Annotated in this window: 45 protein-coding genes, 2 tRNA genes, 1 pseudogene and 1 other annotated feature; of the genes and pseudogenes, 24 read left to right on the plus strand and 24 right to left on the minus strand. The window is 60.5% G+C overall.

Annotated elements, in window-relative coordinates; genetic code table 11:
* The 3 genes from GKC28_RS17920 to GKC28_RS17930 form a co-directional block, all read left to right on the plus strand.
* Positions 1-3,343 (plus strand): strawberry notch family protein (locus tag GKC28_RS17920; RefSeq protein WP_174148387.1); only part of this gene is annotated, 3,343 nt, incomplete at its 5' end.
* Positions 3,340-4,386, plus strand: a complete 1,047-nt coding sequence (locus tag GKC28_RS17925) for a toprim domain-containing protein (RefSeq protein ID WP_174148388.1) — start codon at positions 3,340-3,342, stop codon at positions 4,384-4,386. The genes GKC28_RS17920 and GKC28_RS17925, both read left to right, overlap by 4 nt.
* A 299-nt stretch (positions 4,387-4,685) precedes the next feature.
* Entirely contained in the window at positions 4,686-5,597 is a 912-nt protein-coding gene (locus GKC28_RS17930; RefSeq protein ID WP_174148389.1) for a DUF2493 domain-containing protein, read from the plus strand.
* Between the two features lie 164 nt (positions 5,598-5,761).
* On the opposite strand, the gene GKC28_RS17935 is transcribed toward GKC28_RS17930, so the two are convergent.
* A complete protein-coding gene (locus GKC28_RS17935; RefSeq protein ID WP_254604298.1) occupies positions 5,762-6,052 on the minus strand; it encodes a hypothetical protein in 291 nt (96 codons plus the stop codon).
* 596 nt (positions 6,053-6,648) lie between these two features.
* On the opposite strand from GKC28_RS17935, the gene GKC28_RS17940 reads away from it, so the two are divergent.
* From GKC28_RS17940 to repC, 4 genes are all read left to right on the plus strand, one after another.
* The gene (locus tag GKC28_RS17940) at positions 6,649-6,987 is read left to right on the plus strand and encodes a DUF736 family protein (RefSeq protein ID WP_017470241.1); all 339 of its coding nucleotides are present in this window, start codon (positions 6,649-6,651) and stop codon (positions 6,985-6,987) included.
* Positions 6,988-7,481: 494 nt separating this feature from the next.
* Positions 7,482-8,693: a plasmid partitioning protein RepA gene (repA, locus tag GKC28_RS17945; protein ID WP_174148390.1), complete on the plus strand. Its 1,212-nt coding sequence runs from the start codon at positions 7,482-7,484 to the stop codon at positions 8,691-8,693.
* Between the two features lie 103 nt (positions 8,694-8,796).
* The gene (gene repB / locus GKC28_RS17950; protein ID WP_174148391.1) at positions 8,797-9,792 is read left to right on the plus strand and encodes a plasmid partitioning protein RepB; all 996 of its coding nucleotides are present in this window, start codon (positions 8,797-8,799) and stop codon (positions 9,790-9,792) included.
* Between the two features lie 160 nt (positions 9,793-9,952).
* Entirely contained in the window at positions 9,953-11,233 is a 1,281-nt protein-coding gene (gene repC / locus GKC28_RS17955; protein WP_174148392.1) for a plasmid replication protein RepC, read from the plus strand.
* Between the two features lie 12 nt (positions 11,234-11,245).
* Here repC and GKC28_RS17960 read toward each other — a convergent pair whose 3' ends face one another.
* Positions 11,246-12,373 carry a tyrosine-type recombinase/integrase gene (locus tag GKC28_RS17960; protein ID WP_174148393.1) on the minus strand — a complete coding sequence of 376 codons (1,128 nt, stop codon included), beginning with the start codon at positions 12,371-12,373 and terminating at the stop codon, positions 11,246-11,248.
* Positions 12,374-12,486: 113 nt separating this feature from the next.
* Between GKC28_RS17960 and GKC28_RS17965 the strand changes: the two genes are divergently transcribed.
* Positions 12,487-13,365 carry a DUF1403 family protein gene (locus GKC28_RS17965; protein WP_174148394.1) on the plus strand — a complete coding sequence of 293 codons (879 nt, stop codon included), beginning with the start codon at positions 12,487-12,489 and terminating at the stop codon, positions 13,363-13,365.
* A gap of 3 nt (positions 13,366-13,368) precedes the next feature.
* Complete coding sequence (locus GKC28_RS17970) at positions 13,369-13,962, plus strand: SMC-Scp complex subunit ScpB (protein WP_174148395.1); 594 nt, start codon at positions 13,369-13,371, stop codon at positions 13,960-13,962.
* 154 nt (positions 13,963-14,116) lie between these two features.
* On the opposite strand, the gene GKC28_RS17975 is transcribed toward GKC28_RS17970, so the two are convergent.
* The 19 genes from GKC28_RS17975 to GKC28_RS18065 form a co-directional block, all read right to left on the minus strand.
* The gene (locus GKC28_RS17975) at positions 14,117-15,127 is read right to left on the minus strand and encodes a nucleotidyl transferase AbiEii/AbiGii toxin family protein (RefSeq protein WP_174148396.1); all 1,011 of its coding nucleotides are present in this window, start codon (positions 15,125-15,127) and stop codon (positions 14,117-14,119) included.
* A gap of 2 nt (positions 15,128-15,129) precedes the next feature.
* Complete coding sequence (locus GKC28_RS17980; protein WP_174148397.1) at positions 15,130-15,726, minus strand: DUF6088 family protein; 597 nt, start codon at positions 15,724-15,726, stop codon at positions 15,130-15,132.
* Between the two features lie 218 nt (positions 15,727-15,944).
* The gene (locus GKC28_RS17985) at positions 15,945-16,442 is read right to left on the minus strand and encodes a hypothetical protein (protein WP_368041144.1); all 498 of its coding nucleotides are present in this window, start codon (positions 16,440-16,442) and stop codon (positions 15,945-15,947) included.
* 37 nt (positions 16,443-16,479) lie between these two features.
* Entirely contained in the window at positions 16,480-17,415 is a 936-nt protein-coding gene (locus tag GKC28_RS17990) for a hypothetical protein (protein WP_174148398.1), read from the minus strand.
* Positions 17,416-17,645: 230 nt separating this feature from the next.
* Entirely contained in the window at positions 17,646-18,212 is a 567-nt protein-coding gene (locus GKC28_RS17995) for a phospholipase D-like domain-containing protein (protein WP_174148399.1), read from the minus strand.
* Positions 18,212-20,431 carry a hypothetical protein gene (locus GKC28_RS18000; RefSeq protein ID WP_174148400.1) on the minus strand — a complete coding sequence of 740 codons (2,220 nt, stop codon included), beginning with the start codon at positions 20,429-20,431 and terminating at the stop codon, positions 18,212-18,214. The genes GKC28_RS17995 and GKC28_RS18000 overlap by 1 nt, the downstream gene beginning before the upstream one ends.
* The gene (locus GKC28_RS18005; RefSeq protein ID WP_174148401.1) at positions 20,424-24,761 is read right to left on the minus strand and encodes a DEAD/DEAH box helicase family protein; all 4,338 of its coding nucleotides are present in this window, start codon (positions 24,759-24,761) and stop codon (positions 20,424-20,426) included. Before GKC28_RS18005 ends, GKC28_RS18000 begins: the two co-directional genes overlap by 8 nt.
* On the minus strand, positions 24,758-27,511 hold the full coding sequence (locus tag GKC28_RS18010; protein WP_217434137.1) for a hypothetical protein: 2,754 nt from the start codon (positions 27,509-27,511) through the stop codon (positions 24,758-24,760). Before GKC28_RS18010 ends, GKC28_RS18005 begins: the two co-directional genes overlap by 4 nt.
* Positions 27,508-29,184 (minus strand): class I SAM-dependent DNA methyltransferase, encoded by a 1,677-nt coding sequence (locus GKC28_RS18015; protein WP_174148402.1) that lies wholly within the window; start codon positions 29,182-29,184, stop codon positions 27,508-27,510. The genes GKC28_RS18010 and GKC28_RS18015 overlap by 4 nt, the downstream gene beginning before the upstream one ends.
* A 227-nt stretch (positions 29,185-29,411) precedes the next feature.
* Positions 29,412-30,350: a tyrosine-type recombinase/integrase gene (locus GKC28_RS18020; RefSeq protein WP_174148403.1), complete on the minus strand. Its 939-nt coding sequence runs from the start codon at positions 30,348-30,350 to the stop codon at positions 29,412-29,414.
* A gap of 112 nt (positions 30,351-30,462) precedes the next feature.
* Complete coding sequence (gene panC, locus GKC28_RS18025) at positions 30,463-31,350, minus strand: pantoate--beta-alanine ligase (protein ID WP_174148404.1); 888 nt, start codon at positions 31,348-31,350, stop codon at positions 30,463-30,465.
* Positions 31,347-32,174: a 3-methyl-2-oxobutanoate hydroxymethyltransferase gene (gene panB, locus GKC28_RS18030; RefSeq protein ID WP_174148405.1), complete on the minus strand. Its 828-nt coding sequence runs from the start codon at positions 32,172-32,174 to the stop codon at positions 31,347-31,349. Before panB ends, panC begins: the two co-directional genes overlap by 4 nt.
* Before the next feature lie 124 nt (positions 32,175-32,298).
* A complete protein-coding gene (nadC, locus tag GKC28_RS18035; RefSeq protein WP_174148406.1) occupies positions 32,299-33,159 on the minus strand; it encodes a carboxylating nicotinate-nucleotide diphosphorylase in 861 nt (286 codons plus the stop codon).
* Entirely contained in the window at positions 33,156-34,739 is a 1,584-nt protein-coding gene (locus GKC28_RS18040; RefSeq protein ID WP_174148407.1) for an L-aspartate oxidase, read from the minus strand. The genes nadC and GKC28_RS18040 overlap by 4 nt, the downstream gene beginning before the upstream one ends.
* 4 nt (positions 34,740-34,743) lie before the next feature.
* On the minus strand, positions 34,744-35,796 hold the full coding sequence (gene nadA, locus GKC28_RS18045) for a quinolinate synthase NadA (RefSeq protein WP_174148408.1): 1,053 nt from the start codon (positions 35,794-35,796) through the stop codon (positions 34,744-34,746).
* A 157-nt stretch (positions 35,797-35,953) separates the two neighbouring features.
* A complete protein-coding gene (locus tag GKC28_RS18050; RefSeq protein WP_174148409.1) occupies positions 35,954-37,135 on the minus strand; it encodes an aminodeoxychorismate synthase component I in 1,182 nt (393 codons plus the stop codon).
* Positions 37,122-37,439: a Dabb family protein gene (locus GKC28_RS18055; RefSeq protein WP_174148410.1), complete on the minus strand. Its 318-nt coding sequence runs from the start codon at positions 37,437-37,439 to the stop codon at positions 37,122-37,124. The genes GKC28_RS18050 and GKC28_RS18055 overlap by 14 nt, the downstream gene beginning before the upstream one ends.
* A 623-nt stretch (positions 37,440-38,062) precedes the next feature.
* Positions 38,063-38,632, minus strand: a complete 570-nt coding sequence (locus GKC28_RS26890; protein WP_174148411.1) for an ImmA/IrrE family metallo-endopeptidase — start codon at positions 38,630-38,632, stop codon at positions 38,063-38,065.
* Positions 38,633-38,950 carry a helix-turn-helix transcriptional regulator gene (locus GKC28_RS18065; protein WP_035367104.1) on the minus strand — a complete coding sequence of 106 codons (318 nt, stop codon included), beginning with the start codon at positions 38,948-38,950 and terminating at the stop codon, positions 38,633-38,635.
* A 161-nt stretch (positions 38,951-39,111) separates the two neighbouring features.
* Here GKC28_RS18065 and GKC28_RS18070 point away from each other — a divergent pair, with 161 nt between their 5' ends.
* The 4 genes from GKC28_RS18070 to GKC28_RS18085 all read left to right on the plus strand — a co-directional run bounded on the left by GKC28_RS18070 (position 39,112) and on the right by GKC28_RS18085 (position 44,008).
* The gene (locus GKC28_RS18070) at positions 39,112-39,333 is read left to right on the plus strand and encodes a DUF2188 domain-containing protein (protein WP_009803658.1); all 222 of its coding nucleotides are present in this window, start codon (positions 39,112-39,114) and stop codon (positions 39,331-39,333) included.
* Between the two features lie 69 nt (positions 39,334-39,402).
* Positions 39,403-40,533, plus strand: coding sequence for a hypothetical protein (locus GKC28_RS18075; protein ID WP_174148412.1), 1,131 nt, complete (start codon positions 39,403-39,405; stop codon positions 40,531-40,533).
* Entirely contained in the window at positions 40,533-42,818 is a 2,286-nt protein-coding gene (locus tag GKC28_RS18080) for a ThiF family adenylyltransferase (RefSeq protein WP_174148413.1), read from the plus strand. Before GKC28_RS18075 ends, GKC28_RS18080 begins: the two co-directional genes overlap by 1 nt.
* Positions 42,815-44,008, plus strand: coding sequence for a patatin-like phospholipase family protein (locus GKC28_RS18085; RefSeq protein WP_174148414.1), 1,194 nt, complete (start codon positions 42,815-42,817; stop codon positions 44,006-44,008). Before GKC28_RS18080 ends, GKC28_RS18085 begins: the two co-directional genes overlap by 4 nt.
* A 188-nt stretch (positions 44,009-44,196) precedes the next feature.
* Here GKC28_RS18085 and GKC28_RS18090 read toward each other — a convergent pair.
* Together GKC28_RS18090 and GKC28_RS18095 are read right to left on the minus strand one after the other, a co-directional pair.
* A tRNA-Leu gene (locus GKC28_RS18090) sits at positions 44,197-44,282 on the minus strand.
* Between the two features lies 1 nt (position 44,283).
* A tRNA-Ile gene (locus GKC28_RS18095) sits at positions 44,284-44,359 on the minus strand.
* Positions 44,360-44,630: 271 nt separating this feature from the next.
* On the opposite strand from GKC28_RS18095, the gene GKC28_RS18100 reads away from it, so the two are divergent.
* The 7 genes from GKC28_RS18100 (at position 44,631) to GKC28_RS18130 (ending at position 54,364) form a co-directional block, all read left to right on the plus strand.
* On the plus strand, positions 44,631-45,554 hold the full coding sequence (locus GKC28_RS18100) for an ArdC family protein (protein ID WP_174148415.1): 924 nt from the start codon (positions 44,631-44,633) through the stop codon (positions 45,552-45,554).
* A 90-nt stretch (positions 45,555-45,644) separates the two neighbouring features.
* Positions 45,645-46,034 carry a DUF3768 domain-containing protein gene (locus GKC28_RS18105; protein ID WP_174148416.1) on the plus strand — a complete coding sequence of 130 codons (390 nt, stop codon included), beginning with the start codon at positions 45,645-45,647 and terminating at the stop codon, positions 46,032-46,034.
* Between the two features lie 150 nt (positions 46,035-46,184).
* Positions 46,185-48,158: a ParB/RepB/Spo0J family partition protein gene (locus GKC28_RS18110; RefSeq protein ID WP_174148417.1), complete on the plus strand. Its 1,974-nt coding sequence runs from the start codon at positions 46,185-46,187 to the stop codon at positions 48,156-48,158.
* 70 nt (positions 48,159-48,228) lie between these two features.
* Positions 48,229-48,822, plus strand: coding sequence for a hypothetical protein (locus GKC28_RS18115; protein ID WP_043754043.1), 594 nt, complete (start codon positions 48,229-48,231; stop codon positions 48,820-48,822).
* Positions 48,822-49,478, plus strand: a complete 657-nt coding sequence (locus GKC28_RS18120) for a hypothetical protein (RefSeq protein ID WP_174148418.1) — start codon at positions 48,822-48,824, stop codon at positions 49,476-49,478. The genes GKC28_RS18115 and GKC28_RS18120 overlap by 1 nt, the downstream gene beginning before the upstream one ends.
* Before the next feature lie 112 nt (positions 49,479-49,590).
* Complete coding sequence (locus GKC28_RS18125; RefSeq protein WP_174148419.1) at positions 49,591-53,850, plus strand: strawberry notch family protein; 4,260 nt, start codon at positions 49,591-49,593, stop codon at positions 53,848-53,850.
* A gap of 127 nt (positions 53,851-53,977) precedes the next feature.
* Complete coding sequence (locus GKC28_RS18130) at positions 53,978-54,364, plus strand: DUF6878 family protein (RefSeq protein ID WP_174148420.1); 387 nt, start codon at positions 53,978-53,980, stop codon at positions 54,362-54,364.
* A gap of 54 nt (positions 54,365-54,418) precedes the next feature.
* Here the strand turns inward: GKC28_RS18130 and GKC28_RS18135 are convergent.
* A protein-coding gene (locus GKC28_RS18135) for an IS3 family transposase (protein WP_174148421.1) occupies positions 54,419-55,653 on the minus strand; the annotation gives its coding sequence in 2 pieces (ribosomal slippage) (positions 54,419-55,362 and positions 55,362-55,653; 1,236 coding nt in all).
* Positions 55,250-55,366: a sequence feature (AL1L pseudoknot), on the minus strand. It overlaps the preceding gene by 117 nt.
* 50 nt (positions 55,654-55,703) lie before the next feature.
* Here GKC28_RS18135 and GKC28_RS26895 point away from each other — a divergent pair.
* The 4 genes and pseudogenes from GKC28_RS26895 to GKC28_RS18160 all read left to right on the plus strand — a co-directional run.
* Positions 55,704-56,135 (plus strand): annotated as a pseudogene (locus GKC28_RS26895) (hypothetical protein); the annotation flags it as partial.
* The gene (locus tag GKC28_RS18150; RefSeq protein ID WP_174148423.1) at positions 56,132-56,413 is read left to right on the plus strand and encodes a hypothetical protein; all 282 of its coding nucleotides are present in this window, start codon (positions 56,132-56,134) and stop codon (positions 56,411-56,413) included. The pseudogene GKC28_RS26895 and the gene GKC28_RS18150, both read left to right, overlap by 4 nt.
* 80 nt (positions 56,414-56,493) lie before the next feature.
* The gene (locus tag GKC28_RS18155) at positions 56,494-56,772 is read left to right on the plus strand and encodes a hypothetical protein (protein ID WP_174148424.1); all 279 of its coding nucleotides are present in this window, start codon (positions 56,494-56,496) and stop codon (positions 56,770-56,772) included.
* A 117-nt stretch (positions 56,773-56,889) separates the two neighbouring features.
* Complete coding sequence (locus tag GKC28_RS18160; protein WP_174148425.1) at positions 56,890-57,618, plus strand: DUF736 family protein; 729 nt, start codon at positions 56,890-56,892, stop codon at positions 57,616-57,618.
* Positions 57,619-57,671: the final 53 nt, after the last annotated feature.

Raw genomic sequence — 57,671 nt, forward strand, 5'->3', positions numbered from 1 at the left:
CACCAATTTGGCTCTGGCGGTGCCGAACCGCCCGATCCGCACCAACCTGCAAGCTCTGCGCAACGCCGCGCGCCAGGAAACCCGCGCCCTTGCCGAAGAACGCGCACGGCATCCGTTTGACGATGTCGAAACCACCGCCCTCGACTACCCGCCGAAAGCCTGGAGCGAGCCCCACGGCGCGCTGCAGGACACGGTCTACGAGGCTTACGACCTGCAGGCGATCCTGATCGACGGCGCGGCGGAGCATCCGACCGCGTTGGTGCAATCCGCCGCCATGGCCTCGGTCCCGCCGCCCGTGCCGACTTATCGGCCCTGCCTCCCGAAATCCCTCGTCGCGGAAGGCCGCCTTTCCGCGCCACAGCTTGAGAGCGTCATCTATGCGGGCAATGCCCACGAGACGCATCTCAAGGGCTGGTTCAAGCGCGGCGAGATCGAAGGCCAGCTCATGGCCGCGTCTGAGGGCGACAACGGTGCCTTCCGCCTGCGCAAGGGCTGGTTCCTGGGCGATGGCACGGGTTGCGGCAAAGGGCGGCAGGTGGCGGGCATCATTCTCGACAACTGGCTCACAGGGCGTCGCCGGGCCGTTTGGGTCTCGAAGAGCGACAAGCTTATCGAGGATGCGCGCCGCGACTGGATCGCGCTCGGGGGTCGTGAGAGCGATATCGTGCCGCTCTCGAAGTTTCGCCAAGGCAGCGATATCCGCCTGCCCGAGGGCATCCTCTTCGTCACCTATGCCACCCTGCGCTCTGCGACACGCGAGGGCAAAGCCTCCCGCCTCGACCAGGTGACGTCCTGGCTCGGGGATCGGTTCGACGGGGTGATCGCCTTTGATGAAAGCCACGCCATGGCGAATGCCGCTGGCGAAAAGTCCGACCGCGGCGACAGACGCGCGTCGCAGCAGGGTCTCGCTGGTCTTGCGCTGCAAAATGCCCTGCCCGATGCACGAGTCCTCTATGTCTCGGCGACCGGCGCGACGGTCGTCGGCAATCTCGCCTACGCCTCCCGCCTCGGGCTCTGGGGCACCGGGGATTTCCCCTTCGTGACGCGGGCAGAGTTCGTCGCGGCGATGGAAGCCGGGGGCATCGCTGCCATGGAGATGATCTCGCGCGACCTGAAGGCGCTCGGGCTCTATCTCGCGCGGTCCCTCTCTTACGCCGGGGTCGAATACGAAATGCTGGTGCATGAGCTCTCACCCGCACAGATCGCAATCTATGACAGCTACGCCGATGCGTATCAGATCATCCACACCAACCTCGAGGCAGCCCTTCAAGCGTCTGGCATTTCCTCCGAGACCGGTACCTTGAACGCCCAGGCCAAATCCGCCGCACGCTCGGCCTTCGAGAGCAACAAGCAGCGTTTCTTCAACCATCTCATCACCGCCATGAAATGCCCCTCGCTGATCCGCGCGATCGAAGCGGACCTGGCGGCGGGGCATTCCGCGGTCATTCAGGTGGTTTCGACCAGCGAGGCGGTGATGGAACGCCGCCTCGAGGAGATTCCGCCCTCGGACTGGGACGATCTGCAGGTCGATTTTACGCCGCGCGAGAACATCATGGACTACCTGATGCATTCCTTCCCGACGCAGCTGTTTGAGCCCTACACCGACGAGAACGGCGATCTGCGCTCGCGCCCTGCCCTTGATGGCGATGGCAATCCGATCTTCTGCCGCGAGGCGGAGCGGCGGCGGGACGATCTGGTCGAACATCTTGGGGCCCTCGCCCCGGTGCAGGGCGCGCTCGATCAGATCCTCTGGCATTTCGGGGGCGATGCGGTGGCCGAGGTCACGGGGCGCAAGCGGCGCATCGTGAAGACGCGTGAGGGTCGGCTCAAGGTCGAGAACCGGCCTGCCTCCTCCAACCTCGGAGAGACGCAGGCCTTCATGGATGATGCCAAGCGCATCCTGATCTTCTCTGATGCCGGTGGCACGGGGCGCAGCTATCACGCGGACCTTGGGGCCAAGAACCAGCGCCTGCGGGTGCATTACCTCCTTGAACCCGGCTGGAAAGCCGACAACGCGATCCAGGGGCTGGGGCGCACGAACCGCACCAATCAGGCTCAGCCACCGCTCTTCCGGCCCGTCGCGACCAATGTGAAGGGTGAGAAGCGGTTTCTCTCCACCATCGCGCGCCGCCTCGACACGCTTGGGGCCATCACCAAGGGACAGCGCGAGACTGGGGGCCAGAACATGTTCCGCGCCGAAGACAACCTCGAGAGCCCCTATGCGCGGGCCGCATTGCGGCAGTTTTTCTACAAGCTGCGCGCGGGCAAGATCGATGCCTGCTCCTACGCAAAGTTCCAGGAGATGACCGGGCTGACGCTCGATGAGGCGGATGGCACGATGAAGGAGAACCTGCCGCCGATCCAGCAGTTCCTGAACCGCTGTCTCGCGCTGCGGATCGATATGCAGGACGCAATCTTCGAGGCCTTTGGCACCTTCCTTTCGGCCATCATCGAGGACGCTCGCCAGGCAGGCACGCTCGATGTTGGGCTAGAGACCCTGCGCGCCGAAAAGTTCGAGATTATCGACCGGAAGGTCATCTTCGAGCATGAGGCGACGGGCGCGACGGCGACCGCCCTGACCGTGGAGCGCACCGATCGCAACGATCCGCTGACCCTGCCCCGCGTCAAATTGATCTGCGCAAACACGGACGGCGCGACGCTCTGCTGGAACAAGATCTCCAAGCGCGCGGCGCTGATGGTCAAGGCGCCGGCCTTCATGGATGAGGATAGTGTTCCGATCMTGCGCGTGAAACTGCTGCGTCCCATGGGAACCGAGATCCTCGCGGCCAGCGAATTCTCGACTTCGCACTGGGAGGAGATCGATGACGCGATGTTTGAGCACCTTTGGCAGACCGAGGTCGATGCCGTGCCGGAGTTCACCACCTCGAAGATCACACTGATCTGCGGCCTTCTTCTGCCGATCTGGGACCGGCTGCCGGTCGACAACATGCGCATCTATCGTCTGCAGACCGAGGACGGGGAACGCGCCATCGGCCGTCTGGTCAGCCAGGAGCAACTCTTGAACGTCTATGCGCGCCTTGGGCTCGACTGCCAGATCGAGATGTCGCCGCAGGAGGTGCTCGCGGCCGTGATGGACGCCAGAACGACCCTGAACCTCCTCGGCGGCTACCAGCTGCGCAGGTCGCTCGTCATGGGACAGCCGAGACTTGAACTCATTGGCGCCTCGGGCGCGGCCCTGTCCGGATTGAAGGCCTTGGGCTGCTTCACCGAGGTGATCCAGTGGAAGACGCGGGTGTTCATCCCGGTGGATGGCATTGACGTGCTGGCGCGGGTGCTTGCCGAGCATCCGGTTGGCGCCAGCGCCGCGGATGCTGCCGCATGAGCGCGCAGCGCAGTATCGCAGACCTCTCGGCCGATCTTGCAGACCGGGCCGAGAGTTTCTGCCGCCAGTATTTCCCCGAGGGACGTAAGCAGGGCAACTATTGGCTGGTTGGCGACACCGCGGGTGCTAAGGGCCAGAGCCTCGCCATCCGGCTCCAGGCGCAGGACGGGCGCAAAGCCGGATCCTGGCAGGATTTCGCGACGGGTGAATATGGCGACCTGATCGACTTGCTGCACGAGCGGCTTGGGTCGGTCACACTCAAGGAAACGCTCAGGGAGGCCCGGTCCTTTCTCGGCGAGGCCCCCTGCCCTGCCGCATCTCGTGAAACCCAAAGGGCTGAGCGCCCCGATGCTGCCTCCAGCAAACGCATTGCGCGAGCGCGGAAGCTCTTTGCCGCTGGCAAGCCGGTTCTTGGCACTCTGGCTGCCACTTATCTGCAAGGACGCGGAATCACACGGCTGGGTCCGGCCCTCCGCTATCACCCGCGGGTCTTTCTGCGGCGGGACGAGGACGATGCCGATCTGCCGCAAAGAGCCCCTGCCCTGCTGGCAAAGATCACCGACATTCGGGGTCAGATCACCGGATGCGCGCGCTTCTACCTCGACCCGTCCACCGGCAGCTTGGCCGTGATCGAGAGCCCGAAACGGGTCCTCGGGCAGCTCTATGGCCATGCCATCCGCTTCTGGTCCGGCAAGGCGCGCTCTGATCTCATCGTCGGCGAAGGTCTCGAGAATACCCTCTCGGTCGGCACGGCTCTCCCGGAGTTCGACCTCGCCTCTTGCCTCACCGCCACCCACCTCGGCCTCTTCATCCCGCCGCCGGGCATCAAGCGTATCTGGATCGCACGGGACAATGACGAAGCGGGACGCAATGCATCCATGAGATTGCGTAACCAACTGGAATCGCTTGGAATTGCCTGTGGTGACCTAGTGCCGAGTATGGACGATTTCAACGACGATCTGCAGGCTTTTGGCAAGGATGCGCTGCGCCGGTCCCTGCTCAAGGCCATGAAAGCACAAGGTCTGGAGATCGAGGACGGGTGAGCGCCTGTCTCCACTCGTGATGACTGAGGGGGCAAAGGTTCCGCGGGCTCGATCTGATCCCGTTTGGATAAGGGGAGCGATGGACCGGCGGGTCGGGGCTGAGTGCCCCTCGCCCGGGCAGCAATGCGCCCCGAACCAGAAAATTCCCCTGCCCCTTCGGGCCATTCCTCGCGGGAACAATTTTCCGGCCCGGGTCACATTCTCCGCTGCACTCCGATCCTGACGGATGCGGCCCGGTCGCCGCCGGTCCTGTTATCGCCCCATCCAAATCGGGTCAGATCAATCAGAGGAACCAGAAAATGCCCCATCAGACCGACATCCAAGAGGAAACCGGAGTGACCTCCGCCATCCTCGACCACCTGGCACTTCACGGCGCAACGCCGGGGCCCGGCGAGACCGATCATCGCCCCCTGCCCCAGCCCGACGAGGTTGAACTCGCCATGGCGACCCTCTTTGACACCACCATCGGCCTCCTCACAGGCAGCCAGTTGGAAGACACTCTCGAAGAGATGCTCTGGTCCCTCACCTCGATCTTCCATCGCCGGCTGACCCATATCCAGAAGCTCCTCGACGACAACGAATTCGAGGTCCGGGAAAGTCTGGCGATCCAGGATGGCTCCGAGGTCGCTTCGGTCGAGCTTGAGCGTCTCCAGATGATCGGGCTGAAACTCTGGGACCATCGCGACGCTTTCGAGCAGATGCGCGATCTCGCTGTGGACCACTTTTCGGCCGCAACTGGTTCGCCCTGGCTGCCCCGCACCGGATCCAAGGTTTCGCATCGCGGCCTGACCTCCGCCGTGGTGGACAGCCGGGCCTATCTCTCGGCCAAGCGCCGCAAGGAGACCGAGGTGCACTGCCCCGAAGGCACGCGGATCGCTTTTTCGGGCGGCGACTATCAGGCCTACGACCTGATCTGGTCCGTCCTCGATGCCACCCTTGCGAAATACCCCGACATGGTGCTGCTGCACGGTGGCACGCCCAAAGGCGCCGAGATGATCGCGGCCCGCTGGGCAGATACCCGTGGTGTCACCCAGGTGGTCTTCAAACCCGACTGGAAAAGCCACGGCAAGGCCGCCCCCTTCAAGCGCAACGACAAGATGCTCGAGACCATGCCCCAAGGGCTGATCGCCACCCCCGGTTCGGGCATCACAGAAAACATCGTCGACAAAGCCCGCAAGCTCGGGATCCGCATCAAAAGGATCGGGGCTTAGGCCCCGGTTCTACCATGACATCAGTCAGAGTGCCCTGTGCGGTTCGCTCTAGGAGTTCGCAGAGGTGCGCAGTTCTGCGGGATTTCGTCTGCTAGACTGCCGTGGTTGTGGATGAACATTTCTAGTTGGTCGCTGTCGCGGGACATCCAGAACCATCCTGACGCTCACGTCGTCCCGCGATCAGCGGGATGTTCGCCGAAAGGCACCCCATGTCGGCCAGGAAACTGACGAGTCCGACGATCGTCTTGAACTAGCGCAATTTGAAGACGCTTGGGCTTGTGACAAGCATCTTCGCATCCTGGCCATTCTTCGTCACCTCGTACGACCCAGGAGCCATACCAACTGTTGTGGCGCTTCTCGGCAGTCTGGTTGCAGATCACCTCGATGAGGTAGCCATCTGAGAGCAGATCGCGCAGGCCATCCTCGGTAACCACATTCGGTGTTGCGCCGTCCAAAAGCTTATCCTCTTCACTTATGCCGACACCTATCGGGATAGGAGCGGACCCGAGCTATTGCCTGATCTTCCGAGCTTCATGCATCGTTTGCTCAGTTTCGCGCTGCTATGCGGGACATCCCCGAAGTACGCAACGCGGCCGGGATTGAAGCCGTCGGGAACAGATGCGCGTGTCCTCGCCCTGGCATTTCATCTTCTTCAGCCTGTCGGTTTACTTTCTGCTTGAGGCCTCTAGAGACTCGAGCGAGGAACAGAACACGGGCCGGTGTTGCGTTGCGACCGGTCGTTGTGTGTATCGAAAGATCGGCGCGGCTGTGCAAGGGTCGCTTCGGCGTTCTTGGCTTTCGGCAGTTCACCCACCTTCCTTCGCGGCCACAGCACTTCTCCCTTTGTCTGAGTTGCATGACATGCTGGTCGCAGCTGTCGTCCCGTCCACAAAGGTTGTCGCCGATCTTTTTCCCCTGACCCTGCGGGTCATTCCTCGCGAGGCAAAAAGACCGGCACCTGCCCCTCTCCGCTCCGCTTCGCCTTCGGTGTGGCCGGGCCTTGGCCAGCTGCAAGGTGACCATCATTGCAACGCAAACAAGGAGAAGAGCAATGACCACGAACTGCATCAAATTCACCAGCGCCGACATCGAAACCGCCAAGGGCGTCGGCTCCATCTCGACCCTGACCTTCGACCTCGACATCACGGTCGAACCCGTCGCGAGCACGAACCCGATGGCCCCCACGCACCGCGTCCTCGGTCGCTCCCCGCGGGGCAAGCTGGTCGAGTGCGGCGGCATCTGGAAGAAGCAGAACAAGGAGACCGGCGCCGACTATTACACGCTGACCATCCGCGACCACGGCTTCAACGCCAACCTCGGCAAGGCCGCGAACCAGGACGATCTGTCCCTGCAGGCCGTGATCCCCTGGGGTCCCAAAGACGCCGCGTGAAGCATAGAATCGGCTGGGGCTACCCAGCCGATTCCCGCTATTTATCTTCCCTCTGGTACGACTTGCTTATGTTTTAGAGTACCCTGGTCGATACGCTTGGCCGCAGTAAATGATTGCAGATCGGATCTAAGTTCATGCTGTCTCATACTGCTTCCTTGTCTTGGTGTTCCGGGCTTGCACAGGCGCGTTTATGCCTCGAGTTGGTTCCGTTTTGACAGCCGTGCAAAGATATATAAGTTAATATAAACAAATAGTTGCGTCGGATTAGGCGCGAAGTTTAGGTCAGCTTCTGATCTGCTGATGTCGCAAAAGTTCCCATATATTGGGCGGCCATCTTCCGCGATCACTACAATTTGTCGGAACATCTAAGCCAGCAGGTGTCTCGGTGGAGTTCGAGCCATCGGGTGAAAATCGTTGTTAAGACTCATTTTTCCGTGTAGATGACACTTTAAAGAGCGAAATCGCTGAAAAAGCGATATTTAGAGGACAGGCGGATGCGAGAACGGTCTTTTGCGGCTGATACGAAGGATCAATCCTTCGACGAGATCATCCTACAGCAAGGAGAGTTGATTTCCGACCGCCTCAATATGTTGCGGCAGGAACAGTATCCTCCGGACGCTCAAAAAGGTCTACGTCAGTTTTCATTGGCCGAGGTTGCCTACTATCTCGGCGTGACGCAGTCGACCATTAAGAAGCTTCATCTCGAAGGCAAAGGTCCTGAACCTGAAACATCGTCGTCCGGGAGGCGCAGCTACTCGGCCGAGCAGATGCTGGAACTGAGAGCTTATCTCGACAAGCATGGCCGCCCCGGAAAGCGCCGTTATGTCCCCTATCGGCAATCTGATGAAGAACTGCACGTCGTGTCTGTCGTGAACTTCAAAGGAGGCTCGGGAAAGACCACTACCGCCGCCCACCTCGCGCAGCACTTGGCGTTGAAAGGGCATCGAGTTCTTGCGATCGACTTGGACCCTCAAGCCTCTCTCACAGCTTTGCACGGCATTCAGCCTGAACTCGACGACGTGCCTTCGCTCTACGAGACACTTCGGTATGATGACGAGCGCAAGCCGATCACAGAGGTGATCCGGCCAACAAACTTTCCCAACCTAGATATCGTTCCGGCAAGTCTCGAGCTTCAAGAGTACGAATACGATACCCCGGTTGCTTTGACGAGCAGCGATCCCCATGAGGGCCGTACCTTCTTCACTCGTATATCGAAGGCGCTTAGCGAGGTTGATGACCGCTACGACGTGGTTGTGATCGATTGCCCTCCTCAGCTGGGCTACCTCACACTCACTGCTCTCACGGCTTCTTCCTCGGTCATTGTGACGGTCCATCCTCAGATGCTGGACGTCATGTCGATGAGCCAATTTCTCCTGATGCTGGGCGGGATCATGAAGACGATCCGTGACGCTGGAGCGAACATGCGCCTGAAGTGGTTCCGTTACCTTGTAACGCGATTTGAACCAACGGACGGCCCCCAGAAGCAGATGGTTGGGTTCCTCCAGGCGATGTTTCCAAATCAGATGCTGTCGGCTCCTGTGCTAAAATCTACGGCGATCTCCGACGCTGGGATCACCAAACAGACGCTTTACGAAGTTGAGCGGTCTCAGTTCGTGCGGACTACTTACGACCGCGCAGTGACATCTTTGAATGACGTGAACGACGAGATCGCCGAACTGATCCACAAGGCTTGGGGGCGTGAATGATTGAGGTTTTGACAGCCGTGCAGAGAGCCAGTTTTGACAGCCGTGCAACTGTCGAAATGCGCGCAGCGCGTAAGTTGGATTCTGACGAAAAGGAGATGGCTTGATGGCTCGCAAAGACCTCCTGAAGAGCGTCATGGCCGGCTCGACGGAGCAGCCCAAGGATGCCGGTCGCTCTGGATACGCAATGCGCGGTGCTTCGAAATCGATGAAGGTTTCGATTGATAGCCTTGCAGAGAACTCGAAGCGTCTCCTTGAAGGCGAAACCATTGTCGAGATCGATCCGCAATTGATCGATGTGTCATTCGTTTCGGATCGGCTTAGTGATGACGATGTTGCTTTCGACGAACTGAAAGCATCGATCGCAGCGGGTCGCCAGGACACACCGGTATTGCTTCGACCACATCCGGAAGCGGATGGCCGCTATATGATCGTCTTCGGGCATCGCCGTGTGCGAGTTGCGTCGGCGCTCGGCCGTAAGGTTCGCGCTGTTGTAAAACCAATGGACGATGTGGCTCACATTCTTGCTCAAGGGCAGGAAAACACTGCGCGCGCAGATCTCTCTTTTATTGAGAAGGCCCTATTTGCGAAGAGCCTCTTGGATATGGGGCAAGCAAAGGACGTGATCCAGTCCGCCCTTACCATCGATGGGACGTTGCTTTCACGGATGCTGTCAGTGGCGCAGAACGTCCCTCGGCACGTCATTGAACAGATTGGGCCGGCCAAGCAGATTGGGCGTGATCGCTGGGAAGACTTCAAGAAGTTGGCTTCGGAACCATCGAATGAAAAGATCCTCAAGGAAGCTTTGGAGTTCGACGGGTTTCAGAACCTCGACAGTGATGCTCGCTTTGAGTTCCTGCACAGCAAGCTGGCAGAAGCGGGCAGGGCGCCGAAGCGCCGAAAAACGCGTGCCATGCCCAAGAAACGAACCTGGACTGCCGGCAAAGGCCGCATCAAGGGCGTCATCGGTCGGTCCGGAAAGGCATTCAGCATTTCGCTTACGGCACAAGATTCAACTGAGTTCGGGGACTTTCTCTCGGGTCGGCTTGATCAGCTGTACAGCGAATTCCTCTCGACGAAAGAGGAGCAGTCAGAACAATGATCTAGGCAAAAGAAAAGCCCCCAAGCAGCGTGGCCTGAGAGCTAATCTGAAAAGTTTGGTCGCTTAGAAGATATCTCTCCCACGAATCACTGTCAACAAGAACGCCACTTCGGCGAACGGCTTTCTTTTGCCTCCACATAACTGGAGGTGAGAAACAGGCATGAAACATACAGGTTGGCGCAAGCCGACACCGGGTCTTGGCATTGCAGAGCAGCTTGCCCAAGCCGGTGAACAGATAGCTGTACCCAAAACGCGGGCCTTTGTCGCCGTGAAGCGGGTTGGGGCACATATCGGCCTCAAGGCCGGCGACATGATGCTCCTCGACACGCTCGGGGCCTTTACCCAAGCCCAGGACTGGGAGGAGGGGCAACGCCCGATCGTTTGGGCGTCGAACGCCTACTTGATGGAGCAGACGGGTTTCTCGCTTTCTGCGCTGAAACGCCATGCCCGACGCCTGGCAGAGACCGGCGTGATCTCCTTCCAGGACAGCCCCAACGGCAAGCGTTGGGGCCGCAGGGACGCCGATGGACGCATAATCGAGGCCTACGGCTTCGATCTGTCGCCGCTGTCGGCACGCGTCGAGGAGTTCGAGGAGCTCCATGCCGAGTTGCAGGCCGAACGCGAGCTCTGCCAGCGCCTGAAGCGTCAGATCACGGTGGCACGCCGTATGATCCGCGCTCGGATCGAGGCTGCGGTCAGCAGCGCGCTGCGAGGGCCCTGGACGCAACTCACAGGCCTTTTCCAGGAGCTTCTGGACCGGCTGCCGCGCCGCCATGAAGCTTCCGAGCAGCTTGCTCGGCTCTTGACGTGGTTCAAAGAGCTTCAGGAGCGTGTAGAGGCTGCCTATCTCAAGGCAACCGAGGTCGTCCAACCTGTGGAAAACACGCCGGAAACCAAGGAGCAAGTTCTCAAGAAGACTCAAGAAATGAACCCCAGGGAGGTCATTTCTGACCCTCATATACTAATTACAAACCAACTTAATCCTGTAACTAGTAATTCCTCAGAACATGAGGAAGTCGCGGCCGTGGTGCCCAACGCTCAGCCCGAAGATCAGGTTGATAGGGATCTGGAAGAATGGGTTGCCGAAGTGCGCAAGAAGCGCGCTGCGCTGGATCTGCCCACTGTCATGCAAGCTTGTCCCGAATTCGCATCCTGGGCGCGCAATATGGGCGGATTCTTGAAGGACTGGGGCGATCTGCATCGGGTTGCCGGACAACTCAGGCCGATGATCGGGGTGTCCGAGCATGCCTGGAACGTGGCGCAGGACCGCTTGGGCAAACAGGTGGCGACGGCGGCGCTTGCGCTTGTCTTCGAGAAGCATTGCGCGGGCGAAGTGTCCTCGCCGGGCGGCTATCTGCGCGGCATGGTCGAGAAGGCCGGGGCAGGGGAGCTGCATCTCGAGCGCAGCTTCTACGGCAGGCTCAGCGGTCAGGCGGCGTGATGGGGCAGGGGGTCAGAGGCCGGCGGCTTTGGTCAGATTCACCCGGAACCGGTCGCGCCGGCGCTGGTAGCGGCGGGTCATCTCGGCCGAGGCGTGCCCCAGTTGCTTCTGGACATAGCGTTCGTCAACTTCTGCCGAACTGGCGAGACCGGCGCGCAGCGAGTGGCCAGAGAACAGCGCCAGGCGTTCTTTTTCTGGCAGCTCGGATCGGATGCGAGCGTCAAGGACCGTGCGCTTGATCAGGCGGGCGACATGCTTGTCGTTGAGCCGCGTTTCGGATGCGCGTTTGCCATCGCGCGAGGTGCCGACGAAGACTGGCCCAAAGTCGATCTTCGCGAAGTGCAGCCATTGCTCGACCGCATGAACGGGACAAGTCTGATCCTTGGAGCCGCGGCCGATCTCGACCTCGCGCCAACCGGTCTTGGCATTGAGGGTGAGCAGCGCGCCCTTGTCGAAGATCTCGATCCAGCCGCCGAAATCCGGTGTGTCGTCCTTATGCACGTCGAGACTGACAATTTCCGAGCGGCGCAAGCCTCCGGCGTAGCCGAGCAGCAGGATCGCGCGATCCCGCAGCCCGCGCAGGTCGTAGGGCAGGGTGGCCACCATCGCGAGGATGTCCTCGGCCAGGATCGCTTGCTTCTGGACAGGGGGCCGCGCGTGCTTGCGCTTGATCCCGGCGAGCACCGTGGCGATGTGACGGTTTTTCCGGTCGAGGGTGAAGCCGCGCTGTGCGTAGTTCCAGGCGAGTCCGGACAGGCGCCGGTCGATGGTGCTGACCGACAGGGGGCGGGACGCCGCCTGCGAAGGGGAGGGGCCGGAGCCGCTGGCCAGATCGGCAAGGTAAAGCCCTATAATTTCCGGCGACGGCGGCAGCGGCTCAGCCCCCTTCATCCGGCACCAGCGCGCGAAGTGCGTCCAATCTTTCGCGTAGGCTTTCAGCGTGTTCTCTGAAGCCGCGGCACGTGCGTAGTCGCGAGCGGTTTCGACCAAGCGGTCGAGCGCGCCGGATCCGGCCAAAGACGACGGGAGGCTCAAGGCCTCTCCGTCCGGGTGATCTCTCTCGTTGTCCTCGTTGACTGAAGACCCGTTTGCCGCCTCGGAGCTCGAATTCTCGGTGTTATCTGACATGTCGCGGAGCATATCTTTTCATGTCCGATAATGCAAACTTATTGGACATAGCTGAGACCCGCAGGGTGGGGCGGTTTCTACACTATCTGGTAGGCAAAAGCGCCGTTGCGGGATAGTCTTGTGGCATGACCTATGCCGCTGACAGCTTCGACACATTACCCACAATGCCGTCCTGGGTCACCTCGGGCCGACCCGAAACCCCTGAAGATGTGGCGTTTTTGTCGGGGGCAGCCCTCAGTCATCTGCATCTTGTGTTGAGCCGAGATGACATCCCCCAGTCCTTGCTTCGGGCACGGCTGGCGCTCATGGCGGCGGAGGCCTGTGTGACCCTCTCAGGACGACCGGAACGGACAGCGGAGTTGCGCGATGCGGTGGCATTCTTGCAGCCCGGCGACAGCCCCGGACCGGCGGGCGAGGTCTATCTAGCGTGGCAGCAGGCAGTGAAGCGGCCGATCTCGGTCAAAGCTGTGCACCGCGCGTTTCCTGATCTGGAGCCGGAGCTGATCGCCGTTTGGCTCGATGCGGGGCAGGGGACGCCGGTCCCACGTGCCGCGTCCGTGCTGCAGGCGGTTCTCGCGGATCGACCGCGGGGTCTCGTCGCGGCAGTGATCCTGGCTGACGCGTCTTTGGCGCAAGCGCTCGGGTGGCGCCATGTCTTGCCGCTCCTCGCGCTCGGTCTCAAGCGGGCCGATATGCGGAAGTCGGGTGAAGAGCTGCGGTTGGCCTGCCATCGGGCGATTTTGGTGGCCGCAAACGAGGTGACGCGCGAGGCCGCCGATCTGGCCCGGCGCGCTGAGCGGCTCCGGGCCGTCGCGCCGAAGCTCCGGGCGAAGGGATCCGATGAGGCTTTGGCACTGTTCCTGAGCCGAGACGCGGTCGCGCCGGCGTCGCTCATCTCGCTGCGTTCCGATCGCGCGGCACGTCGGTTCTGCGACCGGCTGGTTGAGTTGAGCGCTGTGCGCGAGCTGACCGGGCGCGACACCTTCCGGCTCTATGGGGTCTGAGTGATGGCCAAGGATCACACAGATCAGACGCTCGACCGGGAGTTGGACGACCTCCCTGCCGAGTTGCGCTGGCGCGAATGGATGCGTCGGATCGAGGCGGTTCTCTTCGCCTCCGCCTCGCCGGTGCCGCGCGAGGACCTGGCCCGGGTGGTGGGGCAGGGGGTCTCGGTCGAACGCCTCATTGAAGACCTGATCGCCGACATCGGAGGACGGTCCTTCGAGCTCGCAAAGGTCGCTGGCGGATGGCTGTTGCGGACGCGGTCGGCCTATGCGCCAGCGATCCGGACGGCGGCGGATGTGGGCGATCAAGACCTTGGTCTGCAGGAGTATGATGTCGCCGTGCTGGCGGCCATCGCCTATCACCAGCCGATCACCCGCGACGGACTCAAGGACATATTCGGGAAGGAGATCAGCCGCGACCTGATCGGTCGGCTGCATTCACGCGGCTTGATCGGGACCGGGCCGCGGTCGCCGCGACGCGGGGCGCCCTACACCTATGTGACGACGGATCAGTTCCTCACGGCGTTCGATCTGGAGACGCTCCAGGACTTGCCGGATCGGGAGCAACTGGAAGATGCCGGATTGGCGGAAGGGTGAAGCTTGTGCGTCGTGCCATCCGCCATATCGCTCAAATCTGCCCCATCTGTGAGTTATAGAATGGCATCCTATAACTCACGACGAACTTGCCGCAGAGGACTGGCGAACCGGTTGGCAAAGCCGAGTGGTATTCCGATCGACAAGACCGTCGCAATCAGGGCGTATTGATTTCGGCTTCCAGCGCCGCGATCGCGCTCATCACGTCATCAAAGCTCGGCGCATCGCCCATGATCATCTCGCGCATCCCGGCGTAGTCCCGACGGAGGGCTGCCTCGAGCGTCTCGTTTGGAAGCAGGCGCAGTGATCCTGGCTTCGCGTCTTCGTATCTTGCCCACGCCGCCTTGAAGAACATCGACTTGTGGTGACCGACCTCGTCGAGGAGGCCGATGTCGGCCAGCGCGCGCGTCTTGGCATCATGTTCGATCAGCTGGGCCATGTCATAGTAGTGACGGGACATTCGGTCGGCGAGTGGTTTCTTTGCATCCTGATGGAAGAGCATGTGGAGGATCGTCGCTTTCTCCCAGAAGGTTCGTTCGATCCCGAGAGTTCGGACATCGACAGCATTCAACCCGGGCAGATCAGGAAAGGCTTGTTGGACGTAAGTCACAATTGGCCGTTGCTCAGCCGGGAGCTGTGCCCCACGCGCGCCAAACTCGAACCGAATGACCGGTTGGATGTAGCTGTCACTGTCGGCACGTAGCGAGGGATAGGCGAACAGCACGGTTTGTGGGTCGTCCGCATCAATCGTGAGGGAGTAGGGCTGTTCGAGGCTTGCGGAGAAAACCGCGTTGATCTCTCCAAGCAAGGGTCCGGCGACGGTGGCCTCGGCGGCTTCCTGCAGGTCTTGCAGCAGAGATTTGCGTTTGCCGCTAGAGAGGTCAGAGTTCTCTGGATCGCGATCTCCCCCAAACCCGAGTTGGGTGCGGTCGAGCGAGAGATCCACGTCCTCGGAAAATCGGTGGATCACGCCGTAAGCCTTCGAAAGCGACGTGCCTCCTTTGAAGATCAGGTGATCGCCAAAGGAGGGCAGGGCGAAGAGATGCTGGAGCGACCAGCAGACCCAGAAGTCCTTCTCGACGATGGCCTTGGCAAAGCCAAGTTCTGCCGCGGCTTGTCCAAAGGCTTCATCACGATGCTCAGGTGTATCGTTTGCGAACCGATCCATGCTCAGGCGTGTGCCACGATCTGCTGGACGACTGGATGCATCCAGGCTGGGGCATGTCGGCTTTGCTTTGCGAGCTGCGCCCGATCCCTGGCATCCAGCGAGCGGGCAATCTTGCCGATCACCTGATCGTCGACACGATCCTTGCCGACATAGCGGAGCGCCTGAAACACCGTGCCTGTCTTCGACCCAGCCCCGACCAATGTCTTCGGAGAGGCATTGCGGAACTGGATCACCTGCCGCCCGATCTTCTTGGTTCGGGTCGGCCCGTCTGTCATGTAGGTCGGATTGGACGGGACCTGGGTAGACAGACCCAATTGGTTCGCCGCCATGGCAGGGGAGGGTTGCAGAACCTGGTTGTCCTTCCGGGCAACAGCGTGCGCAATGTCATCGGCGGATGGCGCCAAGAGTCCGAACCTCGGGCTTTGCCTGGGATAGTCGTAGAGCCCGCGTGTCAGCCGCCGGATCACACCTTGATCCGCCAGGCGTGAAAGTGCCTGATCCACGCTTGCGCGCGATCCGATATCGAGGAAGTCCGACGGCGCGAAGATGGCGCCTCGGCCCTTTCCGAGGATGCGTTGTTTGATTCTCGATGTGATCATGGTTCAACTCAACGTCAGAAAATAAGGTATGTTTTTCTGAACGTCAAGAGGATGAGATTTTAGCCCAAAAGTCTCGCAACAAATAAGAAGCGAAAGTTCGCTGCGCCAAAGGATTGAGTAACTAACTTTGTCGCCGCAAACATTCAGGTGCTGCTTCGGTTCTTGGTCACTAGCAGCATCAGCATCGACCTACCGGCGAGCTGGGCGAAGGGCGGTAACTACCTCTTTCGCTTCTTGGCTTGCTCGGCAGTTTTTTTCGCGTCAGTGATGACCTTGGGCCGAGAGCCCTCTAAAGCGGCCTCATAGCGCTCCATTTGAATTTTCATAAGTGAACCGGGAAGTGAAAACGACGCCAGGAAGACGAATGTGGCCAGTCCCAGGAATGCCGTTTGCAGCCATTTGAGTAGTTCGAGCATGGCAGGCGGCGTGAGAAACATCGCAAGAGCAATACCTAGGGTGAGCAAATATAGGAAGAACAGCAGTTTTTGGCGGATCAATTTCCGCCGGACCGTCTCCTTCATCCGTTGCAACTCATCCCACGTCCGGGCCTGCTGCAGCGTCGGCTCGGCAATGAACGTTATGACAGCGATTAGAAAGCCCGCGAGGATTGAAAAGATGGTGACCACCGTGTTTACGGCGTTGGGGTTGTTAGCGACCATTGGCTGAAATCGGTACCCAATAAAGCAGGACAGGCCGATGGCTACAACGAGTTGCACCAACCTCCACCAATCCGTTCGACCCAAAGTCTCCACCTTATGCCTCTAGCTGCCCACTTTCACCCAATTCAACCATGTAGGCCTCCATCGCATCCCATGCTTGAAAGACGCTCACAGAGTTGGCCGCGGTTTCAAGCTTGACCTTTTTACGAACAGAAACCTCGTTAGGCTTTATGGTGGCTCCGTCTCGGAGGTGAATCACAAAAGCATCTGAATCTTCATCTTCAACAACTTCCTCTGCAAAGTCATCCAGCCCGTGCTTTGCAGTTTCAAGATCTGCCTTGGGCACGTTGATAGACACCTTTACGGTGCCGCGTTCGGCGGTTCGCAGCTGTTCGACGGATTCATCTCGGGCCGTGACCGCCGCAAAGGCTCCACCAAAGTTCTGTTTGATGGATTGCCACATGCCGCCACCACCGTCGCCTTCGATTAGCTCAAATGCGGTAGCTTCGGAGATGTCTACCTCAAGGTCGATACTCTTGACACCTACAGCTTCAATGATAGCAAGCTTGTCGGGGCTGCCAATGCGGACAAGCTCAAATTGACGAGATTCATCGGGCAGATTTGCTTTTCGGAAAAGCTGTTGCAGATAGATGCGCAATGACCCTGCATTGCGACCGCAGTTCATACAGATGACGTGGTTGCCGGAAATGAGCGCCATCAGATCAGAGTTGAGGAAGTTCTCGCCCGGAGCTGGAGCGCGTTCGCCTACTTCCACTTCTGCGGCGGGAACGGTTGGGATCGTCCCAACGCCCTGACCATCCGTATAGCGCCCGCAATGAATGGCCAACCCGTTGCCGTTTGAGTCCCTTGCCCTGAGCCCACAGCTTGACCTGTCATCGCTGAATGTAATTGTCCTCTCGGCCTGCGTACCAAATTGGCCCCATGCCTGCCGCACCAGCGCTTCGAGGTTCTGCCCATCATTCAAGAAACGTGCACGCCTATACTCAAGTGTTTTTGTCTGCCTTGCCAAATTGAATTGCTCCTTGTAAGTCGCCGTTTTCTTTTCCTGAAAACGGCAAATATAGTGGTTCGCTGTATATGTACAACAATCGGTTGAGCAATTTGATGGGTACCGGTCTTGGACCAATAGTATTTGTCAACCGCGCTGAGTACCATTTGCGCGTCGTTCTTTTCTCATAGGGAGGGCGAACAACATCGGTTGCTCGTCTAAGAATGAGAAGCACGGATTGGCTCTCCAGCTCACGGCTTGCCGATTTGATTGAGGTCATTCGAAATAGAAGTCACAGCATCGACGAGTACTTTGACCGCACCGACCGCTGGACCCTCAACTAGCATGCCGCACTCTAGGTTGGTCGACTTTGATCGCCTAAGTAAGTTTGCCGACCCTACGTACGCGGCCACACCGTCAGCCAGAACAATCTTTGCATGGAAGGTCTCACTGGAAAGATCGTCGCCGCCATAGTCGAGTATTTGAGTAGCACTTTCCTCCACGCGGGTCTGCTCAGCACCGCAACTGCGTAGCTGTGACGCATCCCGCAAGATCAGTATCTTTTCCTTCGCTTTGGTTTTTTCGAAAAGCTCTGTTGCCCAAGCGGCACCCACACGGTCAATGTATGGGATCAAGACCGTTAGCCGCTCACTTGCTATGCTGGCCAAGTGCTGAAACGCGTCCGTGGTGCGCGTAAGTGCAATGTAGTCGCTCGCGATATTCGCGGCGAGCGCATCGGCGAGGTGACTTGGTTCTGGCGGCATAGTTACGACCAGGCGGGCAGTAGTCTTTGGGGATGCAGAAAACTTATCCGACATTAAGCTAGGCGAGGGTCGAGAAAACCAACTAGGTTTGGTGCTGTCCTCGGTTCCCACTCTGGACCTTTGCCCCCCTTCAGCACGGCTCGCGAAAGTAACAGGTTCGAAGCAATGCAGTTGACCTCTGACACCATGATGCAAGCGGGGCAAGCACCGCCACGAGCGTCGCACAGACTGCCCGATCCGCAGCGCAGCGTCCTAGGATCCAGAGCTCTCTTAAGAAACGTCTCGTAGTAGTTGCGCCACATCGCCGAGATACTTCCCAAATCAGGCGTCATCCCCTTGCGATAGATGACGAAAGACAGATCAGCCGGAAAAATGTGCTCGCCGATAGCATCCCGGTCCACGCCAGACGTATCAGCAAGCGAATGCATCATTTGGTGCGAAAGTGTATGTAGCAAAAGATACACATAAGCGGGTAGCGTCCGAGGGTATCCGCCGGAGCCCTCTCGGTCCTTGAAGGCCTCGAGGAAAGGCCCGAAGTCTTCGTAACGTTCGAGATACGCGCGCCCAATATCCTTGTCAGGCACGTCGACAATCTGGTTCACATCGAGCCAGCGTTTGACGCGGTCCTCGTCGAGTTTGAAATAAAGTGCTTCGTTGAGTTGCTCGGTTACGTAGATAGGCCGCTTGTTGCCTTGGACCGGCAACTGGTCGAATGCTTTGAGCCGGACCGGCATATCGACGCGCTGACCGTTGTGCTCGCGTTGATAAATCGGCGTTGCGGAAACCCGGGTATAGCCAAAGCTGAACTCACAGATCGGTAGTCCACGGATCAGTACTAGGCGCTCGAAACCTAAATGGCCGAGCAACGTTCCGACGGTCTTTTGGTACTTAGCTTTGCGAGTAGGATCGTTTACAACGTCAGTGAGTGCAACATCTGGGTTCAACACGTCGACAGCAGCATGTCGCGACATCGCTTGTCCGATGTGCTCTCGCACAAACGCGTCATGCTGAATCGTCAGCCGAATTGGATCATAGCGTTGAGTCCAATCGTCTCGAACTGCAATTGCTTGCAGAACTGCGGGGCTACCAAGCTTGCCGCGCTCAACGATGTTGTTAGCGAACCAATCCTCTCGAAGCGCATCAGCGCTTTCGCGATGTCGACGTGCCGCGTCGGTGCGTCCGGTTTTTTCCGCTTTTTGGGCCATTCCGAGGTAAGTCTCATACTCTTCCCATTCGCCAGCACGAGTCTCCTCGGCTTCGACGCTCCCGCGGATTAAGTCATCGGATGGCTCGGCAAATGGGATATTGTGGATATGGGCGAGCCGGGAGATCAGACCATCGCGGCGCCGAGGTGTCATCAACTCGACGACCGCACTGTCCTCGAACACAATGAAGCTGGTCCGTTGGACATAAAACGTCGAGTTCGCTCGGTACGACACCGGGAGCATGTTGACTTCTATCCACTGGAATTGACGGCCGCTTTCGTTCTGTTGGTTCTGGAGCCGGGTTAACACCTCGGGGTTAGCTTTCTTGAGCGACCGTGTCTCGCCGCATCCCTCACAGACATAACGCCATTCCGAGAACACTGGCGCAGTGTTGCGCAGCTTAAAACTGGATGAACCGCAGGTGCAGGTCCTGATTTGTCGCGCGGCGCCAGTTTGCGGATCAAAGTTGTAGTTGAAAGGGCTGAGCGGCTCGATGTCGCCTGACCAGTGAGCGTAGACGACATCCACCTGAGTCCAGCGAGCCTCGTGCCCATTACATTTTCTCGGTAGTGGCTGCCGCGCTTGATCAGCGACACTCTCGAACTCACGTGTCGACCCACAGATACCGCAGCGGTAAAGGAGTGGATATGGAACGTACCCGACTCTATCGGGGTTCGTCATTTGGAAATCCGAACGCTGAACCCTAGCCTCACCGCTCTTCGAGTCTCGAAACGGAATGTCGAGAACCAGCTCAGGCAGCGCATCAGGCAGAACTTTGGTTACTCTATTGCGCCAGTTGGTGACCGCATCATTCAGGTTCTCGAAGATCAACTCCATGGTCGTAGGCTTCAGGTCCTTCGCCAAATTGGCGATTGGGACGGAGCGGCAAATGCCCTTACCACCCTCCCAAGTCATCAAAACGCCGGGTGCGTAGGCGCCGGCAATCTGCACCCGTGAACGCGACATTGTTGGAGGCTCCAACGGGTCGGGATCGGTGCGCATAGCGCCGAGTGCGGAGGGGCGTCGGTTCGACGCCTTGCGCCAATCTTTGCTGCCTTTATCAACCATTGCGACCTCCATCGTCATCTAGTTCCGACGCACTGCCGCGCTGCGTCCTTATCGCCTTCATTACCTTGGCGAGATCGCGACGATCGACCTCCGTTTTCTTGCCTCGCGCCAAAGGATCTCGCGCTGCCGCAACGATATAGCCAGCCTCGTCAACATCGCGCAGCGATGTCATCGGAGGCTTAAAGACCGGAACGTCGTCCCAGTAGTCCCGTAGGCTGGAGATCGTAGCCAAACCGGAGATATGGCGGGCGAACTTTTCTACCTGATTGTCGACAAGTCCGCGGTAGAATTCATCGTAGGGCGGCGCTCCGAGTTGTGAAGCGCTCTTCCCGACGAAACCGCTAGCTCGAAGGATGAAGGAGACAAGTTCCTTGGTGAAAGCGAGATGGTCGCGCTTCTCCAGAGCGGCAAGTCGGCTGACTTGATCCATGTGCGCAACTTCGAACTTTCGGTTGTCGTCTTGCTCGATGAACTCACGGGCCTCCCGCAGCATCACCCATGCTTGAATATATGACGCCATGGTCCGCTTGATTGCATTTTCGGCCCAGCGTTCGACCGCAGGCGGAGCAATCATGCGCTCTAAGAAGCGATGAAATACATCGTGTGTCTCGACAACGTAGCGGTCCCGCCGGTTTTGCGGCGTAGGTAGCAGCATAACGAAACCTACATGTGTACGGCCCACGCGGCTCGAAGCCTGAATGTACTCGGCAATGTCAGAGGGAAGCCCAGCAAAGAACATGCTATTGAACCGGTCGACGTCAACACCATGGCTAATCGCTGAAGTTGCTACAACGTTGCGGACGGTATCCGCCACGTCTGGATAATCTTTCGAGGAATATGACCTATCCGCCGCCTCCATCACTGCTTGGATGTCTTTCATGTCGATGCCGCCAGAGATAAGACGGCTGTCGAACGCAGCATTGGCACGACCGATGCGACGATGCTCTTGCTCAACCGCAGCGCCTAGAGCGTCGATTACCTGGTCACCGCCTTTTTTATTGGTCACGTAGGCAAGAGCGATGCGATGCAAGTCGATAAGTGCCAAAACATCAGCCTCGCGACCCTCCGCGATGGCACGATCAATTGCCGCCCGATGCCAGTCGCCTACGCGCCTCGGCGAGACTGCCGCCCGCATCATGGCGATCGTCTGCGCGCGACGCGCGCCATCCAATAGGCCATCCCAAAAATCTGTGATGATACCATGAAATGCGGCGAGTACTCCGACCGTTGTGACCGTGTGGGTGGAGTCATTGGTCATCAGCGAGACGTAGACGCGCATCCAAGGTGCAGTGGCCTCCGGCGCCTGAGCGAACGGGAGTGAGTTCGCTAGTGCTTTCCTATCGAGGTTTTCTCTGGGAGGCGCGGCCGGCTCAGCGAAAAATGAGTGGTAGAGATCCGAACCTGGATAAGGGAAACGCAGGGGAATACGCTGATAGAGCGTCTCAAGTTGCCTTTCGGGGGCTGAGATTGTTGCAGTCGCCGCCACGATCTTCGGCATGCGAGGCGCCCCCCAACCGTCGCCGGTCCAGCGCCGAGCTACCCCCAATTCATCGCCTGCCATTTCGGCAATTTCTTCTAGAGTGGTGTCGAGCAGCGTATCAAACAGGCCACTGAATGTGCCGAGGCTCTCTTCCAGCAGGTGCGCCTCATCCTGAATGATGAGCGAAGGGAATGGGTCGTGAAAGATGCGCTTCCCATCGGCATAGGCTGGATAGATGTTTGAGCAGCGGTCGGATGTAGGGTCCCGCTTCAAGTCCGCTTCGCTGCGCGGATTATCAAGGTTGCCCTGATGGTCGATCCTGCGAGCAAGACCAAACATGCCCAGCACCTTACTGATCGTACTGGTGTTTTGTCCAAGCATTGCCAGCTTGTCGACTGTGCCGAGGACAATTGATGGCGCCCGTGCGTAGACCGCATCGTCGGTGAAAAGAAATGGCAATGGATGGTGCCCGCCGTGGACGACGTTCCAATCGCATCTATCGTTAAAGCAGAGGATCACAGCACGTCGGCCGTATTGCCCATCACGCTCGTCACGCCGCAAGCCGGTAGGTTTTCCGCACACCGGACAGTCGGGTATCTTGTCATATGCCTCTCGAGCATCGACGTATCGCCGACCACGGTCACGTGCCTGATCGTCGCCGGTCTCTCCGTCGAGACCACTGTCGTCTGTGTGATCAAGATCGGTGGTAAGCGGGATATCTGCCTTGAAAGCCCGGTAATGATTGGGCGTATTTTGGCTGCCGACCCAAAAACCCATCTCGAACGGCCATGAACCGACGTTATGACGCTTGCGGACCATCTCGGCTCTCACGACCAGCTTCAAAAGACGCTGTGCCTGTTGCAGGGTTAGCAGTCTTAAGGGGTAGCGGATCATCGCGGTGATTCCGCGGTTCTTACCGCGCAACCTATCTAGGAACATCGCAAACAGCAGTGTTCCGTAGAACGCCTCGGATTTACCACCGCCGGTCGGGAAGTAAAGCAAGCTCACTCCCTCCTCATCGAGTAGCGGATCGTGGGCTTCGCGCCACTCCTCCATCCGAGAGGAAAACACAGGCACATGAGCGAGAACGAACGCCATTTGAAATAGGCGCCAACCACGGTTCAAATCTGGATGGTCGCGAAGCGCAAAAGCTTCGTTCGTCATGATCCAAGCGCGCCAAGGCGCGGCGCGGCGTTCCAAAACGCGGCGATCCCCACCATCTCCTGCGGCAAGAGCATCTGCCGACTTCTTGGACTCGATTAGCAGTTCAACGCCACGTTCAATATAGCACGCCTCGGCGCGCTGAGCCTCCAAATCCTTTCGGAAGCGCTCCTTCTCCACTGCTGCATCATCCGGCTCCAACCCTTCAGCCACTGTGCCTTTGAGCCTTGCTTCTTGGCTATCGATCCAGCTGTTGTACTCACGTGGTAAAGCGAGCAGCTTCGATGCGTCGAAATTGGGATCCTTGAGGATAGCGAACTGGTAAGGCAAGTTGAGGTTGCGCGCGACTATCCTTGGCTGCACGAACCTTGGCGCGCATGATGTACGCATGTACAAATTCGCGTCTTCTTCATATGCGTGTACGCCACAGTTAAGGCCGATCGCCGGATAGTCGAGGTGCTCGCGGAATCGATAGGACGGCTCGACACGGTCGAGGCGAAGCGGTCGGTGCGCCGCAACGGGCAACTCAATACTAAGTCCAGAGTTGAATATCGTGTTGCAACGACCACGTGAGTCGAGTGGCAAAAGCTCAGACGACTGATTGTCGAGCATTATGCGCATCGATACGACGCTCGGGTCAAGAAAATCACGCTGGCGCTCGACCTTAACCACGACGCGGGAAAGGTCGGGCATAATCCGGTTCCGGTCTACCGGTCGGCTGGAAAGCGCGGTCACTGCCGACTGCCATTTTTCCTCAGTGAGCGTGTCGCCAGGCTGTACGGGCACGTCCCGCCATCCGGTTTTAGCGCCAGCGTCGGCGACCCAGGTCTCGAGCTGTCCCGCAACCGCTTCGCCGAGCGCGCGATTGTAAATATCGACCGTCGATGCCAAGTCGTCGTCTGATGCGTCGCAGTTGAACTCGAGCGTCGGTAACTCCAAATCCAGACGCGTCCACTTACCCGGAATTGGCGCTGGATCGACAAGATTGAGAGGGAGTTCCCGTTGATCGCGAACGAGCCGGGCGATGGGTGGTACAGCTGGCTTGATGTCGTCAGGTGTATTTGGATCGCTGTCGGGCGTTTGATTTGGCAGCTCCGACAGATCATCCGATACCGCATCTTCAGCAAGCAACTTGATGCCGTGTGCAGCGTAAGCTTTGCGACGGACTTCAGAGAGGATTTGTGCGCGCGTCGCTCTAACCTTTGCACGCCTTGTCTCGTCCATGCCTTTCCAATCGGGTTTGTCGACGCCTGCCGACTGAAGGGCAGCGATACGCTCTGTCCGGATTGCGTCGTCGATTTGCCGCTGAATGTTCCTTTTCAGCCGAAAGTCGAACTCAAGATCTCCGCCCCCGGCCAATAGATCCGACCATTCGGGAATGACCCTGAGGTAGACCGAAAATCGAGGTGTCGCTCGTATGGTCCCGGTGGCATTTGCGAGGGCAACCATGTCGATTCCCAAGGCTGCGATACGGATGTCTGTCGTTTCGTCGTCCTGTCCTGAAACATCGAAGCGTGGGAGGAGTTGACCAGCGAAGATTTCCCTGCGGGGTGAGCCGCCAAACAGATTACGACCACGCTCATCGGCACCAGTGACACGATTGACCAGTGTATTTACCAGTGCGTCACAAACCGCTTCCTTCAATTCAATGTCGACCAGCGACAGCTCTTTGTCTGACTTTCCCTTCATTGCGCGGTGTACCTCTGGACACTATCGACGATGGCGACGTGTTCCTCGGCCATCGATCTAAGCTCTCTGATCTGCTCGGTGCGGTCGCGGTTGCTGGCTACGGCTGCGTGTGGGTCAGTAAGGATGCCACGGAACGCGTCATGAAAGACGTTGCCGTAGCGAACACGGTGCGACCGCTGTGCCAAGACGGCCCATCGCCAAAAATTGGCGGCCATACGTTCGCTAATTCCCAGCGCAGCGGCGAAGCGCATAAACGTCTTCTCGTCTTGCGGTGCGTGCGGCACCACGTCATGCAACGGCTTCTCAATTTCATCAGCAAGATCGACCCAATAGCGTGCAGTTTCTGGCGCCACGGCGGGCTCTCCCATAGCGGCAACAATAGATCTTAGCTTGCTGATGATCGTCGCTTCAGCCATCGCGGCAACCCGCTGGGTGACCAACTCATGGTAGTCGCGGATCTCCTCGGCAGCTGTTGCGCGAATGTTTACGAGCGTGCGTGCGCGCTCGATGAAACCATGACCAATGACACATACTTCGTCGCCTGTTCTAACTTGAGACGCTGGCCGCTCGACGAATGAAGTTGTCGCGGCACCGTCTTCGCGGAGCACGATCGGAGTGCTGTTCCGCGCGATGATACGCTGACCATTCTTTAGGGCTATTTGGATGAGGTTGCGCTCACCCCTGGCACTACCGCTGAGGTCGACCACAGCTCCGTTGGGAAACTCGACGTCATCAGTCGGCATCTCAAAGCGAACCACGTGCCTCCCGATCTCTTCCACCCGCGAATTCGCCTGGGTCGCGAAGGCACGTAGGCGGGCTGCGAGTTGCTCAATGTTGATCTCGTCAGCAAGCCGGTTTGCGTCCCGGGCAGCAAACGCGAGCGTATCCGCATCGGCCAGAACGGTTACATCCTCTGGCAGCCATAGCTGTGTTAAAGTCGTTAGGATTGCGGTCCGCGTCGGTGCGACGATCACTACCCGCTTGAACTGGTTTCGTGCCGCCGCAGGTAGGTCTGAGACAGTCTTGAGAACACGTTCACCTCCAAATCGAATGAATTCGGACTCAATCCTTGGAGTCAGTTTCGGCTCTGCGTTGCCCAAGCGGTCGGCAGCAAATTCAGCCACCAAATCTGACCGGAATACGAATATGGACTTTGAACTGGCTCTCAATGCAGGCCCCAACGCCGTTTCTAGAAGTGAGGACATCGGCGTCGCGACATCGAAAGTGCTCATCAAGCTGCGAGCTGAGGCAAGGTCGCCTTCTTCCGTATCGATTTGGCTGGCAAGGCTTCTGGGATCGTTCAGCGTGGCAAGATCTGCCGTAACTCTATAGACTGATAATAGATCGTTTGCCGTGGCTGTGGAGGTCTCTCGCTCGAGAAATCGGCTTAACTCTGCAAGCGATCCGGGCAGCGATGCTGTTCGACGGACGGTCGCGATTACACTGCGTGCGGTGTCTGCACCCTGCGGATCGCCCTTATCAGAGAGACTGTTGGCCAGTCGCCGAATCGCCTCAATGCGGTGCCCCGCATCTCCGAAAAATCCATCGACCTTGATCCGGTTCCCTCCTTCGAACGACGAAGTAGAAACTGCCGCGGTTCGGATTATCTCCGGCACCTCAGAAAACACGACTTCGCCCGGTGCCGGGATCAACTTTCCTTTTGGCTTCAGCGGCCGCTTGCCCAGGATGTCGAACCTCGCTGTGCGATAGGTCCATGGATCGTCAGCGATGGCGAGGATGCCTGTTTCCGGGTGAACTTCACGTAGGCACGCTACAAGCTCTGCGGCTTTGTCAACCCAATCCCAACCCAGCCGATTACGTGCGTTGCGAGTGATATCGAGAATGAGCAGGTCTGGACTTGGCTTGATAGCTTTTAGGTCGGAACGAAGGCGCGTGCTAGGGCGCAGCGTATAAAGGAAAAAATCTGCTTTCGATGGATCGTCCGCTTTCCCGGTTCGACTATGCCGAGCAATGTCCGTCTTAGAGCGGGTCCGCCAAAGGAGTGTGCTGTTAGACGAACGCTCACCTCTCGGTGAAGCATGTGGAATAATCTCGTCTAAGATGGGATGCTTGAACTCGTTGAAGTTACGACCGTCAGTTGTGCGCCCCGTCAATTTGCGGACCCGGGTCATTACTTGATGATAGTCTTTAGCAGCGTCGTCGCCACCGCCAATGTACCGCTTCAAATGCTCGAAGTTGACCTCGCCAATTGTGTCTCGTCCGATCAGAACCTGTCTCGCCTGGGCGTGAGTGCTGCGAGCATATGGAAATACGACCGCACGTACCTTATCAGCTCGACGCCGACCCAACTCCGTCCCGTTTTGAAAGACAAGTTTCTCGGCTTTGGCGCTGCCGACTGCCGCCAACACAAGCAAACCTGAGATCGCCGATGGCGACACGCGCACAGGTGGCCACGGCATGATAACCTGAACCGAACCGTCGGAAGCGACCTCTGCCGCAGATCGCACAAGTTTTGAATATGCTGGCGTAACTTCCGCTACTTCGAGTTGTCCAATTTGATAGAATGGCTGTGCGGCAAGAGCGGCCATGTAGCGTTCAACATCACGCCGATGGCGCTCCGGCACTACCTTCTTTGCTGACTTTGCACTCTGCTTCTTGGCCGCACTTGTTTTAGCCATCTTCGACAGCAGCTTCTGCCGCTTATTGAGCGCTTTGCGGCGCTGCTCAGCCCGGTCGTCGAGATCCGTCCGCGTAGGTTTCTGGAAATGACGTTTTCGGGCCATATTCATTCAACTTCCGCCAAGCACTTGTACGCGGCAAAGGCGGCTGCTTCAGCATCGTCATCATTTTTGGTGAGTGCCGCAGCGAAAGCAGCGCGCGAAGGTAGGTCAAGCTGACGTAGCAGCTTCACGGATACCGCGGCTGTGCCAGAGACGCGTCGATAGCGTTGGTCCACGGCAGCTGTATTCAGAAGCCGCACTGCTAGCGCCAGTGTCTTAGGATCGCTAGCCGTCAATACGATCGTGTGGTTCTCGCTTACGAAACCGCCCCACTTCGAAATTACCGCCGGATCTACCATTGCGACGACGAGCCTGCGCGGTTGTTTGTCGTTTGTCGTTCGCTGCATGACAGCGGCAGCGCTTGCTGTAATGACGGCTGTACTTTCTTCAGTGAATGTCACGAAGTCGGTGCCCAGACCTTTCTTACCAGCCGGCCGACAAAACTCGGGGGGGCGGACGTTCTTTGCCCACACGAGTGGGTAACCACACTGTCCACTTCCCAGCTTGTCTACAAGTCGATCTCTCTCGCGATTCCAGACAAAGTATCCCGAGCGCACTTGCACTCCATAGTCGGAGAGCGTGGCGCCACCGACCGAGCTTGGGTCTATCGCCGGAAGAGGCCAGGCTTCGGCCGCTTCTAATGGCAGTTGCTGTTCGATGGCTGGAAAAGTCTGCGTTATTGGCCCGACTTCGGGGAATTTGACTGGCGCAGCAGGGTTGTGTGGTTTGCCTTTCCGGGCAATCAGAACGCTGACATCTTGAGCCACATCGATAAACACACCGTCTCGACCAGCAATCGAGCCGACAGCGAGTACTTCGGCCTGCGAACGGATAAAGGAGCGCATACGGTCGTAGAGCGGGCCGGCTCGAAAACTGGACGGAATAACGAGCGCGACAATACCGCCGGGCCTCGCGTGCTTAAAGCAGAGTTCGGTGAAGAGAGCGTACTTGTTAATGTGGCCACTATGGGCAACTTTGCGCCAGCCGTCGCCGGTAACCTCGGTACGTCCAACGCGACCGTAAGGTGGGTTTGCGATTACGAGGCCGTATTCGTCGGAAATCTTGACCCGCAACGCGTCGCCGGTGGAGATTGTTGCACCAACGATGGGAGCTCCGAGTCTTTCGCGTATTAGGTGCCGCGAGAGCAGAGCTAGTCCAGCATCTATTTCGATACCACTGAGCCTTGTTGCGCAACTTGCGGTGTCCAGCCCGGCGGAGGCCATCCGTCCTGCGATCGTTGATAAGAACGCAGCCCCGCCAGCAGCGGGATCAAGGATCCTGTCTGTTGCAAGGTCAAAGCCTGCGTCGATAGCTAGGTCAACCACTGCATCCGCCACGCTTGGAGGAGTAAAGTAGGTTGCTTGCGAACGACGCACCTTAACCGGAAGCATCAAAGTATAAAGCGTGCCGATCCAATAGTGGCGCTCTTCGATAGGCACCCCCCGCAGCAAACGGTTGAACCAACTATGCCGGGAATCGAGGCATGAACCAGTCGCCAAACCTATGCAAAACTTGGTACGATCCCGCGCCGTGACGGCAACTTTTCCAATTTCTCGAGCTAAAGCCCGTGTCTCTGCAAGGATCACTGTTCTGTTATAGGGAATGCTTGGCTCACGCTCTAGACTGGCACGGCCGATGCCTGAAAAACTAACGTTATGGAGGCTTCCCACATCAACTTTCATACCGAACTGCTACACTCAGATTCTAAATCTTTTTCAGATACTCCATAAACGTAGATGAGTATGGTTGGTCTTGTAAGGATAAAAAGCTGAAGTGGTGAAGTCATCCGGCGGAGAGAGGCGTGGCAGTACCCCAAGCAAAAGAAGCGGTCTCTATCCCCCAAGCGCACGCGACGTTCGTGAATTTCAGGGCCTTTACTGCAATTGTCGTGAAGTTCGAGTTTCCGCCATCAATACTTAAGAGTATTGAGTACATCTGCCCTTTCCAAAGCGTTTTGCAACGCAGTGTTCGAAACCCTCACGTAGATCTCGGTGGTCCTGAGGCTGGCATGCCCGAGCAAGGCCTGGACCATCCGGATATCGATACCTTCCTCGATCAGCAGCGTCGCGGCTGAGTGCCGGAACCGGTGCGGGGTCAAGTGCGGCTCGATCCCGAGGCGCCTGGACAACGCCCGCAGCCGCTTGCGGAACGTGGCCGAGCGGAGCCGACGGCCTTCGGTGTTCAGGAACAGCGGCGCGGAAGAGCCACCTTGCGCGTAGCGAGCCTCGAGGAAGTGCTTGAGCTCTTCCTGGAGCTCGCGGTTTGGCACGAAGACGATCCGCTCTTTGTTGCCTTTGCCTCGGACGAGGATCTGGCCTCCGTCCTGCGAAATGTCGCGGACCCTTACATTGGTCAGCTCGCTGATCCGCAGCCCGGTCACGATCAGCAGCTTGATGATCAGGAGCGTGACGGCAATCTCAGAGGCCGGTGTCGCGTCATGCTCGCCCGGCTTCGACGGCGGGGCGATCGGGCCGTCACCGGCTTGGAGAACTGCTCTGAGAGTGTCTCGGTCGATGGGGCGCGGCAGGCGTCGCGGGATCCTTACGGAGATGCGGACATCGGCAAATGGGGAGGGCAGGGCGCTGTTCCGATCTTCGCGCCAGGCAAAGTAGGACTTGAGCGTTACGAGCCGCCGCTCGATGGTCGCGGGCTTGGCGCCCAACGCGTCACGCAGATGCCGGTGGTAAGCGAGGATGTCGTCCTTCGACAACGGGTCGCTGAGACGGTGGGCCTCGATGAAGCGGGCGAAGGTGCGCAGATCCTGGGCATAGGCCCGCAAGGTGTGATGTCCGACGCCGCGCTCATCACGGCAGGCATTGACGAAAGCGGTGTGATCGAAACGGGGCATGCTGAACTCCATTGTTGGGGTTCAGCCAGTTCAACACAGGCAGGTCATCAGCCAGAAATCGCCCGTCCGAGCGGTAACGATAATGGCCCCTCCTATCATCTCCTGTCTCTTTTCAGGCCGGCTCGAGCGGTCGATCTTTTGATTTCCCGACGCTCGCGAGGTCTGCAACGAAGACATTGTCGATCAGGCGCACACCGTCGAGCCAGGCCGCCAGGAAGAGGCGGCTGGGGCGGTCTGCACTCGTCATCAGCTTCAGGTCGGGAACGCTGCGCAGTTCGAGGTAGTCGATGGAGTCGAACCCGGCTGAGAGCAGGGCCTTCTTGGCCTTGTCGATGGTCTGCTCGACGTGTCCGCCCCGGGCGATGACACGCGCCGCGTCTTCCAAGACCTGGGCGATCATCGGCGCCGTTTTGCGTGGCCCGGCACCGAGCCGAAGGTTGCGCGAAGACATGGCGAGGCCGTCTTCCTCACGAATGGTCGGACAGCCGACAATCTCCGTATTCAGGTCCAGATCCTCGCACAGCCGGGTCACCACCTGCAGCTGCTGATAGTCCTTTTCACCGAAATATGCCCGGTCGGCATCGCACTGCAGGAACAGCTTGGTCACCACCGTCGCCACCCCGTCGAAATGCCCCGGCCGCGCCCCCCCGCAGAGCCCTTCGCTGACGCCGGCCACGGAAATCGTGGTCGCAAAGCCTTCGGGGTACATCTGCGTCCCATCGGGCACATAAAGGATATCCGCGCCGTGAGGCGTCAGCTTTTCGGCATCGCTGTCCTCGGTCCTGGGGTATTTGGCCAGATCCTCGGGGTTGTTGAACTGCTTGGGGTTCACGAACAGCGTCACGATCACCCGGTCGTTTTCGGCACAGGCCCGTTCCACCAGGGACAGATGCCCGGCATGCAGCGCGCCCATGGTCGGCACGACGCCGATGGTTTCGCCGGCGCGGCGCCAGCTTTCGGTCAGGGCGCGCAGGTCTGCCTTGGTGCGGATGATCTTCATGTGCCCGGTTCCTCCTGGGAAAAGACATGTTCGGGGGCGGGGAAGCTGCGGGCGCGGACCTCTTCGGCGTAGGTGCGGATGGCGGTACGCGCCTCGCTGGCCAGGTCGCCATAGCGTTTCACGAACTTCGGCTTGAAGGCGTCGAACAGGCCCAGCATGTCGTCGATCACCAGGATCTGCCCGTCACAGCCCGCGGACGCCCCGATGCCGACCGTGGGGATGGCGATATCCGCAGTGATCTGGTCCGCCAGCGCGGCGGGCACCTTTTCCAGCACGACCGAGAACGCCCCGGCGCGGGTCACCGCACGGGCGTCTTCCAGGATCCGGTCCGCATCCGCGCCGCGCCCCTGCACCTTATAGCCGCCTAGCGCGTTCACCGCCTGTGGCGTCAGGCCGATATGGGCCATGACGGGGATGCCGCGATCCACGATAAAGCGGACCGTCTCTTCCATATGCGCGCCACCTTCCAGCTTGACCGCGCCGGCCCCGGTTTCCGCCATCAGGTGGGCGGCATTGCGAAAGGCTTGGGCCGGGCTTTCCTCATAGCTGCCGAAGGGCATGTCGACGACCATCAGCGCGCGGCTGAGGCCACGGGCGACGGCGCGGCCGTGCAGCACCATCATCTCCATCGTCACGCCGAGGGTCGAGGGCAGCCCGTGCAGCACCATGCCGACGCTGTCACCGACCAGAACCAGATCGCAGTCCGCGTCCGCCAGCTGTGCCACGGGGGTCGTATAGGCGGTCAGGCAGACCAGCGGATCGGCCCCCTTGCGCGCACGGATGTCGGACGCGGTCAGGCTGCGTTGCGGGGCGGATTGGCTCATGTCGGTCCTCCTCAGACAGGCTTCCGAGGGGTTACTCGGTTCGACATTATTTCGCAAGTGCAGCGTAATATTATTGCGTTCTAATATGAGAAAAAGCCATATATGTGCGTGATGGGTTGTGGGCTCAGAAGTCCAGTCCCAAGTCCAGCACCCGCGCCGAATGGGTCAGCGCACCGGATGAAATATAGTCCACGCCTGTCGCCGCGACCTCGGCGATGCGGTCCAGCTTCATGTTGCCCGAGGCCTCCAGCACCACCTGGCGGGCGGTCATTTCCACCGCCTTCGAAAGCTTGTCCGTGTTCATGTTGTCCAGCAGAACAACGTCTGCGCCGCCTTCGTCCAGCACCTCCGCCAGCTGGTCCAGACGATCAACCTCGATCTCGCAACGGATCATGTGGGACGCGCTGGCCTTGACCGATTGCAGTACCGGGCGGATGCCCCCGGCGGCGGCGATGTGGTTGTCCTTGATCAAGATCGCGTCGGACAGGCTGAAGCGGTGGTTGAACCCGCCGCCATGCAGCACGGCCTGTTTTTCCACGATCCGCAGCCCCGGCGTGGTCTTGCGGGTGCAGGTCACGCGGGTGTCGGTGCCGCGTGTTTCCGCGACGAACGAAGCAGTCAGCGTGGCAATTCCGGACATGCGCCCGGCAAAGTTCAGCGCGACCCGTTCGCCCGACAGGATCGAGCCCGCCTCGCCCGTGATCTCCATCAGCAGATCGCCCGGCGCGATCACGTCGCCATCGGCCTTGTGCGCGGTGATCTTCAGCGTCGGATCCACCAGCCGGAAGGCCAGCGCGGCGATCTGCAGGCCCGACACGACGCCGGGTTCGCGCGCATTCAGACGCGCGGAATAGGTAGTGCCAGCAGGAATGACCGTGCGGGTGGTGATGTCGCCATAGGTGCCCAGATCCTCCATCAGCGCGGCGCGGACAAGGGGTTCAAGGATCAGGTCGGGGAGGGGGGCCGATTTTGCACGGGGGCTCATGCCGGTTCCTTTCGGGTCGTGGTCGCGCGGATCGCCAGCGCGTCGTTCAGGGTCATCAGCGACCGGGTGCCGGTTGCGCCGTCAGGCTGGGGAAAGTCCGACCGGAAATGCGCGCCCCGGCTTTCGCAGCGCATCAGCGCGGCGGCGGCGATGAGGGTGGCGGTGGCGGTCATGTTGGTCAGCGTCTCGCAGCCGGGTTGCGCGGCTTCGATTGCGGCGATCTGTGCCAGCGTCCGGGTCAGGCCATCCGCCGTGCGGATCACGCCGGCACCATCGGTCATCGCCTGCCGCTGCCGGGTGACCAGCGCGGGATCGGGTGTTTCGGCGGCGGGAAGGTCGGGCAGGGTGACGGGCGCGGCATCCCGGGGCGCGGGCAGCGCGGCGTCGATCGCCAGCGCACAGCGCCGGCCATAGACCAGCGCCTCGAGCAGCCCGTTCGAGGCCAGACGGTTCGCGCCATGCAATCCGGTCGAGGCGACCTCACCACAGGCCCAAAGGCCGGGAAGGGTGGAGGCCCCGTCGGCATCCGTCGCCACGCCGCCCATGTGGTAATGCGCGGCGGCGGCCACGGGGATCACCTGCGTCACCGGGTCCAGCCCGGCCTGCTGGCAGGCAGCGGCAACGGCGGGGAAATCTGTCAGGATCTTCGCGCTCAATGCCGTGCGGGTGTCCAGCGCCGGGGCCAGCCCGGCCTGCGTCTGGGCATAGACGGCGCGGGCGACGATATCGCGCGGGGCGAGTTCGGCGTCGGGATGCGCGTTCAGCATGAAGCGGTCGCCGTGGCGGTTGACTAGCACCGCGCCTTCGCCGCGCAGCGCCTCGGTCGCGAGCGGCGCGGGGTCGATGCCGCAGGCCATGGCGGTCGGGTGGAATTGCACGAATTCCGCATCGGCGATCTGCGCCCCGGCGCGGGCGGCCATGCCGATCACCTGCCCCCGGATGCGCGGCGGATTGGTCGTCAGCGCATAAAGCCCGCCCGATCCGCCCCCGGCCAGAAGAACGGCGGTGCCGCGCAGGGTGATGCTGGCGCTTTGCCCCTGATCACAGTGGGCGACGGCCACGCCGGTGACACGGCCGCCCGAGACCTCAAGCCCCGTGGCCATCACGCCTTCGAGCACCTGAATATGATCCGCCTCGCGCACCTGTGCCGTCAGGGCGCGCATGATCTCTGCCCCGGCCTGATCGCCCTGCACGCGGACCACACGGGCGAAGCTATGCGCCGCCTCGCGCGACAGCACGTAGGACCCGTCTGCAGTGCGGTCGAAGGGCGTGCCCAGCCCGGTCAGGTCAAGGATGTGATCGCGCGCCTCGGCTGTGACCGACGCCGCCACGCCCGGATCAACCGTGCCCGCACCGGCAGTGACGGTATCGCGGGCATGGGCATCGGCGCTGTCCGCCGGGTCCATCGCCGCCGCCACGCCGCCCTGCGCCCAGGCCGAGGAGGCGCCGGTTCCCAATGCCTCGGGAGAGATCATCAGCACGGGACGCGGGGCCAGTTTCAGCGCGGCATATTGCGCCGCTAGCCCTGCGCCCACGATAATGACGCGATCCGTTTCGATCGGGGTTTCGATCGGGGTCATGGCCCTAGCCGGCCATCTTGGCAGACAGGTCGATCATGCGCTGAACGGCGACGCGGGCCTTGTCGGCGACCTCCGGGTCGACCTCGACCGCGCCTTCCATCGTGTGCAGCGACCACAGCACCTTTTCCAGCGTGATCTTCTTCATGTAGGGGCACATGTTGCAGGGCCCGACGAAATCCACGTCCGGCAGCGCGTCCGAGATGTTCGAGGCCATCGAACATTCCGTCACCAGCATCGCCTTTTCCGGCCGCTGCTGCGTCACGTAGTCGATTATCCCGCTGGTCGAGCCGGAGAAATCGGCCTCGGCCACCACGTCGGGCGGGCATTCGGGATGCGCGATGATCCGCGTGCCCGGGTTCCATTCGCGGAAGTCCTTCAGGTCCTGCGCGGTATATTGTTCGTGCACGATGCAGGCGCCATCCCACCACACGATGTTTTTCTCGGGCACCAGATTGGCGATGTTCTGCGCCAGGTATTTGTCCGGCGTCATGATGACGGTATCCGCGTCCAGCCCGCGCACGATCTGCACCGCGTTCGAAGACGTGCAGCAGATGTCCGACGCCGCCTTCACCTCGGCCGTGGTGTTCACATATGTGACCACCGGCGCGCCGGGATATTTGGCACGCATTTCGGCGATACCTTCGGCGGTGATGCTTTCGGCCAGGGAACAGCCGGCGTCCATGTCGGGGATCAGCACCGTCTTGGACGGATTCAGGATCTTCGAGGTCTCGGCCATGAAATGCACGCCGCACTGGACGATCACGTCTGCCTGTACCTTGGTCGCCTCAATCGCCAGCTGAAGGCTGTCACCAACCACGTCCGCGATACCGTGGTAGATCTCGGGCGTCATGTAGTTATGCGCCAGGATAACCGCGTTGCGTTCCTTTTTCAGCTTATTGATCGCCGCGACATAGGGCGCGTAGATCGCCCAGTCGGGGGGCGTCACGACGCGGTCCATCCGGGCGAAAATGTCAGCATTTGCCTGGGCGATGTCGGTGGAAGGAGAGAGATCGTAGTGATCGGCGAGTTCGGCGCGCAGCGCGATCTGGTCGAGCAAGTGCGGAGTTCCTGAGGTTATTTCGGGCCGCCGCGGAGGGCGCGACCGCACGCGGGTGGTGTCGGCTGGGAGGTGTTTACGGGTCGACTTACCTAAGGGCAAGTGTGCGGGGCGTCATATTTCAATGACCCACGATAACATGCGCCGAAAGCTGCTGTTATACGCCTACGCGCGAGCGAGACTTTGGAGCAGCTCCTGAGGCGAAGCGGGCCTTCAGCAGGCATTCGTCGTATTCCGCGCGGACCTCGGAATCAAACACGATGCCACCGCCCACGTTAAAGACGGCCTCTCCGCCCGCGTGCAGTGTGAGGGTGCGGATGGCAACGTTGAAGCGCATCTGGCCGGAAGGAGCGATGAATCCGATGGCCCCGCAATAGATGTCACGCGGACGTCTCTCCAGTGCGCGCAGGATTTGCATCGCGCGGATCTTCGGCGCTCCGGTGATCGAGCCGCAGGGGAAAAGCGCGTAGAAAATATCGGAGATCGTTGTCCCCGGTGCCAGCCGCGCCCGGACGCGGCTGACCAGCTGGTGCACCGTGGGATAGCTTTCGATCCGGAACAGCTCGGGTACATGCAGCGTGCCCAGTTCGCAGATGCGTGAGATGTCGTTGCGCAGCAGGTCGACGATCATCAGGTTCTCGGCGCGGTTTTTCCCGTCCTGTCGCAAGTTTTCGGCGAGAGCGGCGTCTGCCTCGGGCGTCGATCCGCGCCGAATAGTGCCTTTCATCGGATGGGTCTCGATCCACCCGTCCGCGTCCACCTCGAAGAAGAGTTCAGGCGACCGCGACAGAATGACGGGTCCGCCCATGTCGACCAGCGCGGCGTAGCGGACGGGTTGCCTGCCGGTCATCTCTTCGAACAGCGCCGTCGGGGCTCCCCGCCAACGTGCGGAAAACGGGAATGTCAGGTTCGCCTGGTAGCAATCCCCGACGCGCAGGTGCCGGTGGACCTGTTCGAAACGTGGCCTGTAATCCTCGAAGGACCATTCCGGCTGGATGCCCGTCAACCTCGTTGTGTCTTCTGTCCTTGCCCCGGCTGAACCTGTCTCGGGCATGTCGAAGACCCCCATGAGGACGAGCGGCAGGCGACGACCGCCGGGCATGATCTCATGCAGTTTCGGCTCGAGCGCGTACCCTGCCTCGTAACTTACGTAACCGGCGCACCATTTCCCGGCCGTTCGCGCGTATTCCATCCGGTCGAGCGCGTCCAGGACTTCGTCCGGATGGTCGGCGCGGATCACCTCGCGTGGTGTGGCGAACCGCATCTCGGTACCGGCGAGGTCATCGCGCAGCAGAATGCTTGGCCCGTCCGCGCGATAGGCGGCTTCAGGCCTGTCCATCGGGAGCCGTCAAGGCCTGGGCCTGATCGTAGTCTACAGCGAAGCGCAGTTCGCGCAGGGGTTTCACCCGGCGAATCGATTCCGCGTAGGTTTCGTGCGCCTTGTAGGCAGCCAGGGCCGCATCATCGGCGAATTCGCCGTAGACGACGACGTCGATTTCCTTGCTGTTCGGATCTGACTTCCGATTGAGCGAGATTTCGAGGTGCTGGGCATGAGGGATGCCGGTGAGCATCTGGAGCCCTTTTCTGATGGATTCGATATTGTCGTTGCTGATGGCGGTGAAGAAGACGATGTGGCGGATCATGGCAATCCCGGTTGGTTTCTGAGAACATGCGGATGCTCCCGACGCGTGGCCCGGAGTCGTCCGCAGACCGAGTTGTAGGGTCTGCCTCGCGTCGTTCAACCGGATAGTGCTGGGTCATAAAGGTGTGTGTCACCTGACCCTAGCCTGCCTTCTGGTCCTTCTCTGACCGGCGTCGCGCCATTCAAGAAGACTGGTGCCGACTACGATACGGCACCCAAACGCGACCACGGCTTCAACGTCGACCTCGGCAAGGATGCATATGAGGACGATCCGTCCCTGCAGGCCACAATTTGTGGTCCCAAAGGCGCTGGCCTGCTCCCCTTGGTGTCCGCTTACTTCAGCTCGTTCTGTTTAGGTTTTGTCGTCGCATCGGTCCGGGTCTGCCCTAGATGCGGGAAAATTCTATCGGCAAGTTCGGTCCGCCAGACAAGAAATCGCCACTGATCTGAAGAGTTCGTGGGTCCCACTGGAGAGAACCCCATGCCAATATACCAATCTTCATTCGTCCTCGACTTTGGATATGGGTTCTCCTTTGTCTTCTAGCGCGGTTATTCACTTGTCTATGGGTGCACGTGTCCACCACTCGACTTGCAAGGAACGCTGCCTTTCCGTTGATGTCGGTGCTACGTGCGGCGGCGCGACAGCTGGTAATCCACACCCGTCATCCGAAACCGCCACTTCAGCATTTCCGGGCTGACGAGATGTTCCTCGCAAGCGTCGCGATCCGACAGGTGCCGACGACGAATAGACAGAAGGGCCGGCCGGGGCAGCAGCAAGGCTCCGGCCAACCAGTCGGCTTCGTCTTCTTGGTCTTGATCGAAATTACCCGGAACAAGAGAGCCGTCCTCCAGGATGCAGGCTTTTGCAAGTTCGTGACCCAGGATGATGTGCGCCAGCTCGTGCATCACCACGTTGTTGCGGCGACCTTTTGAGGAGACCGGTTTATGGACGACAAGATGGGCCGCGCCCAATCTCATCGTCAGGGCGGACCACGATTGATCTGTCTCGTCGCTCAGAACCGACCTGGCGCTTTCCGATATCCCATCGACGTCTTCGGTGGACCAAACGGTGACTCGAAGCTCCTCCGCCAAACGGTCGGCAGACAGCGCATCGTAATCGGACAGGCCGAACTGTTTTCGAAACTCAACCGATCGCCGCTCACATTGAGATTTGAACCCTCGTCTGAATGCCACTTAGTGTCCTCGAGCCTCGACGTCTTGTTCGAATTGTCGCGAGGCCTGGGTGATGAGTTCTGCCAGTGCGAGAGCGGTCGCTTGCGGGACGGCTTTCCTGTTCTTGAACGCGATTTGAAGGTCTCCAACGCCGGTGAACTTCGAAGGCTCCTCCCCCAACCATTCGCTGAGTTTGTTGAGCGTGCCCACGTCTGGGACATGCCCTTTTTCGATCCTCGTGAGTGTGGTCGGACTGATCCCGATCTCCTTTGCGGCAGCCCTGACCCCCATGTTTCCCCGTCGCCTTAAGACTAGTGGGGCGAGTTCGTTGATATTCATGTGCCCTCCTTAGTGTTTCGTAGACTGGTATTAGTGGTGCGAAGACTGTTTACTTGGTAAGGCTTCTGGCTTATACCAGTCTGTGAAACACTTGAATCATGCCACAGGGCCGGGGTCAACAGTTTCGAATCGAGGCGAGCTAGGAAAATAAGGAGAATTCGATGTCAAAGCGTATTCATGTGGTCCCCCACGGGGATGGTTGGGCTGCACGCCGTGAGGGCGCTACCCGGGTAGGATCCACGCACGCAACCCAGGCAGAGGCGACAGCGGCCGCACGCACCACGGCGATCCGTGAGCGAGGCGAGGTCGTCATCCATCGGCCCAATGGCCAGATCCGCGATGCCAATTCTTATGGGAACGATCCCTATCCGCCGAAAGGCTAGGCTCCAACGCGGGGCCGGAGGTCAACAACTGCCCAATCTGCTCGGGCAAGAAAATATGAGGACAGTGAAATGCAGGCTCTGGTGAACTTCTTTCCGCTCGGCAACGCCGACACCGCCCGCCTCGACCTTGCCGATGGGCGCAAGGTCCTGATCGACTTCGCCGCAATGCGTTGTGACGACGATGAGGATGACCAGCGTTGCGATTTGCCGACGACACTTCGCCGCGACTTGGACAAAGCGGGCCGCGACTACTTCGATGCGGTTTGCATCACGCACACTGACACCGATCACTGTAAGGGGTTCGGTGACTTCTTCTGGCTGGATCATGCTGCGCTCTACCAAGGCAAGGGGCGCGTAAAGATCAGGGAGCTTTGGGTCCCTGCAGCGGCAATCCTTGAAGAGAACTTGAAGGATGATGCGCGGTTGGTCCGTGCGGAGGCACGGTACCGTTTGCGTCATGGCAAGGGTATTCGAGTGTTCTCTCGCCCCGAACGGCTGAAGGCCTGGATGGAGGCGGAAGGGATCGACTTTGAAAGCCGCAAGCACTTGATTGTGGATGCTGGCAAACTCGTGCCTGGGTACACACTGACTGGACCAGAGAAGGTAGAGTTTTTTGTGCACTGCCCGTTCGGCTGGCGACAGGATGAAAACACTGTCGTTGATCGCAACGAGGATTCAATCGTCATGCAGGCCACCTTTGTCGAGGGCGGCCGGAAGACGAGACTGCTTCTCGCCTCAGACGTCAATTACGAGACGCTGGCTGCGATCGTCCAGGTCAGCCGGAAGCACGGCAATGAGGACAGGCTCGCTTGGGATCTGATGAAGCTGCCGCACCATTGCTCCTACAAGTCGCTCGGGCCGGAGCGTGGCTCGAACGAGACTGTCCCTGACCCCGACGTCAAGTGGCTGTTCGAGGATCAACGCCAACCCGGCAGCGACATCATCTCTCCGTCCTGGCCGATCCCCGTCAAAGGGTCGAAGGCCGACGACGACGTCCAGCCTCCGCACCGGCAGGCTGCAAACTATCACCGTCGGATCACTGTGGCGCACGACGGCGAATTCATCGTGACGATGGAGCACCCGTCGAAGAGTGACCCTAAGCCCTTCGCATACAAGATCACGGCATTTGGTTTCGCCCTTGCGCTTGCTGCGCCGATGGTTGCTGGAACCGCCGCGGCGGCGTCGCCCAGGGCTGGCTAATGGACGTCGAAGCCTGGCTCACGGCATCCTTCGACGAAGTGATCGAGGTCGATGACCTCACCTCTTCGGCAGCGGCATCGTTTGCACGGTTTGTCGACCGGCATGCCGCCGAACTCGCTGCCATCGTCGCACTCCGTAGGGGAGGGGCCGGTGAGCTTGTAGAACTCGCGTTCAGGACCGGCAGGCCGCAGCAAAGCGTCGTGCCAATCCGGCGCACAGAACGAATTGGCGTTCGCTTCGCTGGCGGCGATTCGATGCCATTCGTCTACATGTTGCGGAGCGATTTTCCCGACACTGCCCACCAAAACCTTACTGCCGAAGGATCACCCCGCGCAATCTGTATCGATGACCGAAGTTGGGCGGAAGCGCGCCTCACATGGACACCGGCCGAGCTTGTCCAGCGTATCCTTGCCTGGTTTCGGCGAGCTGCCGAGGGCGCATTACATGACGCCCGGCAGCCGGTCGACCCGCTCATGTTCGGGACCGGCTACAACATCATCATGTCCCGTGCGTTGATCGATAACGTCAACACACAGGATCTCGTCGCTGTCCCTGACGACACGGGCACGCTGATGCGCGTGATCCCGCTTTCCCAGCTGCAGGGGCGCACACTGGCTTTGCCGTTGACGGTGGCAGCGTACCGAGTGCCTCCGGCGCAGATGGTGCGGCTTTCGTTCGCGCCAGGTAATCTTGGCAGCCTTGTCGACTTGCTCACAGCACGTGGGATCGATCTATTTGCCGACCTGCGTACGCGCCTCGCCGAATGGTTGAACGACGCGCGCACCAATGCGGCGCGGATCAATTCCTGCCTGGCCGTGGTCGTCGAGATGCCGATTACCTCACCAGACGGAACACAACAGGGCACAGATTTTCGGGCCTTCGTCACTGCTGAGAAGGTTGGTGACATCGCGGTCGCGCTCGGAATTGCTCACAAGGTCGAAAGCAAGGATCAAGGCGGAGCCGCCGGCTTCGTTACCGCTTTGACCGCCGGACCTGTGGATGAAGCTGCGCTGATAGCGATGGCCGTGCTGCCGGTCGAAGTCCACGCAACCTTTGACCGAGACCTTGCGACCCGGCTTGCGGGCCGCACCATCCCGGATGCACGCAAGGCCGTGATCGTCGGAGGGGGCGCGATCGGTGCCCATGTCGCCCCTTGTCTTACCCGGGAGGGGCGTTTCCGCTGGACCGTGATAGACGATGACGTCCTGCTTCCACACAACCTTGCTCGCCATGTCGGCTTCGGCGGCGACGTCACCAGGCGCAAATCTGAATTGCTCGCCGGGGCGTTGGCGAGCATTCTTGACGATGAAGACTCTGTGGCTACAGCGATAACCGCCCAGGTTGGGGTTGAAGGGCAGCAAAATGACGACGTTAATGCTGCGCTCGATGGCGCCGACATTATCGTGGATGCATCCGCTTCTTTGCTGGCGGAGCGATTCCTCTCTGACCATAATTCCAAGGCTCGGCGGTTCAGCATCTTTTTTAGCCCGGCCGGGGATGCCGCCGTTCTGCTGGCCGAACCGATAGATCGCAGCGTCACGCTACGCGATCTGGAAGCGCAGTATCTGAGGCATGTCGTCCGGGAGGAGGCTCTCTCGGGTCATTTGGAAACCCCGGTGCGGACATTCGCCTATACCGGAGCCTGCCGTGCCATCACAAACCTGATCCCGGAGTCGCGTGTCATGGCCCTAAGTGGGCTGGTTGCGGAAGGTCTGGGACGGGCCGCCGACACTGATGAAGGAATCATCCGGATCTGGTCGCTTGGTACGGAGGGCCAAGTCAGGAGCTTCTCCTATCCTGCGGAGGATGTGCGTCGTTTCGATGTCGATGGCTGGCAGGTCTCACTCGACGCCGGTCTCCGCTCGCGCATCGCGGCCATGCGCGATGAATGCCTGCCGAACGAGACGGGAGGTGTCCTGCTCGGGGTCGTCGACATTCCTGCTCGGAAAATACACCTTGCCGATGCCGCCAAAGCACCTGCTGACAGCATCGGATCGCCAACCGGCTTCGTTCGCGGCACCGATGGCGTCCAACAGATGATCGACCGATCTATGGCGGAGACACAGGGACAGCTGCGTTACGTCGGTGAGTGGCATTCACATCCGCCACTGGTCGGGGTGATGCCGAGCGTTACCGACCTGTCCCAGATCAATTGGCTCGCCACCATATTTGACATGGATACCTTGCCCGGCCTGATGTTGATTGCTGGGGAGGCCGAACTCGCTGTCGTTTTCATGTGCCATAGCGAATTTTCTTCTCCGCTAGCCGAAAGATCGGTTCGATGAGTAAGCCCGTCATCGGCCTCTCGCTCTCAGGCGGTGGATCCCGTGCCATCGCCTTCCACCTAGGCTGTCTGCGCGCCTTGCATGATCTGGGAATTCTTGACGAAGTTCGGGTCATCTCCACCGTATCGGGGGGAAGCGTCATTGGCGCAATTTATGCGGCCAATGACGAACCGTTTCCGGTCTTCGAGACGAAAGTGCGTTCGTTGCTTGCCTCCGGCTTGGTGCGCCCGGCCTTGCGCAAGGTGTTCACGACCACCGAAGGCCTGCGTGCGATCTACTGTGCGACCCTTCTTGGGGTGATCAACCTCGCAATCTTGGCGATTGCGACCGGACCGCGCCTCCTCTCGCTGTTGCTACCGCCGACAGCGAGAAAACGCTGGAGCTTCGACAAGTTGTGTGCACCGTTTCCGCGTTTCGCGAGCAGGACGACGATCCTACGTAGGGTCTTGGACGAAGATGTCTTTCACGGACTGAAGTTGCGGGAATTGCCCTCGACGCGCCCGCTTCTGATTATCAATGCAGCAGATTTGCGCACAGGTTCGGCGTTCTATTTTTCGCGAGAGAAGTCCGGGTCGTGGCGTCTTGGGGAACTTGCCGGTTCACAGACGACTCTTGCGCACGCAGTCATGGCCTCCGCGGCATATCCGCTATTTCTGCCGGCGCTTGATGAACGTCTCGCTTTCAACAAACCCGACGGATCGCGGCGCGAGGAGCACGTCACCCTGACCGACGGCGGGGCATACGACAATTTGGGCCTTGCGCCGCTTTGGCCTGATCGGGACTCTTCGGTAAGCCTGAACGTTTCTGGCGTGGACACGATCATCTGCTGCCGCGCGGGTTACGGTTTGCGATTTGATCCGCCCAGCCAATCTTTCATGGCGCGGCTTACAAGCACGTTCACTTGCATCTTTGATAGGGCTCAGAACGCGGCAGTGAAGCGTCTGTTCGATTTAAAGGCATCTGGACAGATCAAGGGGTTTGCCATGCCCTTCCTTGGGCAGGATGACTCCCGCCTCGCCTTTCCGCCATCGGATCTTGTATCACGAGAATACGCACATGGATATCCTACCGACTTCTCTGCGATGCCAGACGAGTGGATCGAGAAACTCAGCAAGCGTGGCGAACAGTTGACATACGCTTTGATTGCCGAGCACATGCCCGATCTAGTGCGAGAATTGCAGCAGAGCTAATGCTGTTTCTAGAATGGTCTCGATAGTTGCCCCTTGTCGGTCATGACCATTTTTGCAAATCGCCTACCTGCCGGTCTTTATGAGGGGGTAAGGCGCTGTAGAACCGCGAGACCAATCTTTGTGTAGGTGTGAAGACAAACCTGGAACCAAACCGGCTTCCAGTCGCTGAAGGCGTTAGGCCTATAAAGTGGTGCGGACAGCGGGACTCGAACCCGCACGCTCGATCGAGCAAGAGATTTTAAGTCTCCGGTGTCTACCATTCCACCATGTCCGCGTGGTGCCTCGGGCAGGATTCGAACCTGCGACCTAACCGTTATGAGCGGTCAGCTCTAACCGCTGAGCTACCGAGGCACATGGGGATCACTAAATGAGCGAATACGGTGTCTTGCTCAAGGGTCTTAGGGTCAGCTTGGCGCGATTTCTGGGCTTCCGCTGGACGGGTGCCGAAGGACATTTCGTGTCAGTGATATGAAAAAGTAAAAGCAAGCTTTGGGTTTTGCCGGATCCAGAGTCACGGAGTGGGGGTCTGGCAGGGTTCTGGACGGACCCTGCCGTCCCCTCCAAGGGTGTTTCCCTGACGGTACCTCCGGGTCTGCACACTTACCAGACATCGGAGATCATCATGGCCAAATCCAGCAAGCCAAAGTTCGACGCCGCGGCGTCGATCACCAACGAACTCATTAAGATCATCGACCGGGGCGTGCTGCCCTGGCGCAAGCCATGGACGGTCGGCGGCAGTTCCGTACCGCTCCGCCAGAACGGCGAACCCTACCAGGGCGTCAACAACTTCTTGCTGACCATGCGCACCATGATGGCCGGATACGCCTCGCCTTACTGGATGACGTTGAGGCAGGCGAACGAGCTCGATGCGAAAGTCATCAAGGGCTCGAAATCGTCGGTGGTCGTCTATTACGGCACCACCGAACGAGACCGTGAAGAAGGCGGCCACGACGATGAGGCGGAATCCGGAGACCCCAAAACCATTCCCTTCATGAAGTCCTATCGCGTCTTTAACGCCGATCAGATCGAGGGGTTGGACCCTCGCTTCCATCCCGCTGTGGCCGAACCGGAAGTTCATCCCGAACGCGTACCGATCCCGCATATGCAGAGCTTCTTCGAGGCAATCGGTGCCAATGTCAGCTTCTCTGGTCGCGAAGCATGTTACGTCCCGAACCTCGACAAGATTTACATGCCTCCGATCGAGCTCTTCGAGAACCCGCGGAATTTCTACGCCGTCTGGGGTCATGAGCTGGGTCATTGGACGAAACCCCGACACCGCCTGAACCGCAGCTATGGCGATGCTCGGTTCGGAAACACGGCCTATGCTCGCGAAGAGATTGTGGCCGAGCTCTGCACGGTGTTCCTGGGTCAGAAGCTGGGGTTCTCCGCGCATACGCTGGAGCTGAACGCGGCCTATCTCGACAACTGGGTCCGCGTGCTCCGCTCGGACAAGCGGGCGATCTTCAAACATGCGGCGGACGCGCAGCGCGCCTGCGACTATCTCGTCGCCGTGTCGGAGGCGGGGCAGGGGGAACAGGCCGCATGACGTCCGGGGCCGTTTCGACTGGCAGGGCGTGTGAAAGGAAAAGCTGGCTTTGGGTCTGGTGGTTTCAACACATCCCGAAAGGACAGCCCCATGAGCCATGCCGAACCCGCAGAGTATCCCCGACCGAACGCCACCGTCATCGCCGCCCATAACGATGCCTTCCGCAGGTTTGCCTGTTTGGGCATCGCTCCAGATCAGGCGATCCAGGGCCGCCTCGTCGTGACCCAGTCCCTGATCGAGGCCGGCGATGGCTTCGTGATGGAAGCCGTCCAGGCCACCGGTGCGTTCGATACATTCGAGCCCGACAATGACCCCGAAGGTTGGCACGATTTCGGGGCGGTGACGATCCGGGGCGAGACCGTGTTCTGGAAAGTGGATTTGTATGAAGCAGACTCCGACTTCCGCTACGGCGCCGAGGCGCCCGACAATCCAGAAACCACCATGCGCGTGCTGACCGTCATGATGGCGCACGACTGGTAGGGCAGGCCGCACCCCAACCTTCCATCACCGACAGGCCCGCTGACCCTCCGAAAGGGAGAGCGGGCCTCTTGTCCTGTTGGTTCCCGGATCCGGGGATCGGTCGCGCGAAGACCCGTGCGGCCCTCTCAAACACGTCGAGAAGGACATGTCATGACTCAGTTGTTCAAACCCACCACCGTCGCCATCGGCGATCTTGTCGCCCATCCCGCGAACGTACGGACCAATTCCCCCGAGACCTACGCCTCCGAGAATATCGCGCATCTCAAGGCCAGCATCGCTGTTCTGGGCCTCCTGCAACCGCTGCTCGTCCAGAAGATTGACGGCAAGTTCGGGGTGCTCGCCGGTGGCCGTCGTCACGCGGCCCTGCTGGAACTTGTTGCGGACAAGACCGCCAAGGGCTTCACCAACAGCACGAAGATCGATTGCCGCCTGGTCCCCGACGATTGTGATGTGACCAGCGCGCTCTCGCTCGCGGAAAACATCACCCAGGCCCCGATGAATGCGATCGACGAGTTCGAGGCCTTCGCCCGGATGATGGAGGTCGATGGCCAGACGCCGGAAACCATCGCCAAGACCTTCGGTATCACGGTCGCCGCTGTCAAAGGCCGGCTGCGCTACGGGCTCATCCATCCCGATATCCGCGCCGCGGCCCGCGCCAAATCGATCACGCTCGATACGATGAAGGCTTTCGCCGATCATCCCAGCCAGGAGGTGCAACGCGAGGTCTTCGAGGCGCTCACCAAGGAGGACAACTATGTCCAGGCCTACACCGTGCGCAATGCGCTCAAATCCCGCGGCGTGCAGGTCAGCGACGATATCGGGGCCTTCGTGCGCAAAGACTACGAGGCGCGCGGCGGTGCCATCGCGGCCGATCTGCTGGACGAGCATTCCGTGCTCGAGGATTCCGCGCTGGTCGAAACGATCCTGCTGGAGAAACTCGCCGCCGCCGCCGAAGAGGCGCGGGCAGAGATCGGCTTTGCCTGGGCGGATGCGGTCATCCAGTATGACTATGCCGCCATGGCGGATTATGGCCGGGTCTATCCGGGTCCGGTCGAACCCGATGAGAAGGGTTCGAGGCGCGTCAACGAGATCACCGCCGAGCTTGAGAAACTCGAACACGAGATGGAGAACGAAGAGCTCGAGGATGAGGCGTATAATGAACTCTACGAACGCGTGGACGCACTGGAAGCCGAGGCACGGGATCTGCAGGAGGCCTATAGCAAAGAGGATCTTGCCCGTTCCGGCGTGATCGCGTCCTGGTCGCATGGCAAGATCTCCCTGCATGTCGGGATGGTTCGTCCTGAAGACATGGCGGAGCGTTCTGGCAAAGGCACCGGTGCTCCGAGCGACAAGGGCGCCGCAGACGACGATGAGATCACCTATCCCGCCTCGCTGACTGAGGACCTGAAGACCGAGCGGGCGATGGCGCTCGGCGCGGCGATGGCGATGCATCCAGAGGCGACGCTCGATCTCACGCTCTTCAAGCTGGTTACGGATGTGCTGACCAGCGGTATGGGCGTCACCCAGGCGATCAAGGTCGATGCCCGCCAGGAATATCGCACCCACGCCAAGATGGACGAGATCGATGGCACTTCGCTCGAACAGGTTGCCGAGGCCCATGACGCGCTCGATCTCTCCTGGGCCGATGACGCGAAATCCCCCGCCGATCAGTTCGTCCTCTTCCGTGCCCTCGATGCGGGCGAGAAGGCGAAACTCGTGGCCTTTGCCACGGCGGCAACCACGCAATCCTGCTTCTCACGGGACCGGCAGCGCGACAGCCTGATGCACGATTTTGAGGTGGAGATCATGCCGGACATCCGGGCGCATTGGACGCCGAACGCGGCGCTTTTCAACCGCTTCAAGAAGGCCTGGCTTCTGAAGATCCTCGGCGAGGAGCTGGGGCTCCCACAAGAGGCGGTGACATTGGCCTCCTCGACCAAGAAGCAAGTCGTCGAATTCTGCGACAAGCTCTTTGCGGAGCCTTTCGCCACGCTGACGGAGGCGCAGCGCGCGGCGGTCGCGGCCTGGTGTCCGCCGATGATGCAGACGGCAGGTGTCGAGCCGGTTGATGCCAGCGAGGCCGAGACACCCGAAGACGAAACCGAGGTCGCAGAAGCGGCCTGATCGAGCAGGCGGCCCGCTCGGCATGTCCGGCGCGGGTCGCCCCCTTCCCTCCATCTTACAGGTAAATCCCATGTCCCTTCTTAGCTTCACTGCGGCGAGCGTCGCGGCGCAGATCGCGCATGCGCGCGGCTGCTCCACCTTCCTTCCCAACTGGAACGGGCCGGTGGGCAAACCCGCCCTGATCCTGATCGTCGGCACTGGTGTGCATCTGCGCTCCAATGGCATCGACGGTTCGACCACGCGGATCGTCACCACCGAACGCGCCGATCCCACATATGCCTTCGCCAAGGGCATCAACCCGTTCCGCGATCCGGATTGGATGGCGGCGCGGCAGGCGGCGTTTCGCGATCTGACGGGCCAGTTCTACACCGACATTCTCGATGACGTGCAGATGCTGATCGACCGCGGTCACGACACTATCCGGCTGGCAACCGATGGCCACACGATCTGCGTTTTCCTGCGCCGCGCCGCTGACTACCTGATCGGCGGCACCTACGACGTGCCCTCCGGTCTCGGCGGGACGTTCCGGGTGATCCTGAAGGACGCCACCGACACCCACGCCCTCGTGCAGAATAGCGGCAATTGCGAGGATTTCGACGATATGCTGCCTTACCGCGTGCCGCTCGATGCGCTCATCGAAATCGATGACCGGAGGGCGGCATAGTGGGTTGGCTCTTCTACACCGACCGCCGCGTCAAAACCTACGCGGAGGAGAAGGCAGAAATCGCCCGGCTCTGCACCTTCGAGACGGATACCCGCAAGACATTGTTGCTCAAGGCCTGCAAGGTCGGCTCGACCTGGTATGCAGCTTTGAGGCTCACCAACATCGATGGCGGGCCGGTTGAAGACAGAACCTACGTGACCGATGCCGACGGGTCGATCACCTTCGGCGCCGTCTTCCTCACCCGCTATGACGAGGGCTGCTGGGGCTACAAGGACATGGAGGAGAGCGTCGGCCCGGTCGAGTCCCGCGCGCCGCTCAGCCTTCTGGTGTTGCTCTCCGAGTTGAAGGATCCCGACAGCTATGCCCATGCTTGGCGTCAGCGCTGCCGCGATTGGGCGGCAATCCCGGACTACGACGAGGGTGACAAGATCAAACTGGCCGCACCGGTAACGCTGACCGATGGCAGCACCTGCCAGATCGTGACCGCCACCCATTACCGGCGCGGAGGGCAAAAGCGTCGCTGCTACCGCATCGAGGAGACAGGCGACCTCGTGCGTCTGTCGAAAGCCTCGCTCGCCGGGTCCGAACTCCTCAGCTCGGCGAAGAGTGCGGCGAGTCCGGTTCTGGCCGAATTTTTCGCCGGGAAGGGGTCCTGACCGCCGGCAGCGACGTCATCTGTCCGGCCTTGAGCCGCCTCCGCGCGTTTGAAAGCGCAGAGGCGGCTTTCTGTCCTGTCGGACCCACAACCTGACTCAAAGGACAGACGATATGGACAACCGAAGCCTGGCACTCGCACGCGATTTCCCATCGAAACCTCACCTTCTGCAGGCCATTCGCCTGATCGGCAGCGAGATTGAGAAGCAACCGCTCAAGAGCTCATCGCTCGCCCGGATCATGCGCGAGACCTTCGGCGGTAGCGATGCCGGCGGCGCGTGGTCCTGGCGCATGGCCTATGACCTGATGCAGGCCGCGACGGTGACGACGATCATGCGAGACAGCGGTTCGGACGTGCTCGCGACGGCCAGATTGCTCGCCACGCGGCTCCTGACGGAGACCCGGCGCTCCGAGCAACAGATTCGCCTGCAACAGTTCTCGACGCCGCTGCCCTTTGCGGCACTGGCAATACGCGCAGCCGCCATTCGCCCCGGCAAAACCGTCCTCGAACCCTCGGCCGGGACCGGCGCATTGGCCGGTTTTGCAGTTTGCGCAGGCGGCAAACCGATGCTCAACGAGATCGATCCCTTCCGCCGGGCGCTTCTCGAGGCGGTGTTTGGCAGCGAGGTGACCGATTTCGACGCCGAGCATATCGACGATCTGCTGGCGGTGCCCGAGCTTCCCGGCGTCATCGTGATGAATCCGCCCTTCGCCTCTTCGGTCGACCGCTCGCGGGACAGGCATATCGCGGCGAAACATCTAATCTCGGCGGCCAAGCGCCTCGCGCCGGACGGGCGTCTCGTGGCGATCATGCCGATGGGCTTCACGCCGGAACGGGACGCGGCCCATTGGGCACGGGCCTCGGCCATCGCGAAGCCGCGCCTTGCGCTCACTATCCCGGGCCATGTTTACGCCAAGCTCGGCACCACCGTCGAAACCCAGCTCATGGTCTTCGACAAGGTGCAGGAGGACGTCGAGTTTGTACGCCCCGCTGTCGACGATTTGGATGCGGCGCGGCAAATCGTCGATGACATCGCCGCGGCTCGATCAATCACCCCTCTTGTCCAGACCACTGCGCAGGTGCTGCGTGGGTCGCGCCGAGTCGGTGTCCCGATTGCACGTAAGCGCCCAATCGCCCAGGCGGCGTCTGCCAAACCCAAATCGCATGCCGCCATCCCGCTGGCCTTCACCTGCCTCGACACGCCCCGCGAAAACACGCCCGTTTCGGACATCTATGCCCGCTACCGCCCGCAGCGGATCGAGATCACGGGGGCCCAGGAACATCCCACGCCGCTCGTCGAGAGTATTGCCATGGCCTCGGTCGCGCCCCCGGTTCCGTCGAATGAAGCCGCCTCAGACCTGAGGCTGCCCGGTCGCCTGATCGAGGGGGGTCATCTCTCCGAGGCCCAGCTTGAGACCATCCTCATGGCAAACGACGCCCACGGGCGCGACCTGCCGGGGCGGTTCACGATCGATGAGGACCAGACCCGGATGACCCGTGCGGACGATGATCCGGAGGCGCGCGCCTATCGCCTCGGCTATTTCCTCGGCGATGGCACCGGCTGCGGCAAGGGCCGCGAATGCGCGGGGCTCATCCTGGTCAATTGGCTCGCGGGTCGTCGCAAGGCGGTCTGGATCTCCAAATCCGCCACGCTCATCGAGGACGCGATCCGCGACTGGACCGATCTCGGCGGCTCGCCCGCCGACATCCAGCCGCTCTCCAAATGGAAGCCTGACCAGCCTATCTCCATGGGCGATGGCATCCTTTTTGTGACCTACGCGACACTCCGGTCCGCAGGCAAATGCGGCACGACCCGGTTGAGCCAGGTTCTGGGCTGGATGGGCGAGGGGTTCGACGGGGTACTGGCCTTCGACGAGGCCCATGCAATGCAGAACGCGGCCGGGTCCGACGAGGGCAGGGGCGTCAAGCCCTCCCAACAGGGTCTCGCCGGGCTGCGCCTGCAACTTGCTGCGCCCCGGGCGCGGGTCTTCTACGTCTCGGCGACCGGCGCCACCAGCGTGCAGAACCTGGCCTATGCTTCACGCCTCGGGCTCTGGGGGCAGGGGCCCGAATATCCCTTCCCGAGCCGGGAGAGTTTCGTCTCGGCGATGGAGGCCGGAGGCGTTGCCGCGATGGAAGTCGTGGCGCGCGACCTCAAAACGCTCGGCTTCTACACCGCGCGAGCACTCAGCTTCGACGGCGTGGAATACGACGTGCTCGAACATGCTCTCACACCCGCCCAGATCGAGATCTACGATGCCTATGCCGGGGCCTTCCGGACGATCCATCACAATCTCGAAGCGGCGCTGACCGCGACCGGTGTCAACGATGCCTCCGGCCAGGCCAACGCCTCCGCCGCCAAGGCCTCGGCCAAGTCCCGTTTCGAAAGCACCAAGCAACGCTTCTTCAACCACCTTCTGATGGGCATGAAAGCCCCGACCGTCATCCGTGCCATTGAAGATGATTTGGCCGAGGGATTCGTCTGCGTCATCCAGGTGGTCTCGACGGGCGAGAGCCTGTTGAAACGCCGGCTCGAGGCCATGGAGCCCGAAGACGAGCTCGTGGAAGGTGCACTCACGCCCCGCGACTACGTCTTGAGTTACCTCGAACAGGCCTTCCCGATCCATGCCCAGAAGCTCGTGGAGATCGACGGAAACATGGTGGCCGAGCCGCTGCGGGATGCGAACGGTGCCCTGGTCGTCTCGCGCGAGGCCGAGGCCTTGCGCGATGCGGCGATGATGGAGCTGATGGCGCTTGCGCCTATTCCCGCCGCGCTCGACCAGATCCTTTGGGCCTTCGGCGATGAGGCCGTGGCCGAAGTAACCGGGCGCTCCATTCGACCCCTGAAATCCAGCGACGGGGCCCTGTTTATCGAAAAGCGCAGCGCCAACAGCAATTCCTCGGAAACCCGGGCCTTCATGGATGGCGAGAAGGATATCCTGATCTTCTCCGATGCGGGCGGAACCGGCCGGTCCTATCACGCCGCAAAGACGGCGAAGAACCAGAAGCGGCGGCGGCACTATCTGCTGGAGCCCGGTTGGCGGGCCGATGCCGCGATCCAGGGGCTCGGCCGCACACATCGTTCGGCTCAAGTGTCAGCGCCCTTCTTCCGGGTCTGCACCTCGGATGTGCATGGCGAGAAGCGCTTCACCTCCACGATCGCCCGGCGGCTCGATCAGCTGGGGGCGCTCACCAAGGGCCAGCGCGAGACCGGCTCCCAGGGCATGTTCCGCGAGGAGGACAATCTCGAAAGCCCGATCGCCCGGGCCGCGCTCCGAGGCTACTATGCCGATCTCGCCGCCGGACGCGCCACGGCGATGAGTTACGAGCGCTTCACCGACTGGACCGCGCTCCGGCTCATCGACCAGGACGGTGTGCTCCTGGAAGAGTTGCCGCCGATTCAGCGCTTCCTGAACCGGGTGCTGGCGCTGCCCATTCACATGCAGAACGCGCTCTTTGCCGAGTTCATGAGCCGGATCGCCGACCAGACCGAACGGGCGCGGGCCGCAGGCACGCTCGATCTCGGCGTCGAGACGTTGCGTGGCGAGAGGATCGAACAGGTCTCGGCGGAAGACCTCTGGACCTGTCCGCGCTCCGGGGCGGTGACGCGCATCATCGGGCTCGAGGTGACGGACCCCGTCCATGTGTTCTCTGCAGAAGAGGCTTTGGATCGGAACCCCGACAAACTGACCATGATCAACCGCGCTTCGGGTCGCGTGGCGCTCATCTCCTCCCGCCCGATGCAGATGTATGACGAGGAAATCGTCACGCTCATGCGCAAGGTGACCCGGCCGAGCGGGTCCACCTATGTCGAGAAAGGGAAGTTCCAGGCTTCCGCCTGGGAAGAGATCGAGCCGTCCGAGTTCCGCCGCCTCTGGGACGAGGAGGCCAACAGCCTGCCGAAGGTGACGACGACGAAGCTTTACCTGCTGACCGGGCTGCTGCTGCCGATCTGGAAGGACATCCCCTCGGGCAACGAGCGCATTTACCGCGTCACGCCGGAGGGGCAGGCAAGCATGATCGGCCGGACCGTCAGCGAGGACGGCGCCGCAGCACTGCGAGCCCGCTTCATGGCCGGTACCCCGAAAACCCCGCAGGAGATGCTGACGGCGGCACTCGGGTCCACCACCCCGGTCAATCTGGGCCGCGGGCTGAGCCTCACCCGCCGCCGGGTTGCAGGGGCAGCCCGTCTTGAGATCGACGGCGCGGACAAGGGTGCCATCGAGGGTCTGAAGGCGGTCGGGTGTTTCACGGAGATCATCGCCTTCCAGCTCCGGGTCTTCGTGCCGCACGGGGAGGGCGTCGATACCGCCGCCATCCTGGCCCGGATCGTGGGGGAAGGGTCTCAAACGGCGGCGGAGCGAGCCGCCTGAAAGGGAAAGTGGGCCTTGGGTCAGGGGGAACGCGCAAGGGTGCTTTGCTCCCTCGCGTTCCGCCGCCGTGGCGGGTCTCTGGACCCCCCGGCGCTTTCCCCCAATCCCAGACAAGAGGACGAGACCCATGACCAACTCCGAGACCACCTTTGCCGAGACGATGGCAAAATGGCAGGCCGAGCGCGAAGCCGCCAACAAGGCCGCCCGAAACGAGCTGCTCCCGCAATTGCGAGGCCTCGGCATCACCGAGGTCACCGCCGAATACGAGGGCTACGGCGATTCCGGGAATATCGAAGACGTGACGGTGCAGCCGGTCGGCATTGCGCTCCCCGACGATCTCTCCACGAAGCTCGGCGACTTCGCCTGGTCCGTCGCCTATCACCAGCATCCGGGGTTCGAGAACAACGAGGGCGGCTATGGCACGCTGACCTGGGATGTCACCGCCGACAGCATGGCGCTGGATCATGCCGACCGATATGTCGAGTGCTCCTACAGCCGTGACGAGGGGCTGTGACATGGCCCATCCCTGAACCGCCCCGGGTTTACCGGAGAGTTTCTGATTCAATGATTAGGCTGCTTTTTCGGCAGTGCTCAAGCGTGCGTGGAATGCCTCCTCTGCTTCGTTGGGCGTGATGTATCCGATGGCGCTGTGCAGGCGGGTGTTGTTGTACCAGTCGACCCATTTGAGGGTTTCCCATTCGACCTGGGCAACGGACTTCCAAGGACCGAGGAACTTGATGACCTCGGTCTTGAACAGGCCGATGATGCTTTCGGCGAGGGCGTTGTCGTATGAATCCCCGACACTGCCGACAGACGTATCAATCCCGGCCTCTGCGAGCCGCTCGGTGTATCGGATCGACAGGTACTGGCTGCCGCGGTCGCTATGATGGATCAGCTTGTCAGCCTCGGACGGCGCCCGCTGGCAGATGGCCTGGTTCAGGGCATCGAGGACGAAACCGGTCGTCATCGAGGTCGAGACGCGCCAGCCGACGATCTTGCGGGCGAAGACGTCGATGATGAAGGCCACGTAGACCATCCCTTGCCAGCTTGAGACATAGGTGAAGTCGCTGACCCAGAGCTGGTTCGGCATGGCGGCCACGAAGGCACGGTTCACCTTGTCGTCCGGGCAAGGTTGTGCCGCATCGGGATTGGTCGTGATGACCTTCTTGCCCCGGACAACGCCCTGTAATCCCATCACTTTCATCAGCCGTTCCAACGTGCAACGGGCGACATCGTGTCCCTCGCGGCGCAGCTGGTGCCAGACCTTGCGAGCGCCGTATCGCCCCCGACTGCCATCGAAGGCCAGCTGGATCGCGGCCATGTCCAGCTGATCCTGTCTGGCCCGGCCCGATGCCAGCTCCGGATCGCGCTCCACCGCCTTGAAGACATAATACGTCGATGATGCGATCCCCAGAACCCGGCAGATCGGCCCGACACCAAAGACGCTACGATGATCGTCGATGAACGCGATCATTTGCGGAACGGGCGGTCGAGCTCCGCCGCCGCGAAATATGCGCTGGCCTTCTTGAGGATCTCGTTGGCTTGTCGCAACTCGCGGACCTCGCGCTCAAGATCCTTGATCCGGTCCTTCTCCGCGCTCGTCAAACCGCCGCGCTGACCTGCATCTCGCTCCGCCTGTTGGCACCAAACGCGAAGACTGTCAGGCGAACACCCCAGCTTCGGGGCAATCGCTCGGTAGGCCGCGCTATCGCTGCGGTAATCGGCGCGGTTCTCTTGAAACAAACGAACACCGCGTTCGCGAAGTTCAGCCGGATAGGCTGGGGTGAATCTCTTCTGTGTCATAAGGCTCATCCTTTGAGTGTTTTACTCTCCGGTAAACCCGGGGCGGTTCACCCCTCCATCATGCCGAAAGCTCGGCCCGGAAGTATGGCGGAAAGCCATCCGACTATCAGGCGGTTCATGACTGGTTCGATGCCTCCAAGGAGCATCTCGCCATCTTCACCCACCGTGCGCTGCGCCATCACTCGCAAGGCATCTTCGAGGCCGAACGGGTCTTCGGGCTTGCCCTCCCCAACGCGGCAGGGCGTGAAATTCCCATCCGCTGGATCGGCGAGCAGCATGTCCGCGAAGACTGCCAGGGCCGTATCCCAAGCCTCGCAGACTGGCTCGGGCGGATTCAGCCGGAACCCTGGATGGCCAATGGGCATATCGACCCGCAGGCGCATGATCCCGTCGGCGATCCGCGCACGAAATGGCTGGCCGAGGTGGCTGAGGGCAAGACGATCCTCGGCCTCAAGGACTGGATGGAGGCGAGGGGATCATGATGCGCAACGTCCGCAGATTCTACGATTGCAGCACCGCGCATCTGCCTGAACAAACCGTCCAGGCTATCGAGAACGGGCTCTTTGCCAAACCGCCGAGCATGCAGAATGAGTATGGCTGGCTGTTCTCCATCCCTGAAACCCTCGCCGATCTGCCGGAAGGCGTCGACTGTGACGCCTTCAAGACGGTCATGTCGTTGGCGATGGATGCAGGCTGCGACTACGTCCTGTTCGATCGGGACGTCCCGCCCGTCCCCTATCTCGACGTCTTCGACTGGTAGGTCAATCGCGGTTGCACAGAGGCCCGATCCACGGATCGGGCCTCTCTTTTTCCAATGCCAACACTGAAATGGAGAACCAGATGAACGTCGCGGAGATCAAGGCCGCCGTGGATGCCGGCAAATCCGTCCACTGGGCGAACGAGGGCTACCGGGTGTATCGGGATGGCCTCGGCCAATACCTCATCACCTTTGTGCGGAACGGCAGCACGATCGGGTTGACCGACCGGAGCGGCCAACGGCTGAACGGAGCCGAGGCAGACTTCTTCATATCGGAGCCGGGCCATGATGACGCGACAGCGCAGGGGAAGGTGGTGCGCGGGGCGACGTCGGACACCTCGTCTACCGCCGGGCCGGGCTGACGGGCAGTAGAGAAAGGAAAGAGGGCTTTGTGGTTTTGCGATCCCATGAGGGGTCGAAAAGCAATCCCGCGTGCTCTGGCCAAGTGTCGGGCAGCGGCAAACCCAAGGAGAAGACCCATGTTCGCAGGAACCCTGACCAAGAATGCCGAAACCGCAGCCACCGCCTATTCCGGCATGATCCATTCGACCCGGTTTGACATCGCCATCCAGCTCGAGACTCGGACGAAGATGTCCGAGCGAAGCCCGGACTATGATGTGACGGCGGTGAACAAGTCGGGCCGCAAGGTGCGCATCGGCACGGCCTGGAACGAGACCGGCAACACCACCGGTAACCATTACATCTCGATGCAGATCGATGTCGGCCTCGGGCCCTTCCGGGTCAACGCCGTGCAGACCAAGGAAGCACGCGAAGCGATGACCGGTGAATTCGAGATCATCCCGCTGGTCTCGAACGGTGCGATGAAGTCCGGTTCGATCTCGGGCGAGTTGACGGCGATGGATGCAGACAACGCCTTTGCCGGTTACATCGCCAACATGATGTTTGACCTCGACTTCATGCTCATCGAGAACGAGTTCAAGACCGAGGAGACCCATCCCGACTACCGGATCGAGGTCAGCTCGCCCAAGGGCTACCCGATCCGTGTGGGTTCGGCCTGGATGGCGAAGAGCAACCGGACCGGCAACGACTACGTGTCGCTCCTCATCAACACGCCGGACGGCGATCTGCGGGTGAATGCCGTGCAGAACGAGGAGCAGCGCGGCGGCCAGACCTTCTCGATCATTCCCTTCGTCGAGAGTGCAGGCCAGGACCGGTCGGACAACGCCGGGCTCGCCCTGGTCGGCTGACAGGTCGCGACTGCTACAGAACTGGCGCCCCGGGCAACCGGGGCGCTTTCGCC

The sequence above is a fragment of the Leisingera sp. ANG59 genome, assembly GCF_013317235.1.
Taxonomy (GTDB): domain Bacteria; phylum Pseudomonadota; class Alphaproteobacteria; order Rhodobacterales; family Rhodobacteraceae; genus Leisingera.

Coding starts and splice junctions, on each gene's coding strand:
- repC (WP_174148392.1), top strand. CDS start 9,953: ATGAAACATACAGGTTGGCGCAAGCCGACACCGGGTCTTGGCATTGCA.
- GKC28_RS18075 (WP_174148412.1), top strand. CDS start 39,403: ATGCAGGCTCTGGTGAACTTCTTTCCGCTCGGCAACGCCGACACCGCC.
- panB (WP_174148405.1), bottom strand. CDS start 32,174: ATGAGCCAATCCGCCCCGCAACGCAGCCTGACCGCGTCCGACATCCGT.
- GKC28_RS17970 (WP_174148395.1), top strand. CDS start 13,369: ATGGCCAAGGATCACACAGATCAGACGCTCGACCGGGAGTTGGACGAC.
- GKC28_RS17995 (WP_174148399.1), bottom strand. CDS start 18,212: ATGTCGGATAAGTTTTCTGCATCCCCAAAGACTACTGCCCGCCTGGTC.
- repB (WP_174148391.1), top strand. CDS start 8,797: ATGGCTCGCAAAGACCTCCTGAAGAGCGTCATGGCCGGCTCGACGGAG.
- GKC28_RS18010 (WP_217434137.1), bottom strand. CDS start 27,511: ATGAATATGGCCCGAAAACGTCATTTCCAGAAACCTACGCGGACGGAT.
- GKC28_RS17930 (WP_174148389.1), top strand. CDS start 4,686: ATGCCCCATCAGACCGACATCCAAGAGGAAACCGGAGTGACCTCCGCC.
- GKC28_RS18040 (WP_174148407.1), bottom strand. CDS start 34,739: ATGACCCCGATCGAAACCCCGATCGAAACGGATCGCGTCATTATCGTG.
- panC (WP_174148404.1), bottom strand. CDS start 31,350: ATGAAGATCATCCGCACCAAGGCAGACCTGCGCGCCCTGACCGAAAGC.
- GKC28_RS17975 (WP_174148396.1), bottom strand. CDS start 15,127: ATGGATCGGTTCGCAAACGATACACCTGAGCATCGTGATGAAGCCTTT.
- GKC28_RS18070 (WP_009803658.1), top strand. CDS start 39,112: ATGTCAAAGCGTATTCATGTGGTCCCCCACGGGGATGGTTGGGCTGCA.
- GKC28_RS18020 (WP_174148403.1), bottom strand. CDS start 30,350: ATGCCCCGTTTCGATCACACCGCTTTCGTCAATGCCTGCCGTGATGAG.
- GKC28_RS18015 (WP_174148402.1), bottom strand. CDS start 29,184: ATGAAAGTTGATGTGGGAAGCCTCCATAACGTTAGTTTTTCAGGCATC.
- GKC28_RS17965 (WP_174148394.1), top strand. CDS start 12,487: ATGACCTATGCCGCTGACAGCTTCGACACATTACCCACAATGCCGTCC.
- GKC28_RS18105 (WP_174148416.1), top strand. CDS start 45,645: ATGAGCCATGCCGAACCCGCAGAGTATCCCCGACCGAACGCCACCGTC.
- GKC28_RS18005 (WP_174148401.1), bottom strand. CDS start 24,761: ATGAAGGGAAAGTCAGACAAAGAGCTGTCGCTGGTCGACATTGAATTG.
- GKC28_RS17925 (WP_174148388.1), top strand. CDS start 3,340: ATGAGCGCGCAGCGCAGTATCGCAGACCTCTCGGCCGATCTTGCAGAC.
- nadC (WP_174148406.1), bottom strand. CDS start 33,159: ATGAGCCCCCGTGCAAAATCGGCCCCCCTCCCCGACCTGATCCTTGAA.
- GKC28_RS18050 (WP_174148409.1), bottom strand. CDS start 37,135: ATGGACAGGCCTGAAGCCGCCTATCGCGCGGACGGGCCAAGCATTCTG.
- GKC28_RS18080 (WP_174148413.1), top strand. CDS start 40,533: ATGGACGTCGAAGCCTGGCTCACGGCATCCTTCGACGAAGTGATCGAG.
- GKC28_RS18085 (WP_174148414.1), top strand. CDS start 42,815: ATGAGTAAGCCCGTCATCGGCCTCTCGCTCTCAGGCGGTGGATCCCGT.
- repA (WP_174148390.1), top strand. CDS start 7,482: ATGCGAGAACGGTCTTTTGCGGCTGATACGAAGGATCAATCCTTCGAC.
- GKC28_RS17960 (WP_174148393.1), bottom strand. CDS start 12,373: ATGCTCCGCGACATGTCAGATAACACCGAGAATTCGAGCTCCGAGGCG.
- GKC28_RS18130 (WP_174148420.1), top strand. CDS start 53,978: ATGACCAACTCCGAGACCACCTTTGCCGAGACGATGGCAAAATGGCAG.
- GKC28_RS18155 (WP_174148424.1), top strand. CDS start 56,494: ATGAACGTCGCGGAGATCAAGGCCGCCGTGGATGCCGGCAAATCCGTC.
- GKC28_RS18115 (WP_043754043.1), top strand. CDS start 48,229: ATGTCCCTTCTTAGCTTCACTGCGGCGAGCGTCGCGGCGCAGATCGCG.
- GKC28_RS18150 (WP_174148423.1), top strand. CDS start 56,132: ATGATGCGCAACGTCCGCAGATTCTACGATTGCAGCACCGCGCATCTG.
- GKC28_RS18055 (WP_174148410.1), bottom strand. CDS start 37,439: ATGATCCGCCACATCGTCTTCTTCACCGCCATCAGCAACGACAATATC.
- GKC28_RS17980 (WP_174148397.1), bottom strand. CDS start 15,726: ATGATCACATCGAGAATCAAACAACGCATCCTCGGAAAGGGCCGAGGC.
- GKC28_RS17940 (WP_017470241.1), top strand. CDS start 6,649: ATGACCACGAACTGCATCAAATTCACCAGCGCCGACATCGAAACCGCC.
- GKC28_RS18000 (WP_174148400.1), bottom strand. CDS start 20,431: ATGGTTGATAAAGGCAGCAAAGATTGGCGCAAGGCGTCGAACCGACGC.
- GKC28_RS18160 (WP_174148425.1), top strand. CDS start 56,890: ATGTTCGCAGGAACCCTGACCAAGAATGCCGAAACCGCAGCCACCGCC.
- GKC28_RS18100 (WP_174148415.1), top strand. CDS start 44,631: ATGGCCAAATCCAGCAAGCCAAAGTTCGACGCCGCGGCGTCGATCACC.
- GKC28_RS18110 (WP_174148417.1), top strand. CDS start 46,185: ATGACTCAGTTGTTCAAACCCACCACCGTCGCCATCGGCGATCTTGTC.
- GKC28_RS18125 (WP_174148419.1), top strand. CDS start 49,591: ATGGACAACCGAAGCCTGGCACTCGCACGCGATTTCCCATCGAAACCT.
- GKC28_RS18065 (WP_035367104.1), bottom strand. CDS start 38,950: ATGAATATCAACGAACTCGCCCCACTAGTCTTAAGGCGACGGGGAAAC.